This window comes from Pseudoalteromonas sp. APC 3694, from assembly GCF_030407565.1.
Taxonomy (GTDB): domain Bacteria; phylum Pseudomonadota; class Gammaproteobacteria; order Enterobacterales; family Alteromonadaceae; genus Pseudoalteromonas; species Pseudoalteromonas tetraodonis.
This window is the reverse complement of record NZ_JASDDE010000035.1, coordinates 1-42,057: the sequence shown is the minus strand read 5'-3', so window position 1 is coordinate 42,057 and position 42,057 is coordinate 1. Positions and strand designations below refer to the sequence as shown.

Genomic DNA, 42,057 nt, shown 5'->3' with positions numbered 1-42,057 from the left:
GAATAAGCGATCAAAGTTAATGCAATTGGGTGATCAAAGCTGGAGAGAATATGCAGGTTGGCGTACTCTAGGTTTGTACGTGCACTTTCAAATACTACAATTGAAGCCAGTAATTGGTCATCAAACGCTTTAAAACGAAATCCTAAATCGTTACTAACAGATTCTGAGTCTTCTCTATCGGCTTCATTACCAGCAACAGAGCCAAGTACACTGTAGGCTGTACGACCTTTTGAGTGATTTAAAAACAAAGCCATATCAGCGTTTACTTGATAAGTAGCACCTAAATTGTACGTTAAACCGCTATCTGAGGTATTTGCTTCTGGCGTTGGATTTGCGCGGCTTTTGCTATAACGAGGGTCAACACCAAAGTGCTCGTAACTTTGTTTAATACGATTATGAGCAACACCAATACGGGTGGTGATTTTATCGTTAATGTAAGCAACATGTTGAAGGCCTACGCCCCATGCTTGTACTTTTTTATTGTAATCACTGGTTTTAAGCGGATCATAATCAGCAAATTCATCCGCAGGCCAATTTGGCTGGCGTATATCAAAAATATACGGTAGTGCACCTTGGTAAATAACTTCTCCGGCTTTGTTTTTAATGACCTTATCGGCATCATAAATGGAGTATTGTTTAAAACGAATATCTCGGTCTTCGTAGTTGGCATTAACCAGTAATTCGTTTTCTATATTGCCGAGCATAAAGTCATAACGTAAATCTAAAAAGTATTGCCATGATTTCTCATCTGCTTCTACTTGGCGATATTCTTGGCGTCTAGCTGCGAAAGGGTGTAATACATTATCAACAACTAACGGTGCGCGTGGATCTTGGTTAATTACACCACGTCGGTTCCAATACACATAATTATAAGCACCTGTTTGGCGAGCAAAGCTAGAGGTGTAATTACGGTACTGTAGCTGTTGATTTAAAAATAAATCATCACTAATGTAGTAATTGTGCGCTAATTTAAAACGCAGCTCTTCACCTTCGTTATCCTTTGCCATCGGTGATATTATGCCATTGGTACCAAAGTTAAAGGGTGTTAAACCATCATTGCTTGCCAAAGAGTTAGCGAGTTCATTTCGTTGTGCTTCACTCAATTGTAAGCCACTTGCTGTAGGGTCATTAACTAAATCGGCGCCTGATACTTCTCCTGCAGTTAAACCGTTAACCGATTCACTGTTAAAAATACGAATAGGGTGGCCAATAGAATCCACTGCAATAGCATCTTTAATATATGCCCCAGACAATACAAAAGATTGCTGGTCATTAAGCACATATTTTAAAGACGAGTAAATTTCATCACGTTGTTCTTTTAAATCACGAAAGCCATCGCTAGAGGCGGTTTTGGCCATTACCCGATAAGCTAAATCATCAGTTAGTGCATTGGTGCTATCGAGTGAAAGCGAATAGCTATCCCACTGACCGATATCCATTTCTAGGGTATGTTGCTCGTTAAACTGTGGTTTTTTTTCAATCAGGTTGATCACACCACCGGCACTACCCATACCATACAGTCCAGTTGCAGGACCCTTTAACACTTCAATCGATTCAACATTGGTTAAAGAACGAGTAGGGTTAAATGTATTGCCTAAGCCTGCTCCACCATACATGCCATCGTAAGTGTAATTAGCGCCCAAGCCACGAATAACTAAGTTGTCACCAATGCCATAGTTATTACCCGCTTGAGTTAGTCCACTCACATTGCGGATCACATCCTGAAGACTATCAATACCTTGCGATGCAATTAGTGCTTTATCAACAATAACCACGGGTGCAGGGGTTTCCATTAGTGACATGTCTGATTTAGTCGCTAAACCTGAATTCATCACTACTCGGTTTTGTTGCTCATAAACGCTAATTCGTTCAATATCTGAATTAACTTGTGACTCGTTAGCCATTGCTAAACTTGCGTTTAAGCACGCTAGAGTGAGGAGAGAGTATTGAAACCTTTTCATAAACTGATAACCATTCGCATTTGTTAATTTTCGCGAATGATAATGGTTATCATTTTAAAGTTAAATAAAAAGTTCAATTTTTTTTACTTTAAATAGGTACGTTTGCTTGATAGTTATACAATGTGATTTAAAAGTAATCATATTTGAAAATTTCAATGGAGTACTACAGTAGATAATTGGTTTAGCAGAAAGATTTTTTAATAAAATATTGATGGCTAAACGAGCAGCTTAGCTAAATTTGCTAAAAAACTGTTAAGGTTGAGCGCAGCTCAACCTTATAGAGGCGTTTTGGGTTTATTGTTTGTAAACCACACCCGCTTTCATAACGAATGGGATCTGCTCTAGTGTAGAAATATTTTTAAGTGGGTTAGCACTCACCGCTATAATATCAGCAGCAAAACCGGTTTTAATTTGCCCCAGTTGTGAATCTGCCTTTAATAATTTAGCACTATTAATGGTCGCGGCTTGAATAGCTTGTAATTCACTCATACCAAATTCAACCATACGGGAAAACTGTTTGGCATTATCACCATGTGGATAAATTGCTGCGTCAGTACCAAACACCATGTTTACCCCCGCTTCAACAGCGCGTTTAAAACTATCGCGTTGTTTTTTTGATACCAGACGTTCCTTATTTAGGTTTTCTTCATCAACACCATTTTGCTCACCAAAGCTCAGCGTATACTCTGTATTATAAATATCCATAGAAAGCCAAGTTCCATGCTCTTTTGCAAGCGCGATTGCTTCATCGTCTAAAAAGCTAGCATGCTCTACGCTGTCTACACCGGCTTTAATGGCTGTTTTAATGCCGTTAGTGCCGTGTGCGTGAGCCGCAACAGGTAATTCTCGCATGTGCGCTTCATCCACAATGGCTTTCATTTCTTCAAATGCGTATTGTTGTATGCCCACCTTTGTGCCTTTAGAAAATACCCCACCAGTTGCACATAATTTAATTGCATTAGCGCCATATTTAATATTTTCACGTACTTTAATGCGAACAGCCCATGGGCCATCAGCAACCCCCGAGGCGGTATATTTCATTTCTGGAGGCAAACGATTATTGTCACAGTGTCCGCCAGTAATCCCCAAAGAAGGGCCTGCAGCCCAGATGCGAGGGCCAATAATATCACCTGCATTAATGCCGTCGCGAACCGCAATAACACTAAAGCCCTCTGCACCTAGGTTACGCACTGTGGTAAAGCCGGCTTCTAATGTTTTTTTAGCAAAGTAACTGGCTTTAATAGCCCTACGCGGTACTGATTGGCCTATACGTTCACTGCGCGAAACGGTTGGATCGCTGGTTAAATGCACATGCATATCCATCAACCCCGGCATTAAGGTGAGTTCAGGTAGGTTAATCAGTTCATCATAACTGGTAAGCGTTGGCTTTTTATTAAATTGAATTTGGCTTATTACACCCTCGTCAATCGCGATTAACGGATTAGCTTTTAGCTCTCCAGTTTTTACATCAAGCAAAGCTTTGGCCGATATATAGGTGGTTGCCAGTGTACTTGCGCTGGTTAAGCTCAGTAATGCGATTGATGTAGTTAGTAAATGTTTTTTTATTTTGATCATTTTTATTATTTAATTATTTAAATTTACCTGAATGTAGCAATCATTAGCTATTGAGTAAATTATCTAGCGACGAATCCCACTCACCGTAATTACTTTATTTAAGCCATTTAAAACCGCATAATTAGCGGGTAAAAACTAACAAGGATCTTTATGAAAGTTATTAAAATAGCACTGGTTGCCAGTAGCGTTATGTTTGCCTTAAGTGGTTGTATGAGCACCAGCTCACAATTAAACACAAATCAGCCGGTCGCGCCTGTGATAAGCGAGTTATCAGCCGAGCAACAGTTGGATGTGCTCGTTGCCCAGTACTACGATGAGTCATTAACCTTTAATCCCTTAAGCGCCACTTATAACGGTCGCCATGAATTCGATGATCAATTTTTGCCGGTGATATCGCAGCTTAATCGCGATAAAAAAACTGCTTTTTATAAAAAATATCAACAACGTTTAACGCTAATCGATGAATCACAATTAACAGGGCAGGCGCTACTTAACTTTGAAGTATTATCGCGAGATTTAGCCCTAAAGCTTGAGGGCATGCAATATAAAGATTATTTGTTACCGATTAACCAAATGTCGGGAGCACATAATACTTTTGCTGGATTTGGTTCAGGGCAAAGTGCACAGCCCTTTAATACTGTTGCCGACTATGAGCAATTTATTAAACGTGCTGATGGTTTTGTGAAATGGTTAGCCAGTGTTGAACAATCAATGGCGCAAGGTGTTAAACAAGGTGTAGTATTGCCTATGCCGTTGGCTAAAAAATTATTGCCTCAGTTTAAAGTGCACGTAGTAACTAACGCAGAAGATTCATTATTTTATTCACCAATAAAGGCCATGCCCGACTCATTTTCTAATGCACAAAAACAGCAACTCACTGAGCAGTATAAAACGCTTATTTTAGATAAATTAGTGCCCGCTTATCAGCGTATGAGTGAGTTTTTACTCAACGACTATATTCCTCATGCTCGCGATTCTGTTGGTTATGCTGATTTACCCAACGGTAAAGCGTGGTACGACTACCAAATAAAGAAAAATACTACATTAAGTTTATCAGCGGATGAAATTCATGACATTGGCTTACGTGAAGTGTCTCGAATTTTAAGTGAAATGAAAACGGTTAAAAATACCGTGGGATTTAAAGGTGATTTAGCATCGTTTTTTAACCACTTACGTGACTCAGATGAGTTTTATTATAAAACAGCCGATGAGTTAATTGCTGCCTATGAAGATATTAAACTAAAAATAGATGCGCGTTTACCGCGCTTGTTTAATATTGAGCCTAAAGCCCCTTACATTGTTAAAGCGGTTGAAGCCTATCGTGCGCAATCGGCAGCAGGGGCATCTTATGCTGGGCCTGCACCAGATGGTTCTCGTCCGGGTATCTTTTACATTAATGCTTACAACTTAAAAGCGCAGCCTAAATTTTTACTTGAAACGCTATCTATTCATGAAGCAGCACCTGGTCATCACTTTCAAATTGCACTGCAACAAGAAGTGGAAAGCCTGCCCGATTTTCGTAAATTTGGCGGCTACACTGTGTTTGCTGAGGGCTGGGCATTATACGCAGAGAGTCTTGGCAAAGAGCTTGGCTTATTTACCGACCCGTATATGTGGTATGGGCGTCTTAACGATGAGCAGCTAAGAGCTATGCGTTTAGTGCTTGATACAGGCTTTCATGCCAAAGGGTGGACACGTCAACAAGGCATTGACTACATGTTAGCAAACTCTTCAATGGCAAAAAGCGATGTTATTGCTGAGGTTGAGCGTTATATTGCATGGCCTGGGCAAGCATTATCGTACAAATTAGGTGAGTTTAAAATTAAAGAGCTCAGAGATTACGCCCACCAGCAGTTAGGTGAGCAATTTGATATTAAAGCCTTTCATACGCAAATATTAATAGATGGCGCATTGCCTATGCCTATCTTAGAGCAAAAAATTAAACGTTGGGTTAAATCTCAGCAGTAACATAATCGCGCAAAGTCATTATTTGAACAGGGATTGGCTTTGCGCGCTTTGCTGCAATACGTTAGAATGCGCGCTCTTAAAAGGCGCGAGAACACCATGTTTGATCAACAATTAGCAAAAACCCAATTTTGGCTTAGCAAAAATCTCAATGAAATGAACCAGCAAGAATGGGAAGCCATTTGTGACGGATGCGGAAAGTGTTGTTTAAACACCTTTATTGACAGCGAAGACGAAGATGACTTTACCGCCACCGATCAGCTAAGAGAAGGTGAGCAACTTATATTTACCAATATTGTTTGCCAATACCTTGATAACGCAACCTGTGGTTGTAGTGAATACGAAAACCGCCAAACCTTAGTGCCTTCTTGCGTTAAGCTTACCAAAGAAAACCTCAAAGACATTTTCTTTATGCCGCAAAGCTGCAGCTATCGCCGACTTCACGAAGGACGTGGATTAGCAACGTGGCATCCGTTACTTAATAACGGCGATAAAACTAAAATGCACGAGCTAAACATTTCTGTTAAAGATAAAACCGTAAAAGACTGTGACGTAAAGCTAGAAGATTTTGATTTGTATATAGCCGAGTGGCCAACCAAGGATTGCAACTAATGAGTAAATTACAAGCAAGTATTGGTTTAATTAATCCTAAAAGCCCGACCAACGTGGGGGGCGTATTACGCGCCGCAGGCTGTTATGACGCACAGCAGGTTTTTTTTACTGGCAACCGTTATTTAAACGCACAGAAATTTCATACCGATACTAAAAATGTAGTGCAACGTATTCCATTAACCGCCACTGATAATTTAGCATCAAGTAAACCTGAAGGTGCTAAAGTGGTGGTGATAGAGCTAATAGAAGGGGCGACTCCCTTGCCTGAGTTTACCCACCCTGAGAACGCATTTTATGTTTTCGGCCCAGAGGATGGTTCAGTGCCAAAAGACGTTTTAAAGTGGTGTGATGAAGTTGTTTATATTCCAACCATAGGCTGTATGAATTTAGCAGCAACCTGTAATGTTGTTCTTTATGACCGACTCGCCAAGCTTGGCGGTATTCAAAGTAGTGATGAAACCATTATCACTTCACGCGATACCAATAATAAAATGAAATGGCAAAAACAACCTTAAACATATTTGCTGTTTAAGGTTTATCCCTTGCTAAATGTAAATGAAAACATAATCTGTCGATGTCAGCTATTTAACTAATTTTAATCAGGTTAAATAGCGCTTTGTTATAATAAGAAAGCTTAATTTATCACCGCCCTAGACGTTACATATCTCAGTATTTATTATTATTTTTGTTCTTTAATTTCATTGAAATCATATTTGCTAAGACATTCAGTTAAAAATTTGTTAAAAAGACACTGATAATAATGATTAATACTTAAGGTACTTATGTTTAGCTCGCTTAAATTCACCTCCAAAATCACCATTGCTGCATCATTAGTGTTAGTTTTAGTTTTAGGTGTTTTCACCATAAATAATTATTTTTCAATGCGGCATCAAACTCAAGAGCAGTTATCGCTGGTGCTAGAGCAAAACTCTGAGTCTGTCTCTAAAAATATTGCAAGCTGGCTAAATAATAAATTAGCGATTGTGATCTCTATCGCAAAAACATACCAAGATGACGATGCCAAGTCTTTAACGCTTTCGCAATTAAATACCGCTGAGCTTGCGGGGGATTTTAAAAATACCTACATAGGTAAATCATCGGGTACATTTATTTTAAATGATCAAAGTGTTGTACTCCCCAGCGATTTTGATGCGACAAGTCGCCCTTGGTATAAATTAGTAGAAAATAAAACAACAACGGCTTTTACAACGCCTTATATCGATGTAACGACCAACGAACTGACAATTTCTGCGGTTGCCCCTATTAATAGTAATGGTCAATTTAAAGGGGTAGCGGGGGCAGATATTGATATGCAAACCGTCGCTGAAATTATTGGAGATATTGATTTTTTAGGACTCGGTTATGGTTTTTTGCTTGATAATAAAGGGCAAATATTAAGTCACCCTGATAGTAAATTAAATTCAAAAACAGTCGCTGACTTAATTGGTAAAAATGCACCGTTAGCAAGAGAATTCACCGAGTATCAAGTAGCAGGTGAAACCTCGCTGGTATCCTTTACTAAAATTCGTGGTATTGAAAACGTTGATTGGTATTTAGGTGTAGTAGTCAATAAAGATAAAGCGTATTCAAGTGTTTCTTCGTTTGGGCAAAAGGCAATTGTATTTTTAATTATTGGTATTTTAGTGATTGTTGCGTCACTGGAATTTTTACTGCGTTATTTGATGCGCCCTATGTATCGTCTCAATGATGCCATTAGAGATATAGCGCAGGGTGAGGGCGATTTAACCTGTCGGTTAAGCGTAGAAAATGATGACGAATTTGGTCAATTGAGCAATTCGTTTAATATTTTTATAGAAAAAATCCAAAATTCAATAATTCAGGTTAAATCTTCAACGCAGTTACTGGAAACGGCAGTCGCTAAATTGGTTACGCAGACAGACTCAACATTAACTATGTATGATGACCAAAGTGAGCGCACCAACAGTGTGGCGTCGGCAATTAATCAGTTTTCAGCTACCTCAACAGAAATTTCAACCAGCGCCAGCAATGCCTCGACGCTTGCCAAAGATGCAGATCAATACTGTGCTAAAAATCAACAGACCCTCACAAACAACGTTTCAAGTATTCATCAACTGTCACAAAATATAGAGCAAGCGCAAGAAACCATAAATAGTTTAGACTCGCATACCGCTAATATAGGAAATGTATTGGCAGTAATCAAAGGGGTGAGTGAGCAAACCAATCTGCTGGCTTTAAATGCGGCGATAGAAGCGGCACGTGCTGGCGAAGCAGGAAGAGGGTTTGCGGTTGTTGCCGATGAAGTAAGGCAACTAGCACAGCGTACTCAGCAATCAACCCAAGAAATAGAAAACACCGTCATTGAATTACAAAAAGGTTCAAGCTCTGCCGTTGAGCTTATGAAAACCAGTTTAGAAGAAAGTGAAAAAAGTGTTCAGCAAGCGGATGCGGTTGGCGATGTAATGAAACAAATAATCAGCGCGATAAAGCAAATAACCGACGCCAATCATAGTGTCGCTAATGCTACGGATGAGCAAAACCAAGTGGTTAAGTCATTACATAGTGATATTCACGTTATCAGCGACTTATCGACTCAAGGCCAATCAAACCTAAATCTTACTTTGGAAGAGTGTACCAAACTTAAGCATCAATTTAGTGACTTAGAGCGCATGGTTAAAAAATTCAAAGTATGATCAGTAAAACAAAAATAAATAAGCCAAGCTGGCTCAATTTAATCAATATTGATAGCGTTTATAGCTTTGATAAACAACGCCAAGTATTTTCGTTATTTACCATGATAGCGATTGCCTTGGTGTTAATTACCTATTTAGTAATTGCCAATCATCAAGTGTATGCACCAATCCTTACTATTGCGTTAATTGTGGTTAACGTAACGATTGTAGGGTGTATTATTTATTTTATGAAAACAAAGCAGATTGATGCAATCGCCCTCATCACTTTAGTGATTGTATTTGTGATGTGCTTAGCTTTGGTATACACCGGCGGTAAAGAAAACACTGCTTTATATTGGCTAATGTTTTATCCCGTTGCTGTATTTGCCATACTGGGTGTGAAGTTTGGCGCCTGGTTAAGCAGTGCCATGTTATTGAGCTGTATTGTTATGTTGTATGGCCCTGATATGGCGCAAGTTATTTATGGCGCGGTAGAAAAGACCCGTTTTGTTGCTGCATTTTCGCTGGTGTTAGTGTTTTCGTTTATAGGTGAATATTTTCGTCACCGAAGCCACCTTGCCATTGCTGATATCACCTTAGAGCAAAAACAGCATGCTCATACCGATCAGCTTACCGGGGCGCCTAATCGTCGCTTTATTACCTCACATTTTTTAAAGCTCGCTGCTTCAAGGCCAGAACATTATTTGCCGCTGTCTATTTTACTCATTGATTTAGATAAGTTTAAACAATTAAACGACACCTACGGACATGATTTTGGTGATACGGTTTTAATTGAATTTACTAAGTTATTAGAGTCTCAGTTTCCTGCAACAGCGCTTAAAGCACGTTATGGCGGCGAAGAGTTTGTGGTTATTTTACCGCAACAAACAACCCTTGAGGCCAGCATTTTGGCCAACCGTTTTAGAGAATGTGTGCAAAACCATGTGATGCTAACCGACAAACATCAGCGAGTATCATTAACGTGTAGTATGGGTATTGCTCAGGCTAACAGTGTAGATGATTATAATAATGCGTTAAAGCAAGCGGATCAGTATTTATACAGCGCTAAGGCGCAAGGTAGAAATAAGGTGGTATCTGTACATGATCAACACGCCTCAGAGTAAATTAATATATGTACACGACCCTATGTGTAGCTGGTGCTGGGGTTATAAGCCTACATGGCAAAAGCTTGAGGCTGCCTTGGTAAACAAACTTCCCATTGAGTACAGAGTGGGTGGTTTAGCTGTAGATACTGACTTGCCAATGAGTCAGGATATGCAGTTGCAACTACAAGCCATATGGCAAAAAATTAGTAGCCAGTTAGGCACAGAGTTTAACTTTGATTTTTGGCGAGACTGCCAAGCTCGCCGTTCTACCTATCCCTCTTGCAGGGCCGCTTTAATTGCTCGCAGTTTCAACAAAGAACCACAGATGATAGCGGCAATACAGCAGGCATATTATTTACAGGCACAAAACCCATCGGATGAAGCGGTTTTAATTAAACTAAGCGAAAAAATTGGTTTAGACGCCCGTTTATTTGCACAGTTACTTCACTCAAATGAACTGGAGCGTCGCTTTGATGATGAGCTTAACTTTGTTCGCAGTTTACCTATTCAAGGTTTTCCGTCGTTAGTATTAATACATAACAATCGCGCTTACCCTATTGCTATTAACTACACAGATTGGCGACAAACCCTGATTGAAATACAATCTTACTTGTAAACTTAATCCCACTATTTTCATCCCTGAATTGTAAAATAGGCCAATAAGGCTAATTTATTACCGTTGTCATAAAAGCGACTTTTTTACGCAACACGCTTGTCATTTTTAATCTATAGACTTTCGCTCATTGAAACTATCTCGCTTTAAATTGTTTTTTATAAACGAGCTAAAGCGATTAATAAACACTAGCAAATCCGCTAATTAACGAGCAAAGGTGTATACGATGAAAGGCGTTAAACCATTAATTTTAGCTGGTATTGTAGCCGCAAGTGCAGCAGTCCACGCCAATGATTTAAACACGGTAATTGATAAAAGCAGCGAAATTAATAATTTAGCTGCGCAATCACAAACAAAAATAGACAAGATTGCAGATTCAATGCAAGGGCGTTTACAGCAATTTAAAACCCTAAATAAAGAAATAGATGGCCTAGCCGTTTATAACGCACAGCTTACCAAACAGTTAAATAATCAAATAGAAGAGATGGAGTCGATTAATTTATCGATGGATCAAGTATCGATAATTGAACGCCAAATAACCCCTTTAATGCTTCGTATGATCACCGGGCTTGAACAGTTTGTTGCCTTAGATGTGCCGTTTTTAAAGCAAGAGCGTAAGCAGCGCCTTGAATCATTAAATGCAATGATGGCGCGTGCTGATATTTCATCAAGTGAAAAATTTCGTCGTGTTTTAGAAGCTTACCAAGTTGAGGTTGACTACGGACGCACTATTGAGGCGTATACCGCATTGCTTGATGTGGATAATAAAGAGCGCGAAGTCGACTTTCTACGCATTGGTCGTTTAGAGCTAATTTACCTCACCCGCGATGGTAAACAAGCCGGTAGTTGGGATCAGCAGTCACAGTCGTTTGTTGCGCTACCAGATTCAACCATAAGCCAAATTAATAAAGGGCTTCGCATTGCTCGCAAACAACTTGCCCCCGATATGTTAACACTGCCAATTCACGCTGCAGAATAAGAGGTTTACCATGAAATTATTAACGAAAATGACAAAAATGGCCGTGTTTGCAGCCAGCTTAAGCTTTGTGGGCACCAGCATTGCCGCTGAGCCGATGAATTTAGATGCCTTATTAAAAACCTTAGAGCAGGGTAAATCAGCGCAATCAGAGCAAAATAAACAACGTGAACAAGAATTTGCAGCACGCCAAAATGAACAAGTGCAAATGCTTAAAAACACCCAAGCTAAACGAAACCAAATGCTTAGCGAGTCAGAGCGTTTAGAAACGCAGTTTGAAGAAAACGAAATTAAATTGGCTAACCTGACCGATACTTTATCAAAGCGTATGGGTTCATTAAAAGAGCTATTTGGTGTGCTACAACAAGTTGCTGGAGATTCTAGCAATAAGTTTGCAACCTCGGTGGTATCGGCTCAGTTACCTGGGCGTAGTACTTTTATGGACGAATTGGCGCAAAAAATGGGTTCTACCTCAAAGCTTGCGTCTATTGAAGATATCGAAAAGGTTTGGTTTGAGCTACAACGCGAAATGACCGAACAAGGAAAAGTAAGCCGCTTCAATACTGATGTAATTGTTGACGGTGGCAATAAAGTACAAAAAGAAGTGGTACGTGTGGGTGCATTTAACCTTATTAGTGACGGTCAGTACTTAGAGTATACACCTTCTACCAATACAATTAGCCAGCTTACTCGCCAACCAAGTAGCCGCTTTACTGCGACTGCGGCTGATTTGCAGCAAGCAAACACCGGTGTGGTGCCGTTTGCGCTTGACCCAACGGGTGGTTCAATTTTAGGTTTGTTAGTACAAGCCCCTGATACCAGCGAGCAAGTTCATCAAGGTGGTGCAGTTGGTTACGTTATTTTAGGCGTTGGCTTATTAGCGTTATTAATTGCGTTAGAGCGTTTTGTATCGCTCCTGCTGATGGGTGGAAAAATCCGTCGTCAATTAAAAGACGATACAGCCCGTGATGATAACCCGCTAGGGCGCGTCATGAAAGTGAAAGACCAATATCCTAATGTAGCGTACGACACGCTTGAACTTAAGTTAAGCGAAGCCATTTTACGCGAAATGCCAAAAATCACCCGTAATTTAACGCTTATTAAAATTATCTCTGTGGTAGCGCCATTGCTGGGCTTACTCGGTACGGTAACTGGGATGATCAATACCTTCCAAGCAATTACTTTATTCGGCACTGGCGACCCTAAACTAATGGCAGGCGGTATTTCGCAAGCCTTGGTTACTACGGTATTAGGCCTTGTTGTTGCTATCCCTACGGTGTTTTTATACACCTTATTGAATACTCGCTCAAAAGGCTTACTGCTTATTTTACAAGAACAAAGTGCAGGTATTATTGCCGAGCGAAGCGAGAAAGGAGCTTAAACCATGGTGCTATTGATTGATTCAATCAATGCTATCCGTGATTTTCTCGACACGGGTGGCCAAGTTCTCTTGGTCATTGCCGTGTTAATTTTCGCGATGTGGTTATTGATACTCGAGCGATTTATGTACTTTTTTAATGGCTATCGACACTACAAAAAAGACGTTAAAAATACGTGGAAAACGCGCAGTGAACGCAACAGCTGGAATGCAGAGCAAATACGCCAGGCCATGGTGTCACGCGCCAGTATGCGATTAAACGCAAACTTACCGCTGATTAATGTGATGGTAGCGCTGTGTCCACTATTAGGATTGCTTGGCACAGTTACAGGGATGATAGAAGTCTTTGATGTAATGGCCATTACAGGTACAGGCAGCGCACGCTCTATGGCATCAGGTGTGTCAAAAGCAACCATACCGACAATGGCTGGAATGGTCGGTGCGTTATCTGGGGTGTTTGCCTCAACCTATTTACAACGAAAAGCAAAGCGTGAAGTTGAATTGTTGCAAGACACTATGGTGTTAGACCACTAAATAATTATTGAAAAGCGGTGAACATAATCACCGCTTGTTCTAGGAGAAGTAAAATGAGAGCCCCATTAGGTAATTTATTCCAAGAAGACGAAGCAGAAGAAATAAACATGACTCCTATGCTGGATGTTGTATTTATTATGCTTATTTTCTTCATTGTTACAGCCTCGTTTGTAAAAGAAGCCGGTATTGATGTAAACCGCCCAGAAGCGGCAACCGCAGTAAAAAAAGAGCGCGCTAACATATTAGTGGCTATTTCAGATCAAGGCGAAATTTGGATCAATAAACGTCAAATAGATGTACGTGCCGTACAGGCCAACATTGAACGCTTAAAAGCTGAAAATCCACAAGGTAGTGTGGTTATTCAGGCTGATAAAAAAGCCACCACAGAAACCTTGATAAAAGTCATGGATGCCTCGCGTGCAGCGGGTGTATTTGATGTTTCAATAGCGGCTCAAGAAGGGTAACGAGTGATGCGTTATGTACTTGCGTTAATTATAGCGGGTGTGGTGACCTTTATGCTGTTTTTAGGTATGCAGGCATTGATCACCGGTGGTGAAGGCGCCATGACGGAGCCTGCAAAAGGGAATGTGTTAGATTTTGTCCGTTTGAAAAAAGAAGAAACAGTACAAAAAAAGGAACGTAAACCACAAAAGCCGCCAACACCTAAAGAGCCGCCACCGCCAATGGAATCGCCACAAATGCAAAGTAGCGATAACAACGCTGCTAGCAACAACTTTGATTTTGCTGCCAATGTCGATGCTGATGTAAATCTAGCGGGTGGATTAGCATTAGAAACCAGTGATGGTGAGTATTTACCCATAGTAAAAGTGGCACCGGTATACCCAAGGCGTGCTTTGTCGCGTGGTATTGAAGGGTATGTCATTGTTGAGTTTACAGTGACCAAGCAAGGCACAGTGAAAGAGCCACAAGTTATTAAAGCCGAGCCAGAGTCATTGTTTGACAGAGCAGCGATGGATGCGGCCCTTAAGTTTAAATATAAACCGCGCGTTGTTAATGGCGAAGCTGTTGAAGTAGCCGGTGTGCAAAATAAAATTTCTTTCCAAATTAATGGTTAATTCTATTAAGTAAGTAAAGAGTGAACGTGAGGCAATTATGAAATTAAAACTAACAACCAAGCTATTAAAGCTTAGCATGTTGTGCACTGTTGCAATCAGTGCCAGCATTGTTACACCAAGTGCATTGAGTGTACTTCCGGGTGTAAATTTGGCGACAGTACAGGCTGCTGAAAAGCAGAAAACAACACGAGTTCCCGCACTGCGTGAAAAGGTATACAGCCAATTAGCTCGCGCCCAAAAACTTGCGGATGATGGCGACAGTAAAGCGGGTTTGGACGCGCTTGACAGTATAAAAGCGCGCTCATCAAGTATGAACTCTTATGAAATTGCGATGATGCATAACTTTTATGGGTTTATTTATTACAATGAAAACGACCTTGTAAAAGCGATTGCCTCATTTGAAAAAGTGATTGACGAAGATGGCATTCCAGAAACATTACGTGTCAGCACTACGTTTAGCTTAGCGCAATTAGCAATGGCAAACAGTGATTACAATAAGGTAATTGATTTCTTAGCTAAGTGGGATGCAATTAATACCAAGCCTAAAACTGATGCCTATTATGTACTTAAATCACAAGCGTATTATCAGTTAAAAGATTACCAAAAAGGCATTGATAATATTAATTTAGCGATTGCCCAAAGCGATAGCGAAGGCAAACAGCCAAAAGAAAACTGGTTAGTACTGCAACGTGCTATGTATTATTCACTTAATCAAACTGACAATGTTGTTGCTGTACTTGAGCGTATGGTAAAGCTTTATAACAAGCCTGAATACTGGGTGCAACTCGGTGGTATGTATGGCGAAACAGGCAAAGAAAAACAACAGCTAGCAATCCTAGAAGCGGCTTATCAGCAAGGATTTTTAACCTCTAAATCTGATCTAAGGCAGCTTGCACAGGTATATTTATACAATCAGCTTGCTTACAAAGCCGCCAGTGTAATGAGTAAAGCGATTGAATCAGGCGTTGCTGAAAAGTCTGCGAAGAATTATGCATTTATCGCAGAAGCCATGGTGCAAGCTAAAGAAGATAATAAATCAGTTAGTTATTTTGCAAAAGCGGCAGAGCTTTCGGAACACGGTAAGTACGATCAACGTATGGCTGAAGTACTTGTTAACTTAGAGCAATTTGAAGATGCCGCTGATGCTGCTCGGTTAGCATTAGATAAAGGTTCACTTGATTTTGAATCCAACGCTTATGTTGCATTAGGTATGGCCCAATACAGCATGCAAAATTTTGATGCCTCTATTTTAGCGTTTGAGCAAGCCGAGAAACACAAAAAATCGCAGCGATTGGCTGAACAATGGATCAAATATGTCAAGCGTGAAAAGTTACACGCGGAAACATTACGCACCGCATTGTTATAATTTGCCAACGCTACTATTGTAATTTAAACGCTGCCAGTTTGATTACAAAACCTGTTTTATAATCGCAACACCAAAACCGCCTTAGGGCGGTTTTTTTCGTTTAAATTTATCATAACAGGTTGTTATTTAAATAAATTACATTGTCATTTTATGTTTATTAAAGTGTAACTGTATTGTCACATAGCTCCCGTAAGGTAGTGCTCGTTGAAAAACTCAAGTGATCTTAAAGCATGACTTTCGTGTTTTAACGTGACTTGGGTTTTTACTTAATGCGCTAATAAAATAATTAAATATCTTAACGGAGTGAACAATGAAATTATCTGGTTTATTTAAGATCAGCCTTTTGGCTTCTGCAATTACACTCGCTGGTTGTGGCGGTGGTGATATTAATATTAATGTTGAAGAAACAGTAGCACCACCTACACCACCTACACCACCAGTGCCAACTGATCTTCCAGGTGAATATAGTCAAAGTCTTTCTACTGAAGCTTCAGCTGCCTTGGGTCGTGAAGTAAAAGTGCAAGTGCTTTCAGGTGAAATCACTGAAGATACGACATTAACGACGGATGCATTTTGGGCATTAGATGGCGCTGTGTTTGTAGGTAAAGATAAAGCAGATAGCGCAACCCTTACCATTGAACCTGGAGCCGTTATTTTTGGTAACAATGGGTCTGATTACTTAGTCGTAAGCCGTGATTCTAAAATTGAAGCGACAGGGACCAAAAGCGACCCTATCATTTTCACATCAAAACAAGATGTAATGGGCGAAACAACAGCCTCTGGACAATGGGGCGGCATGGTTTTACTTGGGAATGGTATTTCAAATAAATGCCCTGCTGAAGGTGATTGTGCACTGCAAGTTGAAGGTGTGGAAGCAGGTGCGGTATTTGGCGGTACTGATAATGCGGATAGCTCTGGTACGTTAAAATATGTTGTTGTTAAAAACGCTGGTTACGAGCTTTCAACCGGTAATGAGCTAAACGGTATTACCTTTGGTGCCGTAGGTTCAGGTACTACCGTTGATTACTTGCAAGTACATAATAACTCTGATGACGGTGTTGAGTTTTTCGGTGGTGCAGTTAACTTAAAGCATGTTGTTTTAACGAGCATCGACGATGACAGTATTGATTGGGATAACGGTTATCAAGGTAAAATGCAGTTTGTGTATGTTGAGCAAGATAAAAATTCGACTGATGCTAACCGCGGTATTGAAGCCGATAACGATGGTAAAACGCCATCAAAAGAGCCTAAGTCTTTGCCTATTATTTCAAACTTAACCATTATTGGTAATAACTTTAAAGGTGAAGATGAAGCCGAAGGCATTTACCTGCGTGAAGGTACCGGCTTACATTTATATAATTCAGTGATCACAGGCTCTGATGAAATGGGCGAGTGCTTAGAATTAGAAGGTATTGCGCTGGATGATAACGGAGATGCATTATTCTCTGATAGTGAAACCGTTAATAATGCTAATGATGGCACTATTTTGATGCAAAACACCTTTATGTCATGTACCAATGGTGAGAATTTTAAAGATCCAAAAGGTGCTGACGGTTCTACGTTGCTTGCGCTTGAGTCTTGGTTTAGTCAACAAACAGGTAATGTGATCAACGACAAGCCTATGCTTGGTGTGAATGGTCAACCAATTGCTGGTTCGCCACTACTAGGTGCAGGACAAGATGTTGCTAATACGGTTGATGCCTTCTTTGATACGGTTGATTTTGTCGGTGCTCTAAATGATTCTGACGATTGGCGTGAAGGTTGGGCATTTGGTTATGGTGGTGGAGAAGTGACAGCACCTGCTGCAGTTGCTGGTTGTCCTGCAGGTACTACTTCAATTTCACCAGCGGATAACGTAACGACAACATGTGAAATATCTGGCCGTATAACGTCAGACTTAACATTAACAGCGGGTAACTTATACGCAGTTGATGGCGCTGTTTTTGTTGGTAATGATAATGCTGACTCTGCAACTCTAACTGTCGAGCCTGGCGTTACTGTTTATGGTCGTAACGGTAAAGATTATATTGTCATTAGCCGTGGCTCTAAAATTGAAGCCAACGGTACTAAAGATAAGCCTATTTCATTTACTTCAAGTCAAGATGTTGCTGGTCAAGCAACGGCAGCAGGTCAATGGGGCGGTTTAGTACTACTAGGTAATGCGCCATCTAATAAATGTCCAGAAACAGGCGAGTGTGCGCTACAAGTTGAAGGTGTTGAAGCCGGTGCTGTTTTTGGTGGTACTGACACTGCAGATAATTCTGGAACATTACGTTATGTTCGCGTTATGAATGGCGGCTACTTACTGTCACCTGGTAATGAAATTAACGGTATTACGTTTGGTGCTGTGGGTTCTGGTACTACTGTAGAGTATTTACAAGTTCATCAAAATGCTGATGACGGTGTTGAGTTCTTTGGTGGTAATGTGCAGGCTAAATACCTTGTGCTAACTAGTATTCAAGATGACAGCATCGATTGGGATAATGGTTTCCAAGGTAAGCTTCAGCACATCCTTGTTAAGCAAGCTGCAGATAACTCAGATGCTAACCGTGGTATAGAAGCCGATAATGACGGTAAAACACCATCTAAAATGCCTAAATCAAATCCAATGATTGCTAACTTAACCATTATTGGTAATACCTTTAAAGGTGAAGATGACGGTGAAGGCATGTACTTCCGTGAGGGAACGGGTGCGCAAATCTATAACACGATTGTAACAGGCCCAGTAGGCATGGGTGAGTGTCTAGAGGTTGAAGGTATTCCAGTAGATGAAAATGGTGCACCAATATTTACTGAAAGTGAAACAGTTAAAAATGCACAAGATGGCACCTTAACGATTAAGTCATCGGTTATCGCCTGTTCTGAGAACTTCAAAGACCCAAGTGGTGTTGATTTTAGCGTAGAAAACTGGTGGACAGCGACGTTAGGTAACTTAGTAGCATCAGGACAAACTGACGTAGTTAATGGTATCTATACTATTGATATAACAACTCCTACAGATGTAAACGCTGTAGATAGCTTCTTCGATACTACATCACATATTGGTGCTGTATCGAGTGATAATGACTGGACAGCTGGCTGGACAGTAGGTCTGGAATAACACAGTAAGAATGGGTGCTAGCACATAGTACTAGTACCTTTTTTAACACTTTCTGTAACTTATTTCAGATAGAGGTAAACATGAAACAGTTTTCTAAAAAGTTTTGCTTATCCACACTTTCCGCAGCAATTTTATGTAGTTTAAGCGTTTCAGCACATGCTGCTGAAGCCGAAGATGAGGCTGTACTTGAGGAGGTTGTGGTTAGCGCAAGTCGTTTAAAAGGCACTGCAACAGCCGTGCTTGAAGAGCGAAAACAACAAGCATTTGTTGCCGATATTATGGGTGCTGACCAAATATCCCGTAGTGGCGATAGTGATGCGGCATCTGCGTTACGCCGTGTAACGGGTTTAACTTTAGTCGATGGTAAATTTATTTATGTACGTGGTTTAGGTGAGCGCTATTCAAGTACTCAGTTAAATGGTGCAGCAGTGCCAAGTCCTGATCCGACCCGCTCAGTCATCCCGCTTGATTTATTTCCATCAGGAATTATTGAAAGTTTGTCTGTGCAAAAGTCTTATTCTCCTTCTATGCCAGCCTCTTTTGGTGGTGGTAATGTGGATATACGCTTAAAAAGCATTCCAGACCAATTTGTTTTTGATGTATCAGGTCAGCTTGGTTATAACACCAATAACTTTGATGATGGCATTGAGTACAATGGCGGCTCGAATGACTGGTATGGTGTTGATGATGGCACCCGTGAAATACCAGATTCAATCATGGATATTTATAACTCTGGGCAATCATTAGATGATCTCACACCAGAGCAAAGTCGTGCTTTAGCACTTGATTTAAACCGTGATTATGACCCGCAAGCAACAAGTGTAAACCCCAATACTAAGTTTACAGCAACACTGGGTAATAGTTTTGAGTCAGGTGATTGGCGTTACGGCTTTTTATCAGCGGTTAGCTATGATAACAAATATTTTGTAGGCGAAGAGTACCAAGGCGAAGACTTCCGTTTAGGTGAGAACAGTGCTGCTATGGTGCGTGGTTACGATAAAATCATTGCCACTGAGCATAATGTGAAAATGTCTGGAATGGTAAACTTTGGTATTGAGTATAATAATGCTCATCGCATTGACCTTAGTACGCTGATTTTACGCGACACCGAAGATAAAATTCGTGATCGTCTAGGTATTGATGAGAATAATAACCAGTCTGATAATAAGCGTATTCGTTCTTACGATGTAAGGTATGAAGAGAGAGAGTTAATAGTAAACCAAATCAAAGGCATGCATACATTCGATTTTCTTAACTATGCAGGTTTTGATTGGAAATACTCAAACGGCCGCTCAAACCGTTATGCACCAGGAAATATGCAGACGCGGTTCATTGTAAATGATGCAAACGAAGATGGTAATTATGATTTAGTTAATGAAATCGCATTAACCAATGCCACAACGGCTGCTCGTTATACATTCCAAGACCTTAATGATGAAGTAGAAAACTACGGGTTTAATTTTACTTTTCCAATCATGTTAGATGGTTTGGATATAGAATTAAAATCAGGTGCTGATTATGTCTCTAAAGAGCGCTCAGCTTCGAATCGTCGCTTTGACATAAACACTCGCGCATTTAAAGACCTTGATTTAAATGGCAATGAGCTGAATACGATTCTTTCTGATGATGCAATAGCTAACGCAGAACTAAATCTACCCATACTTAATGATACAACGTTTGCAGGTGATGATTACCGCTCAGCACAAAAAACAGATGCTTATTATTTTGAAGCTGATTTTTTCTTCAATAATAAATGGCGTTTGACAGGTGGCTTACGTTGGGAAGATTTCAGGCAAGTGTCAGTGCCACTTGACCCGTTTACTGGTGGCTTAGATCCTTCAATCGATTATGATGATTTAGGTAACTTAGCGTTTCAAGAAGATGATATTTATGGTGCGCTTGCATTCACTTATATTCAGGACGACCAAACACAATGGCGTTTAAGCTACGGTGAAACGGTTGTACGTCCTGATTTACGTGAGATATCTGAATCTACTTACATTGATCCGTTAACTGAATATCCTGTTGGCGGTACGCCTGGATTACGTACAACGCAAATCAAAAATTACGATTTCCGCTGGGAAAACTACTTTGATACTGGTGAAAACTTCTCTGTTGGTCTGTTTTATAAAGACATGATTGATCCAATTGAGTCGGTGCAATCTCCTTCTCAAGATGGACCGCCACTTGTACGTATTGCCAATGCTGAAGATGGCTATGTTGCCGGCGTTGAGTTTGATTATCTTAAAGATTTCACTTTCTTAGGTGGTTTTTGGCAAGATGTATTTATGAGTGGTAATGTTACACTCAGTGATTCTGAGATAAACCTAGACCGTCAAGCTATTGTTGATCAAACTGGTGTATCTGCGGCGATCACTAATACTAAACGTCGTTTAACGGGACATTCTAAATATGTTGTGAATATGCAGCTTGGCTATGATGCACCATCAGGTGAACATGCTGCAACATTGGTTTATAACGTATTTGGTGAGCGTATTATTATCCCTGGTATAGAAGGGCAAGATGATTGGATGGAACAGCCATTCCACTCAGTTGATTTGAATTATACTTACTACCCTGATTTTAACTCAAGTATTAAGTTTAAAGTGCTTAATATTTTGGGGCAAAAATCAGAAATTGAATCTGCTGGTACGCTAACTCGCTCAAAAGAAAAAGGGACTGAGTTCTCTGTTGAGTACAAATATCAGTTCTAATTCAAAATAGCCTAGGAAGGCGAATATAAAAACTTACAATAATTGCCCTACCTTGTGTAGGGCTTTTTTTGTGCCGTTATTAATTTCAGAATTAAAAAAAGCATATGAAATAATTTTAAGTTAGCTGTTATTGACTAGTTTTGCAGGGTATAGGGTGCTAGATTAACTGTTCTAAAAATTAAATCTCACGCAATGAATTTTAATTTTTAATGAATTAGGTATTTCTTATGACTCAAACAGTGGAACAAACAATGAAAAAAGTAGGATTAGTCGGATGGCGGGGCATGGTTGGCTCTGTATTACTAGAGCGTATGCAACAAGAAAATGATTTTGCTCATATCGACACCACTTTTTTTACCACCTCACAAACCGGCCAACTTGGCCCTGATTTAGCGGGTCCTGCAAAGCCATTACTTGATGCAATGGATTTTGACTCACTGGCAAAAATGGACATTATCATTACTTGTCAAGGTGGTGATTATACCAAAGCTGTGTATCCACAATTACGTGAAGCGGGTTGGCACGGGTTTTGGATTGATGCTGCATCAGCACTACGGATGAGCGACGACAGTATTATTGTACTAGACCCTGTCAATAAAGATGTGATTGAACAAGGCCTTGAGCAAGGCGTTAAAACGTATGTGGGTGGTAACTGCACAGTTTCATTGATGTTATTAGCGCTGGGTGGTTTATTTGAGCAAGATTTGATTGAGTGGGTCAGCCCAATGACTTATCAAGCAGCCTCAGGTGCTGGTGCGCGTAATATGAAAGAGCTGATCGCGCAAATGGGCTCTATCCACGCAAGTGTGGCTGACAAATTAGCCGATCCGCAAGCGGCTATTTTAGAAATTGATAAACTCGTCACGCAGCAAATTGCGTCAAGCGATTTACCACAAGATCAATTTGGCGTGCCACTTGCGGGCAGCTTGATCCCTTGGATTGATGTACCAATGCCATCAGGTCAATCAAAAGAAGAGTGGAAAGCGCAAGTTGAAGCCAACAAAATCTTAGGCTCATCTAAACAACCTGTGCCTATTGATGGTTTATGTGTACGCATTGGTGCAATGCGTTGTCATAGCCAAGCGATGACCATTAAATTACGTGAAGACATTAGCGTAGAAAAAATAGAAGACATTTTAGCCTCGCACAATGAGTGGGTTAAAGTAATTCCTAATGAGCGCGACATTACCAGTACCGACTTAACCCCAGTTAAAGTCACCGGTACGTTAAGTATACCTGTTGGCCGTATTCGCAAACTCGCCATGGGGCCAAAATATATTAGCGCTTTTACCGTAGGCGATCAGCTTTTATGGGGCGCAGCAGAGCCACTGCGTCGTATGTTACGTATTATTGTTGATAATAAATAATATTTACTTTGAGGGTTAGCATTTGCTAGCCCTTTTTATTTAATAATTAAATCGCTAATATCTTCATGGCCTTTACCAACATTTATATTATTGCTTCCGGTCATTTTTATTAATTCAAGTGATGAGTTCAGACTTATTGGAGAATATTATGCACAGTAAATTTCATGTTCACACATTTCTTGATGACGATAGCGAAACCTTTAGTTATGTTGTTTCTGATAGTAACTCTCAGCAAGCAATCTTGATTGATCCCGTTTTAAATTTTGATTATAAATCAGGTCGCAGCTGTGAATCAGGCGCCAAAAAAATCGGCGAGTACCTTCAAAGCCATTCTCTTTCATTAGAGTGGGTTCTCGAAACACATGCTCATGCCGATCATATCTCTGCAGCTCCTTATTTTAAAAAACACTTTGGTGCTAAAATCGCCATAGGTGAACATATCAAAACGGTACAACAAAGCTTTAAGGCGCTATTTAATCTTGAAAAAGAATTTTTACCCAATGGGGCTGATTTTGACCGACTATTAAAAGATGGAGATAGTTTTAATGTTGGCCAGTTATCGATACGAGTAATGCACACACCGGGGCATACACCCGCCGACTTAGTTTACATTATAAATGAAGAGGCCATTTTTGTTGGTGATACGATTTTTATGCCTGACGTAGGCACTGCAAGGTGCGACTTTCCAGGTGGTAGCTCTGAAACATTATACGATTCAATCCAAAAACTACTCTCGATGCCCGATGAGGCAACAATCTATGTATGCCATGATTATCCGACTGAAAAACGAAATCACCGTTTTGCGGTCACAGTAAAAGAACAAAAAGAAACAAATATTCATGTAAAGACTAAAATAAGCAAAGAGCAGTTTGTTCAAATGCGCGATAGCCGTGACGAAGAATTACCTATGCCTCGCTTAATTTTACCTGCTATTCAAATGAATATTAGAGCCGGCAACCCACCTCCCGCCGAAGATAACGGCATAAGCTACCTTAAAGTTCCGTTAAACCAATTATAGTTCAATATCATAATGATTATTGGGATAGAGTAATGAGCACAAATAAATTTATTGTAGCTAGATGATCGCTTTACCATCTCTCATACCTGAATATAGCAAGTTTTTTTTGTAAAATAGGCGTGATAATTTTACGTTGCAACATCGTATAACTACGGTTAAAGCGATTATTGATAACGGGCAATTAATTGGCGCCCAAGGAATGGATGTATCATTAGGCGGGCTTACCGATATTATTGCCGATATTAAATTAGGCGAAACCGGTTATTTAATGTTGATTGAAGATAGTGGCAGTGTGCTGGTGGATGTTAAACACCCAGATTACCGATTTAAAAACTTAGCAGATATTGAGGGGGGAAAATACGCCGACTTAGCTAAAAATACCCAAGGGCTGTTTGATGTAGAGATAGATGGTAAACAATATATGGCTAATATTCATACCTCTGCTACCTTAGGCTGGAAGTTTATTGGGGTAGTAGAGAAAGCCGAAGTGATGAGCACGGCGAATACCATGGCTTATACCATATTGGTTATTAGTGCGATATTAATTGCTGTATTTGTTGCTATAGCGAGTTATATTTCTAAATTAACCTGAACTCCGGATAATAAATCCATCTCAAGCAGCTATTTTCAGCGCTAACTGCGTTGAATTTACTTGCAATAGGCTAGCTATTGACGCGTAATTTCGCCTTGTTTTCACTAAAAATCTCTAGCTTGAGAAAATAAACATAAATATCATTTTGATTCAATATGTTAGTAAATCTCTTAACCAGAGTTCAGGTAAATTAATATCAGCCCCTATTGTTGAAGTGAGTGATGGCTTAACTGAAATATCGCAAGGTGGCGGTGATTTAACCCAACGCTTAACAATAAAAACCAAAGATGAAACCGCTAAACTGGCTAATAGCTTTAATTTATTTTTAAACTTGATCAGCGAGCTGGTAACTCAAATTAATGAGTGCGCGCAAAATGTAAGTAAAACCTCATCACAAACCTCATCGCAAGCGGCACAATTAACAAGCTCCACCAGCCAACAGCAACAAGCTTTAGAGATGGCAGCTACGGCTATTAATAAAATGGCTGCCACCGCAAACGAAGTGTCTAGCAGTTGTGCAAATGCAGCGGATTTGGCTGTTCAAACACAGCAAGCATCAGACTTGGGGCAATCGGTTATTACACAAACTGTGGAAAGTGTGGTTCAGCTATGTGAGGTAATAAACAATGCCTCAGCAGATATTACTCAGCTAGATACTGAAAGCGAAAACATTATGTCGATAGTCAGTGTTATTCGCGGTATTTCAGAACAAACTAACTTATTGGCCTTAAATGCTGCAATAGAAGCTGCACGTGCCGGTGAGCACGGACACGGCTTTGCTGTGGTGGCCGACGAAGTACGCGCGTTATCACAACGAACCGCTGAGTCAACCGAAGAAGTGGCTTCACAGCTTGATAAACTACGCACTATGTCATCTAAAGTTTCTAAAGATATGCAACGCAGTATAGAAACCACTAATAAAACTGTCGAGCTTGCGCATTCGGCGCAGCAACAATTTAGTGAGATCACGGCATCTATCGTTCATATTAGCGATTTAAATACCCAAATAGCCACCGCTGCTGAAGAGCAACAACATGTAGCTGAAGATATAAACCGCAATGTTACTGAAATTAAAAATGCGGCTGATGAGGTGAGTGATATTGCCGTGACCACCAGTGAGAACGGCAACGAAATGAATCGTCTTTCGTCAATTTTAACGGGGTTGGTGGGTAAATTTAAAGTGTAAGGGCAAGCAAATGCATGCCCTTTTTATCCCTGCTACTTATTTTTAAGTAGTTCTTTTAACTCTGCTAGTTGTGCTTTTAATTCGTTTACTTGGCCTTGGGTGGCAGGGAGTGAGTCTATATTGGCTTGCTCTTCTCGTGCATTGCGATGCTCTTCACTCATCACTTCTAAAATAGCGCCAACCATCATATTTAAAAACACAAATGCAGTTAAAAAGATAAAGGTTAGGTAAAAAATCCAACTTAATTTGTACACGGCCATGGTTTCGTACATGACGTCAGTCCAATCTTCAAAGGTGGCTATTCTAAACAGGGTGAGCATAGAAATAGACACATCGCCCCAAAGTACCGGATTTATATCAGCAAACAACATACTGCCAGTGGCGGCATAAATATAAAATATAACGAACATGAGTAGTGCGATGTAGCCCATTTGCGGTATTGCTTTTATTAGCGAATTTACTAATAAGCGCAGTTCTGGGATCATTGAGACTAATCGTAACACGCGGAAAATACGCAGCAGTCGAGCAATAAAAATAGTAGAGCCTGCCGCGGGGTATAAACTTCCGATCACGATAATGAAGTCAAAAATGTTCCAACCTTTGGAGAAAAAGTCCTTGATACCTTTGCTGGCAATATAGCGAATAATCAGTTCAATTAAGAAAAACACCGTTATGCCTATATCCATCCAATGTAGAATGAGTTCAGCGGTTGGGTGCAATGAATAAGTATGTGCGCCCACGGTCAATGCAGAAACAACAATAACTGCAATAACAAATGATTGAAATAGTTTACTTTTATCGATACGCTGGAACAGCTCTTGTAACTGCGACAACATCATAACGTGCCCTTAACGGTTATAAATACAAAACCAGTGCAATATACAGCAAAAATAACGAAAATCAGTAGTTTTCCCGTTAAAATAGTAGGAATTTTGAATGTTAAATAATAAGTTAAAATATCTATTTTCGTTATCCGCATTATTGGTGTTAGCGGGATGTAGCAGCGATAGCCGCTACCATGAAATTCAATCAGCGCGGTTGGGTGAATGCAGCTACATGGCAGATAAGGAATACCATGAGTGTGTTAAACAACAGCAAGACAGTTACAAAGAATTTAAAGAACAACAAGCTCGCGAGCAGCAATAAACGATGACCAAAACCCAAAAGCAGCTAGATAAACGTATTCGTCAGCAATTAACGCTCGCTTGTGAGCAAATAAAAGATATTGTGGAGGACTTTAGCTTTCTTACCCATTCAGCACACTTAAACAATTTACCTTCTAAGTTTAAAGTAAGTTGTTATTTTATTGATGATATTGCACTAGAGCAGGCTAAACAAAAAAATCAGTTTGATTACATTGAGCAGCTTATTTGTAATGCGTTAGCCAGCTTGAACATACATATTAAAGCCAATGCCATTTCATTTTCTAAGCAGCCATAATGTGTACGATGGGTTTTGTTTATTCTTCACATTAGCTTGAATTATGCTTTATAGGGCCTTTAAAAGCTTTAATATGGAGTGATTTTATTAAGCAGGCTATAATCCCCAAAAATAGCAAAAGAGATTATATATGGCTGTTCCAACACGTTCACAAATAACACCCGGCACTGAGGTTAATATTGTGCTTAAACAAGATCAACGCAGTGGTACTTTAACCAATGGTATTGTGTCGCGTTTATTAACTAAGTCACCTAATCATCCGCACGGTATTAAAGTACAGTTAGAAGATGGTCAAGTAGGTCGGGTAAAAGAGATCATTGCATGAGCGATTTAACCTTAACTGATTTTTGGCGATTGGTAACTGTAAACGACAGAACCGCAGAGCCTGAGTCTGTATGCCAATCCCTTAAGGCTGCATTGAGTGATTTATCCGACGAGCAGCTTATTGAATTTGATAAACAGTTTAGTATTTGTATGCGCCAAAGTTATACTTGGGATTTATTTGGTGCGGCGTTTGTAATAGCTGGTTGTAATGATGAATATGGTTTTTCTGAATTTCGTTGTTGGCTCATTTCTCGGGGTGAAGCGGTATTTAAAGCAGCGTTAGAAAACCCCGATAGCCTTGCACAGTGCACACCACTTTATTTTTTAAACGAGCAACCTTACCCGTATTTAGATGAGTATGACCTAATTGCAGGTTTGTTATATGAAGAACGTAATGACGATGAGTTACCCTTTATCCCCTCAGGGCTTGAACAACCTAAAGGTAAGCGCTTTAAAGACAAACCTAAGTTTTTAAAACAAAATTACCCGCAATTATTTGCTAAGTATTGGCAGTAATCGCCCACTTTTGACTATGAATGCATTACTTTGGGTTAGGGGTAATGCATTTTATGTTGCTTAGGTTTTGATACAGCTTGCGCTATCCTTCACATCCTCTTATTTCACTAACTGAACTGTTTTAAAATGTAATCTTATTTGTTGTTAGCTACGTATTTTTAAATACAGTTTAAAGACGTGTTTATGCTATAACGACTTCACATCTTTTATAGTAAATCTCTGTTATAGTTAGAAATAGCTAAGCATAGTCACAGTGCTTGATCATATTTGATACACGAGGATAGAGCCTATAATGAAATTTTTCACACTGGTTTTACTTACCATAAGCCTTTTTAGCTGCTATGCAGTAGCAGGCCCAAGTAATAAAACTCGCTTTATTCCGCTGTTACAAACTAAGCTGGGTAATTACGAAGTGACCTCAAGTAACTCTGGGTTATGTACTAATAGCCGATTACAATTTAATAACCCTGAAGATCCTGAGCAAGGTTTTAGCTTAGGCAAAGAGATTTTGTTTAACTCCTTACACAATGGTACTCGTACCATTGAAAAACCAAATTATTGTTTTATTACCAGCTCGCTAAAATATAAAACAGATGGCCTAGAAAATAGCTTACGCATGAGCCGCTGTGATAATCCTATCCATGAAGGAACGATTAAACAAAGCATTACTTTTTTAACCAGCAATACGCTTAAATACACATTGGACAATCCGAGTGTAGAATGTGAATTTATTAAAGTTGCCGACTAACACTGTATTTTTGGAATATCACGCCAACGAGTCGTGTATTGCGGCGATAAAAAAGCCCTGTTCATATGCCAATGATCATTTAATTGGCTGCTCGCCACGCTAAGCATTCCTTTACCGTATCTATGATTTATCGCATCTAAGCAGCCCATTAACTGCGGGTTATCGGTTTGCTTATCAAATAAATGATGTTGTTGAAACTGCTGCGGGCTGAGCTCTAATGCGCCCACACCACATTTATAAAATCGAATTCCCGGTTGATATATTTGCTCAAAACTCTTTGATACCGCATTGGCCATAACGCGAGTATCGTTAGTGGGCGGATCAAATTGATACATAACTGACTTTTTATAAAAGGCGTGTTCATGTGATGAGCTGGCAGCAAAAATATAAATACGATGAGTGAGCGACTGTTGTGCTCTTAATTTTTGTGCAACTACACTAGCATGATTTATTAGGGCGGTTTTAACTGCATCGGGGTCGCAAAGTCGCTGACCAAAACTACGAGTTGAAAAAATAGCTTGTTTATCTTGGCGTACATCATCCCAGTTTAAACAGGTAATGCCGTTGAGCTCGTTAATTGTGCGCTCAAGCACCACACTAAATTGGCGGCGAATTGTTTTTGGGCTTTGCTCAGCCAGTTGCCACGCGGTATGAATGTCCATGAGAGCCAGCTTTTTAGCTAAACGTTTGCCCACCCCCCAAACATCTTGGCAGTGCATTTGTTGTAAAATAGTGCGGCGACTTACTTCATCGTCAATCACTGCAACACCATTAAAGCCAGTTAGTTTTTTAGCTGCATGGTTAGCGGCTTTGGCTAAGGTCGGTGTTGGCCCAAAGCCAACCCCAACAGGGAGTTTGGTTTCGCGCCATACAGTACGCCTAATTAGTTGCCCATATGCTTGCCAATCGTTAATTAAAGGTTGATAACCATTAAAGTGTAAAAACGATTCATCGATACTGTAAACATGCTGGGTGTCACAAAAGCGGCCAATTACACTCATCATCCGGTCGCTTAAATTAGCGTATAGTTCATAGTTACTAGAGCGTACAACCACATTGTTTTGTTCTAGTAACTGCTTAACTTTAAAGTAAGGGGCAAATTTAGGAATATTAAGCTTACGCGCAATCGGGCAGACCGCACACACACAACCGTCGTTATTGGTAAGCACCACCACAGGTTTTGAGCGAATAGCCGGATCAAATACTTTTTCTGCACTGGCATAAAAAGCAACGGCATCAACTAAGGCATACATGAAAGTAACTCAGGGCTTTGGCGATGCAGCCTAATAGAGCGAGTTACCACACCTTCAAGCTGAAACTCATCTGACTCAGTCAATTGCACCGGCTTATAAGCAGAAGAGGCTGATAGCAAGCGTGCATTGGTCTTATCAAGCAGCTTACATACAAATAAACCATTTAAGTTAGCCACAATAACATCGCCATCTTTTGGTATTTCTGCACGGTCAACCAACAGTAAGTCGCCCTCAAAAATACCAATTTCTTGCATAGAGCACCCAGACGCTATCCCAATAAACGTGGCATCAGGATGCTTTATTAATAACTCATCAAGTGAAACGCCAAGCTCTGTATATTGTGCTGCAGGTGACTCAAATCCGCATACACCGGCCTCTATATAAATGGGAATAACAAACATAACACAACCTAAAACGCATATACTGTATAAGTGTACAGTATATGCGTTTTATATAAGTTATGCCAAGTAATGGATCTGCGATCAATCCATATTTTTGATCATTTGCTGAGCTGTATCTAAGAAGTCATTGATTTGCTGTGGGTTTAAGTTTTTACACATTTGCGCATTTACATGCTGCTCAGCGTTTAATAATTTGTCGTAAAGCGTGCACCCTTGTGCGGTAAACGACAGAATAAAACAACGCTTGTCATGCTCACTGGCATTTTTATGAATTAAGTTTAGCGCGAGCAGTTCTTTCACTAACCGTGCTATTTGGGCTTTGTCGCGTTGGGTTTGATTCACAATATCGTTAGCAGTGCACTGAGGTGTCGCTGCAATAATATGCAGGCAACGCACATGCATCGCGTTTAACCCAAGCTCACCTGCATTAATGGCTTCGCGTATGGTAACGCGATAATTTTGCATTAAAGCAAATAATGTATTGGCCAATGATGAGTTCATAATAACTCCATTATAGTTGACAAAGTCAATTAAATTGTTATAGTTGATTTTATCAACCAATGGGGCGTTGTGCAATTCATCTTTTTTAATGAGGTAAATTTATATGGGTAAAAAAGTACGCAAAGCAACCGTATTAAGCACAAAGCAAATAACCCCACATCTACAACGCATTATTGTTGGCTCAGATGAGTTTAACGACCTGAGTGCCCAATACATTGGTAACTACGTTAAGGTGCTTATTCCACAAAATGGCCTCGTTGACTTTAATATTAAAACTACGTGTATGCGTTCATACACTATAAGACATGTTGATGAGCACACTGGTGCACTTACCCTCGACTTTGTGATAAATATGCACCAAGGTCCAGCCACTAATTGGGCTAAAGAAGCAAAAGTAGGCGATGAAGTGGGTATAGCAGGGCCAGGCCCTAAAAAGTTGGATAACTATGATCATTCATATTATCTATTACTTGGCGATTTAACTTCGGTTAATGCAATTAAAGGCTACGTGCAACAATTGCCTATAAACGCAAAAATTGACGCGATTATTCATGCACCAACAAAAGATGATGTGATTAGCTTAGACTCCTCGCGTGATGTAACTTGGTTAATAACAAATAACCCCGATACAGATATGATAAACGCATTAAAATCGCTACCACTTAGTGAGCAACAACCTATTGTATTTATGGCACTTGAAGCCGGATTAGTCCGTAAAGCAAAAACCATATTAACTGATGAATTAGCTATACCGCGCAGTCAAATTGTTGCATCGGGCTATTGGAAAAAAGGGCTTGATTCAGAAGCTTATAAACTAAAGCGCCAACACACTGCTGCTAAAAATAGCTAACTTAATTGTTGTTCAATCACATCGCTATTTAGCTTTTAAAAGGCAAGGCGCCTTGAATTGACTGTCATACACACCCATCTCTTAGCATAGACTCATTATTTATGGCTAGCGCTATAAATCGCTATTTAATTTGGAGGTACTACTTTGTTATCAACTATCCCTTTTTCATTACTAGAACTGGCGCCTATGCAAAAAGGGGCCACGGTTAGTGACACCTTAAACAAAAGTACAGCCTACGCACAAAAAGCAGACCAATTAGGTTTTAACCGTTTTTGGTTAGCCGAGCATCATAATATGCCTGGGATTGTTTGTGCCGCCACTTCAATTTTAGTAGGGCACATAGCCGGCAACACTAAAAAAATACGCGTAGGGTCGGGTGGAATTATGTTACCTAATCACGCTCCTTTAGTTGTTGCTGAGCAATTTGGCACCTTAGAAAGTTTATACCCAGGTCGAATTGATTTAGGGTTAGGGCGCGCCCCAGGTAGCGATCCTGTGACAAGTCGTGCATTAAATAACGATATCAGCCGTGCTGAAAACTTTCCTAATGAAGTGAGCGAGTTACAAACATTATTGGGCCCTTATGAGGGAACTAAGCGCGTGCGAGCAATACCTGGTGAAAACACCAATGTTCCCATTTGGCTTTTAGGTTCAAGTTTATTTAGTGCGCAATTAGCTGCACAAAAAGGATTACCCTATGTATTTGCGGGGCACTTTGCACCGCGTTTTGTGCATGATGCAGTAGCCTTGTATAAACGAGAATTTAAACCATCAAGTGTATTAGCTAAGCCTTATGTCATGTTGGCATTACCTTTAGTGGCTGCCGATACAGATGAAGAAGCACAGTACTTATCAACTACATCTAAGCAGCGAGTGTTATCGTTAATTAGAGGCGACGAGTTGTGGTTAAAACCCCCAGTAGAAACAATGGAAGGTTTGTGGAGCGAACAAGAGCGCGCTCATGTTGAGAGCTTTTTAGGGTTAAGTGTTACCGGTGGGCCAGCCAGTATTAAACACAAGTTAGAAATGATCGTAAATCAATTAGGGGTCGATGAGCTTATATTCACCAATGACTTATTTGATAATGAAAAACGCCATAAGGCGCTTGAAATTTTAATGCAAATAAAACACGGATAAGCAATTGGTTAAGCAAGCGTACACTCAACGCTTGTTATGCTATTAAAAAGATTAAAGTTGATTACGTCGGGGCCATTTTACATTATTTTAAAAAGTGGCAATGAAAAAGCTTGTTCTATTTTTTCAATAGAACTGATTTAAACAATCAATTTTAATTATGAATATTGAACGATTATTATAAGGGTATGCAACACAATTCAGCTAAATAAATAGGAAGGTAAAGCGTGAAATCTCAAAATAGTACGACACCCCATTCAGGCAACAACTCAGTGCAGCCAAAAGTAGCGCTGATAGCAGAAGGTGGCGGACAACGAGGGATATTTACCGCGGGTGTACTCGATGCCTGGTTAGAGCAAGAGTATGATCCATTTGACTTATTTATTGGCACATCTGCAGGCTCTCAAAACTTAACGAGCTATTTGGCGCGTCAAAAAGGCTATGCTAAACGCCTGATCAGAGGCCTTTCGCGTCATAAACGTTTTTTTCAATTAGGTCGCGGCTTAATGGGTAAACATATTGTTGACCTAGATTGGTACTTTGATAAAACCACCGAAGTGAATAGAGCGCTTGATTTTAAAACCGCAAAAGCCAGTTTAGGCGACCGTGAGCTATTAATTACGGCAACCAATGCCCGTGATCGCAAACCTTATTTTTTATCCCCAACAGGGGAAGGCCAACAATGGCGAGAGCTATTAAAAGCGTCAAGTGCACTGCCATTTTTATATAAGCAAGGTGTAAAATTGACGCCGTGGTTAAATGCATTAGCCGCAAATGAATTAGGTAAAACCGAGATACAGTCAGAGTCTGATTTTTACTTAGACGGTGGCCTTGCCGCACCGCTTCCTGTACGCGAAGCCTATAATCGTGGCGCACGCAAAATTGTGGTTATACGCACCGTTGATGAAGCTTTTCAGGCTCAATCAGCATGGATAAGTAAATTAAAATCATTTGTTGAAGTATCTGGCTATTGCCCAAAAACAATAGATTACTTATTACAACATGAGCAAGCCTACGAAGATGAGTTAGCATTTATTGCAAACCCACCAAAAGATGTAGAAATAATCCAAATTTTTGCAAATCAAAAGCTTTATAGTAAGTTATTAGGCAGCTCAAATGATGACTTACGATTTGACTATAAACTTGGTTTAGCAGCAGGCAATAACTACTTAAAAAACCATCACCCAGATCAGGATGATTATAAACACAGCTACATAGCGTAGCTGTTTGTTTATTATCAGCAAGATAATAAATCAGCATTTACTGTGTTCTCATGGCAGTCATTTAGCCGTGAGAAATATTCGGTTTTTTACCTCGAAAATAATGCGCTAACGGTTATTAAAGCACGCGACTAATTCCTTTCTAAAACATTCTTTTTACATCAGCAATTACACTGCAATATAAGTCAGTTTGCTGGGTGAATTTTTATTCATTAATAAAGAAAAATAATTCACATCTAATTGGCTTTATTATAAAGTAGCTAAGTCTCTACTAAACTTAAACACTCACGTCGCTAAATTAATACCGTGGCAAATAATAATAAAAAGGAAGCCTGATGTTCGACACGCTGATCAAAAGTGTAAATAGCCTTTTATGGGGCGAAGGCCAAGTACTCATTTACATTTTACTTTTTGCTGGTATTTGGTTTTCGGTGCGTTTAAAAGCCATTCAAATACTTAAATTTAAACATATGTTTAGTTTACTAAAAGGCAGCAGCAAATGTAAAAAAGGCGACATATCATCATTTCAAGCGCTGTGTACTGGTTTATGTGCGCGGGTAGGCACGGGTAACTTAGCAGGTGTTGCCGTTGCTATATCACTTGGTGGAAGTGGTGCCATTTTTTGGATGTGGGTTATTGCCATATTAGGCATGGCCACAGGCTTTGCCGAAAGTGTATTAGGTCAAGTATATAAAGTGCGCGACAGCCAAGGAGAGTTTAGAGGCGGCCCTGCGTATTATATTCAACAAGGGTTAGGTAATCGAGCCTTTGCTATTACCTTTGCACTGTGCTTATTTTTAGGTTACGGCTTTACCTTTAGCGCCATGCAAACCAACACCATTACCGATGCACTTAATTTTGCCTTCGAAATTCCAACCTTTTACTCTGGATTAGTGATCACTGTGTTAGCCGGCTCTATTATTGTGGGTGGTTTTAAAGCAATCGCCCGCTTTGCTGAGCGCGTAGTACCGGTAATGGGCATAGTGTTTGTGCTTGTTGCAGTTATTATTACCTTAATAAACTTCACCCAAGTGCCTGCTATGCTTAAAGATATATTTTTATCAGCATTTGGGCTGCAAGAAGCAGGTGCAGGCGCGATGGGCGCAGCAATAAAAAATGGTATTCAACGTGGCCTTTATTCAAACGAAGCGGGCGCGGGCAGTGTGCCACATGCTTCAGCCAGTGCAAGCCCACTGCCTAATCATCCGGTAACACAGGGCTACATTCAAATGTTAGGGGTGTTTTTCGACACCATAGTATTGTGTAGCTGTACTGCGGTTATTATTTTACTTGCCGACATAGACATAAGCGGCGAAATGGAAGGTATACGTTTAACGCAAAGCGCCATGACCGCACATTTAGCACAAGGGGGTGTGTACTTTGTAGCAGCCGCTATTACCTTGTTTGCCTTTACGTCTGTAGTAGCCAACTATGCTTACGCAGAAAGTAACTTGCACTTATTTAAACTCGATAACAAAATGGGCCGTGGTATTTATACTTTGCTTTATTTATCAATGATGTTGTGGGGCGCGTCGGCCACATTAAAGCAAGTATGGGATTTAGCCGATATTGCTTTAGGTTTAATGACAGTGGTTAACGTTATCGCTATTATATTGCTAACCCCAACAATATTAGCGGTTACTCGCGATTATCATACACAACGCGAAAAAGGCTTAGAGCCCGAATTTAAAGTAAATGATGTAAAAGTACAGGGTAAATGCGAAACCGGCATTTGGGACTAGTTAACGTATATTAAGTCACTTTTAGCATTAATAAACGGTTTTATGGCAGCATAAAACCGTTTTTATTTTTGCATAACTATTCTATTTTTAGCCTGGTTATATACAAAGTAATTAACAAGTATATGCCATTAAATAGAAATAAGCAGCACAATTAACCACAGATTTTATAGGCTAAATTTTTAGATGATCAACATTTACGCAGGTAAAACTGCTGCAAAAATAATAAACGAACAGGGGCTTAAACCCGAATTATTCAGCTCATTTTTAGGTGCCAGCGGCGGGCCAAAATGGTTTACCTTGTTTGGTTTAGACAAATATATATTTGGTGAGTTTTTTAAAAACCATAAACAACCGCTTAACTTAATTGGCTCATCGGCCGGGGCATTTCGCTCAGCGTGTTTTGCGCAAAATGATCCGGTTGCAGCAATTGAGCGCTTAGCAACATCGTATTCGCAAACCAGATACTCTAGTAATAAACCAACACCAGCTGAAATTACCACTAAAGCCCGCGCACTGCTTGAAGATGTGTTTGGTGATAACGGCGTGGCTGAAATTATAAATAACCCCGTATTTAAAGCACATTTTATAGTGGCAAAATCGAATGGATTTATAGCCAGTGAAAATAAATTATTACAGCTTATGGGTTTATCAAAAAGTTATATGCTTAATCGAGTAAACCGAAAATATTTAGGATCGCAATATGAGCGTTTTATATTTGGCCCAGCAACAAGCGACTTATCAATTACCGACAGCTATAATTTTAAAACACAAAAAATAGCGCTTACCCAAAATAATTTAAAAGAGGCATTACTTGCATCGGGTTCAATACCTTTAGTTATGCAAGGCATTAAAAATATTGCCGGAACACCCGCGGGTATTTATCGCGATGGTGGCATTATTGATTACCACTTTGATTTAAAAATTAATAACCCAGGACTCATTTTATATCCGCACTTTAATAGCGACCCAAAAGCAGGGTGGTTTGATAAAAATTTAAAACGTAAAGTATCACCACAAAATTATGATAACGTTGTGATGATCACGCCATCAAAAGAATTTATAGCAGGCTTACCTTACGGAAAAATTCCAGATAGAAATGATTTTACCGATCTAGATGCCGACACACGCATTAAATATTGGAATACAGTATTTAGTGAAACAGAAAGATTAGCAGAGGCGTTTGATGAGAAGTTATATAATAATTTTAAAATAATACCAATTGAATAAATTGCCAATTTTGCTGATGCAATGAAGCATTTATTGTTATATAAAAGGGCTAGTTTACATCGCGATTATATAGTGATGAAAATTAGCCCTATGGTTGGTTTTGATTGCTGTGTATTTAAATAAAATCACGGAATCGATGGGTTATTGGGATATTTCCTCTATATATTCTTGAAGCCTGGCTTGCGCATTTTCTTCACCAAATAGAATATGACATACCTCTTGTAGCCCCGGATCAGAGAGGATATCTTCTTTACGTACAACCAGTGATATTTTAGAGCGGCGACGTAAAAAATCACTTAGTTTAGTTACCATTTCTCGTTCGGCAGCATGTTCAATTTCAACACGTAAATACTCTGAATTTTTAATTAGAAGCTCAGCTTTTTCAGGAACTTCTCGAATTTTTTCTAACATGTTAATTGCATTTCTTCCGTAACGTCTCCAAAAGCGTTTGCTGAGTACTTCAGTAGATGTTTTGGGAGTTAAGCCGTCTAAATTCATTAGCTTAGCACGATGCATAAATTCATTTTTGACAGTATCGTCAGGCTCGCCGTACCATTTGTAATCCTCGTAAGGAAGGTTAATACCAAGCTTTTTGATTAACTCAGCAACTTCATCACCGACATTGATACAATCAGTTAATTTCCCACCAAATATAGAAAGGTATTTTTTCTCATAGTTAGTGTCGATTGCGTGTTTGCGCGATAATTGCACCCAGTCAGCCTTACCATTACCATCTTTTTTAATTGCTAATGGCCTTACACCACATCGTTCAGCTATTATATCGTCTTTTGTGAGCTGTTTATCCAGTTCTAGTAACTTGTTCGCATTATCTAACACAAACTTTCTATCTTCATCAGTAACATGCGAATGTGGGCTTTCAACTTGTGTATCAGTTGTACCAATACAAGTTTTAGGTCCCATAGGGATCACGAAGAATAGTCTGCCATCGTCAGCAAAAAATGTAAGTACTTTATTACTGCTAGTAATTTTATCAACAATAAGGTGAATACCTTTTGAAAATAAATGGTGATGTGCTGTAGTTTGACTGTTAGTAATATTAATAGGATCAACAAAAGGGCCTGCGGCGTTTATAATTACTTTAGAACGTATCGAAAATTGTTCTTTCGTTATTTCGTCCATTGCATTTGTTGTCCAAATATCATCTGTACGGTTTGAGCCTTGTGCACTTACATAGTTAGCACCGATACAGCCATGGCTCATACTAGAGCGAATAAAGTTAAAAACAAACCGGGCATCGTTGTCTAATAAAAAGCTGTCTGAATACTCAAAACCGGCTTCTACATTTGTAGTGTTGACGACTGGCTCTAATGATTTAATTTTTTTTGCATTAAGGTAGCGAGGCGATTGTGTAAAAAATCGGCCCATAAACCAATAGACGATTGTTCCTAAATAGACAAAGAAAGCTGGGAATCTAAAGCCTTTTTGAATACTGGTAAAAAAACGAATTTCTTTAACTGTCGATGGGTAGCTGCGCATTAAATGGTTTCTACTTTTACATAGTTTATTTACCAAGTTATATTCATGGCTTTCTAAATACTTTATGCCGCCCCAGGCCAAGTTAGATGAGTTTGAACTAGTGAAACCAGCGAAATCTCCTTTATCGATTAATGCAACTTTGGCGCCTTTTGCAGCTAATGCTGCAGCTGATACTGCACCATTAATACCCCCTCCAATTATCAATACATCGAATATATCTTGAGGAAGTTTTTTTATATTATTCTTTCTCAGTTGGCTCATTTTTTGGATTACCTATTATTAATTACTAGCCTTTTATATCTACTTGGTTAGGTTATTTTCGTACAAGCTAGAGCTATAAAAGATTACGTATAAAGTTTTTATGCTTATGAAAGTTGGATTACTTATAATTTATATATTGAAGCTTCATAAATGGCTTCTATAGAATTATTTAATTTTTCATCAAACTTTTTATCAGACATGTCATGATGTAGGCCAATCAATAATGCTCTTGAAAAACTAGCAATAATACCAGTATTTCTTTTTAGCTTTTCATTGGCTTGTGTAATAGAGTAACCACCAGATAGAGCAACTAATTTTAAAACTTTTGGGTGTGTTGCAAGATCTTTATATAAATTAGGCACTTCAGGTAACGTGAGTTTTAATATTACTTGCTGTCCATCTTCAAGGTTATTCAGCTCTTCAATAATTACATCATGCAACATGAGTTCTGCAGATTGCTTTTCTTCGCAATAAATATCAACTTCAGGCTCAATAATAGGCATTAGCCCTGAATTTATTACCTCTTTTGCAATTTCAAATTGCTGTTTAACAACATTTTGGATACCAATACGACTAGCTTGTTTTATAACAGACCGCATTTTTGTGCCAAAAACAAAATTAGTATCAACCGTTAGTATTGAACCAAGGTTTTTAATGGGTTTCATTAACTGTACACCGTCAGATTCAGGCATTAAACCTTCATCTATTTTTAAAAATGGTACAATTTCTTTATGTTTCCACAAATATTCAGCTGTTGGAATATTTTCAATGTAACGATTTAAAGTATCTTTAAATAGAATTGCGCCCAATATTTTTTGTGAATTAAATGGACTACTTGAAATTATTCGTGCTCGCATAGAATGTATATATTTAAACATCTCCTCATCAGATGAAATCTCACTAGATGAGATACCATACTGCTCTAAAGCTTTTGGTGAACTCCCACCACTTTGATCTAGTGCAGCTATAAAGCCTTGACTATTTTTTATTTTTTCTAGCATGTTAAGTCTTATTGACATGATTTTAACCTTTAAATAATTGAAAGCAGATATGTTTCTTAACAAAAGTAAAGTTAGATACAATTTCTATATAAATACAGATGTCACTCTTAAAGTAATAATGTATGTTTTTTATTTTCCTAAAGCATACTTTTCTATAAGTAGAACTTCATTCTTAGAACCAATAAATACAGGGATCCGTTGATGTATACTTGAAGGCACAGTGTCTAAAATAGAAGTAGTCCCATTACTTGCTAAACCATTTGCTTGCTCTACTAAAAATGCAATTGGGTTTGCTTCATAAAGTAATCTTAATTTACCGTATTTAAAGTTTTTTTCTTCAGGGTACCCAAATATACCTCCCTTACATAGAATTCTATGCATATCACCTACCATGGCTCCCAACCATCTCATATTAAAGTTTTTCTTTCGGATACCATCGGTACCAAGCTGTAAATCAACAATATATTTTTGTACATTTTCAGGCCACTTAAATTGGTTTGATAAATTAAATGAAAATTCATTCGTATCTTCTGGAATGTTTAAATTAGGATGTGTGAGCATAAAGTTATTATTTGAGGGATCTAATGTATAAATATGTGTTCCTGAACCTGTTGATAAGGCAAGCATAAGCGATGGGCCATATAGAACATAGCCTGCAGCGATAATTGATCTTCCTGTAGAAAAAAAGTCTTCTTCACTAACTTCTGTTTGGGCAGGAGAAGCTGAAGATATAGAAAAAATAGTACCTAATGAACCATTTACATCAGTATTAGATGAACCATCTAATGGGTCGAAACAAATAAGGTATTTGCCAAAACTATTACATAATATAATGTCTTCTACTTCTTCAGATGCGACAGCTCTAACCTGCTTATTCTTTTTTAGAGATTCAATCAAAATATTATTAGCGATAACATCTAACTTCTTTTGTACCTCTCCTTGTACATTGTGATCAGGCAATGAGCCAAGCACATCAGATAATGCACCATGATTAATACGAGTAGCTATTTCTGTGCATGCACCAACTATGCTTTGGATCAGCAGTGTGAGTGTTTTTGGAACGTTATCCTGCTCTAATTGTGTATATAGGTTTTTCATTGGTGCCTTATCGATAACATTAATACTAAAGAGTAATACATGGTTTTAATTTGCTTTTATGTTCATTTTTAAAAGTATCACTTATTTGCGAACATTTGCAAACATTAAAGTACATAAAAGAAAATAAATTCTGGTATACAGGAGTGAAATAGAGGAGGGAATTACAAAGTTATATATTAATTTAACCAATTTATTATTTAATTATTAAGTACATTAACAACGAAATTCATGGTATCTACTTGAAATTATTTGAATTGTTCTGTATGTATTAGATGGTTTAGATTGACTACTATCGTGCTATATGAAGCTTAACGTCATGTTCGGAAAGTAAGGTTAGAATACTCTTAGGTGGTTTAGCATCAGTAATAAAGTCATCTGCTTGACTAATGTTACCTAAACGAACCATAGCGCACCTACCAAATTTTGAATTATCAGCGGCGAGTAAAACTTTACGTGAATTTTTGATGATTGCTTGAGCAACACGAACTTCACGATAATCGAAATCAAGTAGAGAACCATTTTCTTCTATCCCACTTATGCCGATAATGCCGAAGTCCATACGAAACTGATTGATAAAATCTTCAGTTGTTTCACCAATAATACCACCATCTCTATGTCTAACTTCTCCTCCTGCTATAAGAACTGAAAAATCCTTTTTAACGCCTAATATAGCAGCAACATTTAAATTGTTAGTTACAACTTTAAGGTTTTCATGCGATAGAAGTGCTTTAGCTATAGTCTCAGTCGTTGTTCCTATATTTATAAATAAAGAAGAACCATTTGGTATCATACTAACTAAATGTTGCGCTATTTTTTGTTTAGCTTCTAAATCCATGATTTTTCTAGTTTGATACGCCATATTTTGAATGCTTGAGACTACACTAGCGCCTCCATGATGACGCCTTAATTTGTTTAACTTTGCAAGATGGGTAAGGTCGCGTCTTATCGTCTGTGGAGTGACTTTATAGTGCTCAACTAATTCTTCAATAGAAATGGAATCTCTTTCTTTTAATAGTTTTAATATAGATTCGTGTCTCTGATCTTGGGTCATTTT

The 42,057-nt window shown here is 39.1% G+C and carries 38 protein-coding genes; 28 read left to right on the top strand and 10 right to left on the bottom strand.

Features of this window, described 5'->3' with window-relative positions; genetic code table 11:
• Together QMA00_RS12725 and QMA00_RS12720 are read right to left on the bottom strand one after the other, a co-directional pair.
• Positions 1 to 1,961, bottom strand: a 1,961-nt coding sequence (locus QMA00_RS12725; protein ID WP_290157517.1) for a TonB-dependent receptor, incomplete at its 3' end; no start/stop codon positions are given.
• A 294-nt stretch (positions 1,962 to 2,255) separates the two neighbouring features.
• Positions 2,256 to 3,527: an amidohydrolase family protein gene (locus QMA00_RS12720; protein WP_175610057.1), complete on the bottom strand. Its 1,272-nt coding sequence runs from the start codon at positions 3,525 to 3,527 to the stop codon at positions 2,256 to 2,258.
• A gap of 159 nt (positions 3,528 to 3,686) precedes the next feature.
• On the opposite strand from QMA00_RS12720, the gene QMA00_RS12715 reads away from it, so the two are divergent.
• The 18 genes from QMA00_RS12715 (at position 3,687) to QMA00_RS12630 (ending at position 25,790) form a co-directional block, all read left to right on the top strand.
• Positions 3,687 to 5,504 (top strand): DUF885 domain-containing protein, encoded by a 1,818-nt coding sequence (locus QMA00_RS12715; RefSeq protein ID WP_076922780.1) that lies wholly within the window; start codon positions 3,687 to 3,689, stop codon positions 5,502 to 5,504.
• Between the two features lie 96 nt (positions 5,505 to 5,600).
• Positions 5,601 to 6,113 carry a YcgN family cysteine cluster protein gene (locus QMA00_RS12710; RefSeq protein ID WP_076922781.1) on the top strand — a complete coding sequence of 171 codons (513 nt, stop codon included), beginning with the start codon at positions 5,601 to 5,603 and terminating at the stop codon, positions 6,111 to 6,113.
• Positions 6,113 to 6,628 (top strand): RNA methyltransferase, encoded by a 516-nt coding sequence (locus tag QMA00_RS12705; RefSeq protein ID WP_064663205.1) that lies wholly within the window; start codon positions 6,113 to 6,115, stop codon positions 6,626 to 6,628. The genes QMA00_RS12710 and QMA00_RS12705 overlap by 1 nt, the downstream gene beginning before the upstream one ends.
• A gap of 267 nt (positions 6,629 to 6,895) precedes the next feature.
• On the top strand, positions 6,896 to 8,785 hold the full coding sequence (locus QMA00_RS12700) for a methyl-accepting chemotaxis protein (protein ID WP_076922782.1): 1,890 nt from the start codon (positions 6,896 to 6,898) through the stop codon (positions 8,783 to 8,785).
• A complete protein-coding gene (locus tag QMA00_RS12695; protein ID WP_076922783.1) occupies positions 8,782 to 9,888 on the top strand; it encodes a diguanylate cyclase in 1,107 nt (368 codons plus the stop codon). The genes QMA00_RS12700 and QMA00_RS12695 overlap by 4 nt, the downstream gene beginning before the upstream one ends.
• Positions 9,866 to 10,486 carry a DsbA family protein gene (locus QMA00_RS12690; RefSeq protein ID WP_076922784.1) on the top strand — a complete coding sequence of 207 codons (621 nt, stop codon included), beginning with the start codon at positions 9,866 to 9,868 and terminating at the stop codon, positions 10,484 to 10,486. The genes QMA00_RS12695 and QMA00_RS12690 overlap by 23 nt, the downstream gene beginning before the upstream one ends.
• A 223-nt stretch (positions 10,487 to 10,709) precedes the next feature.
• Complete coding sequence (locus QMA00_RS12685) at positions 10,710 to 11,462, top strand: DUF3450 domain-containing protein (protein ID WP_016900178.1); 753 nt, start codon at positions 10,710 to 10,712, stop codon at positions 11,460 to 11,462.
• Positions 11,463 to 11,472: 10 nt separating this feature from the next.
• Positions 11,473 to 12,840, top strand: coding sequence for a MotA/TolQ/ExbB proton channel family protein (locus QMA00_RS12680; protein WP_076922785.1), 1,368 nt, complete (start codon positions 11,473 to 11,475; stop codon positions 12,838 to 12,840).
• 3 nt (positions 12,841 to 12,843) lie between these two features.
• Positions 12,844 to 13,371: a MotA/TolQ/ExbB proton channel family protein gene (locus tag QMA00_RS12675; protein WP_008111501.1), complete on the top strand. Its 528-nt coding sequence runs from the start codon at positions 12,844 to 12,846 to the stop codon at positions 13,369 to 13,371.
• A 53-nt stretch (positions 13,372 to 13,424) separates the two neighbouring features.
• Complete coding sequence (locus QMA00_RS12670; protein WP_008111500.1) at positions 13,425 to 13,835, top strand: biopolymer transporter ExbD; 411 nt, start codon at positions 13,425 to 13,427, stop codon at positions 13,833 to 13,835.
• Between the two features lie 6 nt (positions 13,836 to 13,841).
• Positions 13,842 to 14,447: an energy transducer TonB gene (locus tag QMA00_RS12665; RefSeq protein ID WP_008111498.1), complete on the top strand. Its 606-nt coding sequence runs from the start codon at positions 13,842 to 13,844 to the stop codon at positions 14,445 to 14,447.
• A 37-nt stretch (positions 14,448 to 14,484) separates the two neighbouring features.
• Positions 14,485 to 15,813, top strand: coding sequence for a hypothetical protein (locus QMA00_RS12660; RefSeq protein WP_076922786.1), 1,329 nt, complete (start codon positions 14,485 to 14,487; stop codon positions 15,811 to 15,813).
• Between the two features lie 310 nt (positions 15,814 to 16,123).
• Positions 16,124 to 18,913 (top strand): hypothetical protein, encoded by a 2,790-nt coding sequence (locus QMA00_RS12655; RefSeq protein ID WP_013463330.1) that lies wholly within the window; start codon positions 16,124 to 16,126, stop codon positions 18,911 to 18,913.
• An 80-nt stretch (positions 18,914 to 18,993) separates the two neighbouring features.
• Complete coding sequence (locus tag QMA00_RS12650; RefSeq protein WP_016900182.1) at positions 18,994 to 21,627, top strand: TonB-dependent receptor; 2,634 nt, start codon at positions 18,994 to 18,996, stop codon at positions 21,625 to 21,627.
• Between the two features lie 227 nt (positions 21,628 to 21,854).
• Complete coding sequence (gene asd, locus QMA00_RS12645; RefSeq protein ID WP_076922787.1) at positions 21,855 to 22,994, top strand: aspartate-semialdehyde dehydrogenase; 1,140 nt, start codon at positions 21,855 to 21,857, stop codon at positions 22,992 to 22,994.
• A gap of 148 nt (positions 22,995 to 23,142) precedes the next feature.
• The gene (locus QMA00_RS12640; protein ID WP_076922788.1) at positions 23,143 to 24,012 is read left to right on the top strand and encodes an MBL fold metallo-hydrolase; all 870 of its coding nucleotides are present in this window, start codon (positions 23,143 to 23,145) and stop codon (positions 24,010 to 24,012) included.
• A gap of 133 nt (positions 24,013 to 24,145) precedes the next feature.
• Complete coding sequence (locus tag QMA00_RS12635) at positions 24,146 to 24,604, top strand: Cache 3/Cache 2 fusion domain-containing protein (RefSeq protein WP_076922789.1); 459 nt, start codon at positions 24,146 to 24,148, stop codon at positions 24,602 to 24,604.
• A gap of 145 nt (positions 24,605 to 24,749) precedes the next feature.
• Positions 24,750 to 25,790, top strand: coding sequence for a HAMP domain-containing methyl-accepting chemotaxis protein (locus QMA00_RS12630; RefSeq protein WP_254843685.1), 1,041 nt, complete (start codon positions 24,750 to 24,752; stop codon positions 25,788 to 25,790).
• 32 nt (positions 25,791 to 25,822) lie between these two features.
• Here QMA00_RS12630 and QMA00_RS12625 read toward each other — a convergent pair whose 3' ends face one another.
• Positions 25,823 to 26,626, bottom strand: coding sequence for an ion transporter (locus tag QMA00_RS12625; protein ID WP_174961923.1), 804 nt, complete (start codon positions 26,624 to 26,626; stop codon positions 25,823 to 25,825).
• A 100-nt stretch (positions 26,627 to 26,726) separates the two neighbouring features.
• Here QMA00_RS12625 and QMA00_RS12620 point away from each other — a divergent pair, with 100 nt between their 5' ends.
• From QMA00_RS12620 to QMA00_RS12600, 5 genes are all read left to right on the top strand, one after another.
• Complete coding sequence (locus QMA00_RS12620; protein ID WP_013463335.1) at positions 26,727 to 26,936, top strand: hypothetical protein; 210 nt, start codon at positions 26,727 to 26,729, stop codon at positions 26,934 to 26,936.
• Positions 26,937 to 26,939: 3 nt separating this feature from the next.
• The gene (locus QMA00_RS12615; protein WP_013463336.1) at positions 26,940 to 27,230 is read left to right on the top strand and encodes a hypothetical protein; all 291 of its coding nucleotides are present in this window, start codon (positions 26,940 to 26,942) and stop codon (positions 27,228 to 27,230) included.
• A 130-nt stretch (positions 27,231 to 27,360) separates the two neighbouring features.
• On the top strand, positions 27,361 to 27,555 hold the full coding sequence (locus tag QMA00_RS12610; protein WP_008468098.1) for a YwbE family protein: 195 nt from the start codon (positions 27,361 to 27,363) through the stop codon (positions 27,553 to 27,555).
• Positions 27,552 to 28,070, top strand: coding sequence for a DUF4240 domain-containing protein (locus QMA00_RS12605; protein ID WP_013463337.1), 519 nt, complete (start codon positions 27,552 to 27,554; stop codon positions 28,068 to 28,070). Before QMA00_RS12610 ends, QMA00_RS12605 begins: the two co-directional genes overlap by 4 nt.
• A gap of 292 nt (positions 28,071 to 28,362) precedes the next feature.
• Entirely contained in the window at positions 28,363 to 28,818 is a 456-nt protein-coding gene (locus QMA00_RS12600; protein ID WP_008468096.1) for a hypothetical protein, read from the top strand.
• Here QMA00_RS12600 and QMA00_RS12595 read toward each other — a convergent pair.
• The 3 genes from QMA00_RS12595 to QMA00_RS12585 form a co-directional block, all read right to left on the bottom strand.
• Positions 28,815 to 30,071, bottom strand: a complete 1,257-nt coding sequence (locus tag QMA00_RS12595) for a Y-family DNA polymerase (RefSeq protein WP_076922790.1) — start codon at positions 30,069 to 30,071, stop codon at positions 28,815 to 28,817. The genes QMA00_RS12600 and QMA00_RS12595 overlap by 4 nt on opposite strands.
• Positions 30,059 to 30,472, bottom strand: coding sequence for a translesion error-prone DNA polymerase V autoproteolytic subunit (gene umuD / locus QMA00_RS12590; RefSeq protein ID WP_013463339.1), 414 nt, complete (start codon positions 30,470 to 30,472; stop codon positions 30,059 to 30,061). Before umuD ends, QMA00_RS12595 begins: the two co-directional genes overlap by 13 nt.
• An 81-nt stretch (positions 30,473 to 30,553) precedes the next feature.
• Entirely contained in the window at positions 30,554 to 30,973 is a 420-nt protein-coding gene (locus QMA00_RS12585; protein WP_028834599.1) for a MarR family winged helix-turn-helix transcriptional regulator, read from the bottom strand.
• A gap of 103 nt (positions 30,974 to 31,076) precedes the next feature.
• On the opposite strand from QMA00_RS12585, the gene QMA00_RS12580 reads away from it, so the two are divergent.
• The 5 genes from QMA00_RS12580 (at position 31,077) to QMA00_RS12560 (ending at position 37,146) form a co-directional block, all read left to right on the top strand.
• Complete coding sequence (locus QMA00_RS12580; RefSeq protein ID WP_033103170.1) at positions 31,077 to 31,823, top strand: siderophore-interacting protein; 747 nt, start codon at positions 31,077 to 31,079, stop codon at positions 31,821 to 31,823.
• A gap of 144 nt (positions 31,824 to 31,967) precedes the next feature.
• The gene (locus QMA00_RS12575; RefSeq protein WP_076922791.1) at positions 31,968 to 32,960 is read left to right on the top strand and encodes an LLM class flavin-dependent oxidoreductase; all 993 of its coding nucleotides are present in this window, start codon (positions 31,968 to 31,970) and stop codon (positions 32,958 to 32,960) included.
• A gap of 224 nt (positions 32,961 to 33,184) precedes the next feature.
• Complete coding sequence (locus tag QMA00_RS12570) at positions 33,185 to 34,180, top strand: patatin family protein (RefSeq protein ID WP_076922792.1); 996 nt, start codon at positions 33,185 to 33,187, stop codon at positions 34,178 to 34,180.
• Positions 34,181 to 34,512: 332 nt separating this feature from the next.
• Positions 34,513 to 35,919, top strand: a complete 1,407-nt coding sequence (locus tag QMA00_RS12565; protein WP_008468088.1) for an alanine/glycine:cation symporter family protein — start codon at positions 34,513 to 34,515, stop codon at positions 35,917 to 35,919.
• A 183-nt stretch (positions 35,920 to 36,102) separates the two neighbouring features.
• Positions 36,103 to 37,146, top strand: a complete 1,044-nt coding sequence (locus tag QMA00_RS12560; protein WP_076922793.1) for a patatin-like phospholipase family protein — start codon at positions 36,103 to 36,105, stop codon at positions 37,144 to 37,146.
• Between the two features lie 141 nt (positions 37,147 to 37,287).
• Here the strand turns inward: QMA00_RS12560 and QMA00_RS12555 are convergent, their stop codons facing one another.
• The 4 genes from QMA00_RS12555 to QMA00_RS12540 form a co-directional block, all read right to left on the bottom strand.
• Positions 37,288 to 38,904 (bottom strand): FAD-dependent oxidoreductase, encoded by a 1,617-nt coding sequence (locus QMA00_RS12555; RefSeq protein WP_008468086.1) that lies wholly within the window; start codon positions 38,902 to 38,904, stop codon positions 37,288 to 37,290.
• A 122-nt stretch (positions 38,905 to 39,026) separates the two neighbouring features.
• Entirely contained in the window at positions 39,027 to 39,923 is an 897-nt protein-coding gene (locus QMA00_RS12550; protein WP_008468085.1) for a fructose bisphosphate aldolase, read from the bottom strand.
• 111 nt (positions 39,924 to 40,034) lie between these two features.
• Positions 40,035 to 41,003: a class 1 fructose-bisphosphatase gene (locus QMA00_RS12545; protein WP_033103173.1), complete on the bottom strand. Its 969-nt coding sequence runs from the start codon at positions 41,001 to 41,003 to the stop codon at positions 40,035 to 40,037.
• Positions 41,004 to 41,292: 289 nt separating this feature from the next.
• A complete protein-coding gene (locus QMA00_RS12540) occupies positions 41,293 to 42,054 on the bottom strand; it encodes a DeoR/GlpR family transcriptional regulator (protein ID WP_011330173.1) in 762 nt (253 codons plus the stop codon).
• Between the last annotated feature and the right edge of the window lie 3 nt (positions 42,055 to 42,057).

Excerpts from the sequence above, each read along its gene's own strand:
- QMA00_RS12715 (WP_076922780.1), top strand. The coding sequence starts at position 3,687 with ATGAAAGTTATTAAAATAGCACTGGTTGCCAGTAGCGTTATGTTTGCC.
- QMA00_RS12710 (WP_076922781.1), top strand. The coding sequence starts at position 5,601 with ATGTTTGATCAACAATTAGCAAAAACCCAATTTTGGCTTAGCAAAAAT.
- QMA00_RS12705 (WP_064663205.1), top strand. The coding sequence starts at position 6,113 with ATGAGTAAATTACAAGCAAGTATTGGTTTAATTAATCCTAAAAGCCCG.
- QMA00_RS12700 (WP_076922782.1), top strand. The coding sequence starts at position 6,896 with ATGTTTAGCTCGCTTAAATTCACCTCCAAAATCACCATTGCTGCATCA.
- QMA00_RS12695 (WP_076922783.1), top strand. The coding sequence starts at position 8,782 with ATGATCAGTAAAACAAAAATAAATAAGCCAAGCTGGCTCAATTTAATC.
- QMA00_RS12690 (WP_076922784.1), top strand. The coding sequence starts at position 9,866 with ATGATCAACACGCCTCAGAGTAAATTAATATATGTACACGACCCTATG.
- QMA00_RS12685 (WP_016900178.1), top strand. The coding sequence starts at position 10,710 with ATGAAAGGCGTTAAACCATTAATTTTAGCTGGTATTGTAGCCGCAAGT.
- QMA00_RS12680 (WP_076922785.1), top strand. The coding sequence starts at position 11,473 with ATGAAATTATTAACGAAAATGACAAAAATGGCCGTGTTTGCAGCCAGC.
- QMA00_RS12675 (WP_008111501.1), top strand. The coding sequence starts at position 12,844 with ATGGTGCTATTGATTGATTCAATCAATGCTATCCGTGATTTTCTCGAC.
- QMA00_RS12670 (WP_008111500.1), top strand. The coding sequence starts at position 13,425 with ATGAGAGCCCCATTAGGTAATTTATTCCAAGAAGACGAAGCAGAAGAA.
- QMA00_RS12665 (WP_008111498.1), top strand. The coding sequence starts at position 13,842 with ATGCGTTATGTACTTGCGTTAATTATAGCGGGTGTGGTGACCTTTATG.
- QMA00_RS12660 (WP_076922786.1), top strand. The coding sequence starts at position 14,485 with ATGAAATTAAAACTAACAACCAAGCTATTAAAGCTTAGCATGTTGTGC.
- QMA00_RS12655 (WP_013463330.1), top strand. The coding sequence starts at position 16,124 with ATGAAATTATCTGGTTTATTTAAGATCAGCCTTTTGGCTTCTGCAATT.
- QMA00_RS12650 (WP_016900182.1), top strand. The coding sequence starts at position 18,994 with ATGAAACAGTTTTCTAAAAAGTTTTGCTTATCCACACTTTCCGCAGCA.
- asd (WP_076922787.1), top strand. The coding sequence starts at position 21,855 with ATGACTCAAACAGTGGAACAAACAATGAAAAAAGTAGGATTAGTCGGA.
- QMA00_RS12640 (WP_076922788.1), top strand. The coding sequence starts at position 23,143 with ATGCACAGTAAATTTCATGTTCACACATTTCTTGATGACGATAGCGAA.
- QMA00_RS12625 (WP_174961923.1), bottom strand. The coding sequence starts at position 26,626 with ATGTTGTCGCAGTTACAAGAGCTGTTCCAGCGTATCGATAAAAGTAAA.
- QMA00_RS12620 (WP_013463335.1), top strand. The coding sequence starts at position 26,727 with ATGTTAAATAATAAGTTAAAATATCTATTTTCGTTATCCGCATTATTG.
- QMA00_RS12615 (WP_013463336.1), top strand. The coding sequence starts at position 26,940 with ATGACCAAAACCCAAAAGCAGCTAGATAAACGTATTCGTCAGCAATTA.
- QMA00_RS12610 (WP_008468098.1), top strand. The coding sequence starts at position 27,361 with ATGGCTGTTCCAACACGTTCACAAATAACACCCGGCACTGAGGTTAAT.
- QMA00_RS12605 (WP_013463337.1), top strand. The coding sequence starts at position 27,552 with ATGAGCGATTTAACCTTAACTGATTTTTGGCGATTGGTAACTGTAAAC.
- QMA00_RS12600 (WP_008468096.1), top strand. The coding sequence starts at position 28,363 with ATGAAATTTTTCACACTGGTTTTACTTACCATAAGCCTTTTTAGCTGC.
- QMA00_RS12595 (WP_076922790.1), bottom strand. The coding sequence starts at position 30,071 with ATGTATGCCTTAGTTGATGCCGTTGCTTTTTATGCCAGTGCAGAAAAA.
- umuD (WP_013463339.1), bottom strand. The coding sequence starts at position 30,472 with ATGTTTGTTATTCCCATTTATATAGAGGCCGGTGTATGCGGATTTGAG.
- QMA00_RS12585 (WP_028834599.1), bottom strand. The coding sequence starts at position 30,973 with ATGAACTCATCATTGGCCAATACATTATTTGCTTTAATGCAAAATTAT.
- QMA00_RS12580 (WP_033103170.1), top strand. The coding sequence starts at position 31,077 with ATGGGTAAAAAAGTACGCAAAGCAACCGTATTAAGCACAAAGCAAATA.
- QMA00_RS12565 (WP_008468088.1), top strand. The coding sequence starts at position 34,513 with ATGTTCGACACGCTGATCAAAAGTGTAAATAGCCTTTTATGGGGCGAA.
- QMA00_RS12560 (WP_076922793.1), top strand. The coding sequence starts at position 36,103 with ATGATCAACATTTACGCAGGTAAAACTGCTGCAAAAATAATAAACGAA.
- QMA00_RS12555 (WP_008468086.1), bottom strand. The coding sequence starts at position 38,904 with ATGAGCCAACTGAGAAAGAATAATATAAAAAAACTTCCTCAAGATATA.
- QMA00_RS12550 (WP_008468085.1), bottom strand. The coding sequence starts at position 39,923 with ATGTCAATAAGACTTAACATGCTAGAAAAAATAAAAAATAGTCAAGGC.
- QMA00_RS12545 (WP_033103173.1), bottom strand. The coding sequence starts at position 41,003 with ATGAAAAACCTATATACACAATTAGAGCAGGATAACGTTCCAAAAACA.
- QMA00_RS12540 (WP_011330173.1), bottom strand. The coding sequence starts at position 42,054 with ATGACCCAAGATCAGAGACACGAATCTATATTAAAACTATTAAAAGAA.